This is a genomic window from Marivita sp. (assembly GCF_020055675.1).
GTDB lineage: Bacteria > Pseudomonadota > Alphaproteobacteria > Rhodobacterales > Rhodobacteraceae > Marivita.
The window spans coordinates 56,483-111,414 of record NZ_JAIPUS010000002.1 but is presented as its reverse complement, the minus strand read 5'-3'; the positions used below and the strand labels follow the sequence as shown (position 1 = coordinate 111,414).

Sequence of the window (54,932 nt, the reverse complement as noted above, 5' to 3'; positions counted from 1 at the left end):
GGAACCGTTGCGCTGGTCAGCTACGCGCCTGAAATCGATGCTGCCGTGCGGCAGGAACGCGAAAATGTCTTGCAGATGTTCGTCATCGCGACGCTGGTGTCCATCGGTCTCAGCCTTGTTCTGGCCTCGACCATTTCCAACCCGATCTCCAACCTGGCGGACGCAGCGGAGGTGGGCCGGGATCGAAATCGGCGCAATGTTTCGTCCGGACGCATCCGCATCCCCGACCTGACCGCCCGGCCCGACGAAATCGGCCGCTTGTCAGGGGCTCTGCGCGGAATGGTTGCCGCGCTCTACGACAGGATCGACGCAAACGAACAATTCGCCGCTGATGTTGCACATGAGATCAAGAATCCGCTGGCGTCTCTGCGTTCGGCCGTCGGCACGCTGCGCGTTGCGCGCAAGCAGGATCAGGTGGAACGCCTTCTGGACGTTATCGACCACGATGTGCGCCGCCTCGATCGCCTTGTCAGCGATATTTCCAACGCCTCCCGGCTGGATAGCGAGTTGGTCAAGGAGGAAGAGGCCGAGTTCAACCTTCTGGAGATGCTCAACAATATTGGCCAGTTCCTTGGTGAAGATGCCAAGCGCCGAGGGGTCGAATTCATCTCGGATCTGCCCGAACAACAGGTCCATGTACACGGGCTCGAAGCGCGGCTCGCTCAGGTTTTCGTCAACCTGATCACCAATGCAATCAGCTTTTGCGAAGACGGCGATGCCATCCGGCTCTGGGCGCGCCGCCGCGAAAACCGGGTTTTGATCGTGGTCGAGGATACGGGTCCCGGTATCCCGGATCAGGCGCTTACCAAAATCTTCAAACGCTTCTATTCGCAGCGTCCGGAAACCGAATTCGGCAACAATTCCGGCCTTGGCCTCGCGATCTCGAAACAGATCGTCGAGGCGCATGGCGGGGTGATCTGGGCCGAAAACATCCGCCCGACCGAAGCCGACGCCACCTCCGAGCCTTTGGGCGCGCGCTTCGTGGTGGGGCTGCCACTGTGACGGACAATGTCTGACGCAGACACCCAAAGCCTGCACGCCACCGCAGTGGCGCTGCATGGCGGCGCGGCGCTGATGATCGGCGCGTCCGGGTCCGGGAAATCTTCACTTGCGCTCGAAATGATGGCCCGAGGAGCCACGCTTGTGGCGGATGACCGGGTGCTTCTGACCCTGGATACGGATAGGGTTCTGCTGTCATGCCCGGACACCCTGCGCGGTCTGATCGAGGCGCGAGGTGTCGGGCTGCTGCATGCCGATCATCAGTCACCCGCGTCATTGCGTCTGGTCATCGATATGGACCAGACCGAAACCCGCCGCCTGCCGCCTGATCGGATCATCACTTACTTCACGAAAACATTTCCTTTGCTTCACAAAGTCGAAACGCAGCATTTCCCCGCCGCGGTTTTGCAATATTTACGCAGTGACGGGCGGTCTGTTGGCCCGTCGTGATGACTACAACGGATTTATGACGACTGATCAAAACCAGACCAGGGTTGTGCTTGTTACCGGCCCTTCCGGCGCCGGGAGGTCGACCGCGATCAACGCGCTTGAGGATTTGGGGTTCGAGGCGATCGACAACATTCCTTTGCGAATGATCCCGCGGTTGTTTGACGGGGAACCGATGGATCATCCGGTCGCGCTTGGCATTGACGTGCGCAACCGTGACTTTTCCCTGTCCCGTCTTCTGGAGTTGCACCGGGAATTACTCCACCGGACCGACGGGAAGGCGGCGCTGTTGTTTCTGGATTGCCGGTCGGACGTGCTCGTGCGTCGCTATTCCGAAACGAGGCGGCGCCACCCGATGGCGTCCGAGGACGCACCCGAGTCCGGGATAGAGCGGGAGGCGGCGCTTTTGCGCCCGATCGAGGACCGGGCCGACATCGTCATCGATACCTCGCACCTGTCACCACATGACCTTCGGTCACAACTGACTCAAATTTTCTTCAATAGCGCCTCACATAGTCTGGCGGTATGCGTGCAGTCCTTTTCGTACAAACGTGGTATCCCGCACGGCGTCGACATGGTGTTCGACTGCCGCTTTCTGGCCAACCCGCATTGGGATGCGACGCTGCGCCACAAAACCGGCTTGGATGACGCGGTGCAGTGCTACGTCCGCCAAGACACGCGGTTCGCGCCGTTCAAATCCCGGATCACGGATATGCTGACATATCTCTTGCCCGAGTTCGAGGCAGAGGGAAAAACCCACCTGACCATCGGTCTCGGATGCACCGGAGGGCAGCACCGGTCGGTTGTTGTTGCGGAAGACGTGGCTCGGACCCTTGCAGAAGCCGACAGACGGGTGTCAATTAACCACAAGGAATTAATTCGCCGAGGGTTTATAGACCCTGGGAGCAGCGTTGTGTCTAAATCCGGAAAGGCGGTAGTTTGATCGGAATAGTGATCGTGGCTCACGGCGGCTTGGCGCAGGAATACCTTTCTGCGGTTGAACATGTTGTCGGCCAACAGGTCGGCATGGCTGCGGTGTCGATCCACGCGAACCATAACCGGGACGCCAAACAAACAGAGATCTGTACCCTTGCCGACAAGGTCGACATTGGGGATGGCGTCGTGATCGTGACCGACATGTTCGGCGGCTCCCCGTCGAACCTGAGCCTGCGGGCATGCAAGCCGGAAAATCGGCGCATCATTTATGGCGCGAACCTGCCGATGCTGATCAAATTGGCGAAAAGTCGCAACAAAACGGTCCCGGATGCTGTGCGCGCGGCCCTGGAGGCGGGGCGGAAATACATTGACAGTCAAGATGTATCTCTGGATCAGAGCGCCTGTTCAAAGACTTAGGGAGGCCGGCCAACATGTCCGCCACGGCGCATCGCGCATTAAACATCATAAACGAAAAAGGCTTGCATGCCCGGGCATCGGCAAAGTTGGTCGAGGTGGTCGAAGGCTTCGATGCCACAGCCGAAGTCCGCAAAGACGGGATAACCGCCTCGGGGGACAGCATCATGGGGCTTTTGATGTTGGCAGCCTCCAAAGGAACCTCTATTGAGGTCAAGACCTCTGGGCCTGACGCTGAGGCGCTTGCTGCTGCGCTTGAAACCCTTGTGGCCGACCGCTTTGGAGAAGGGTGCTGATCCTTGGGGTCGGCATGGACAGCCAGAAACAGGACATCACACTGCCCCATGGTTGACAGCTATCAGCACACTTCCACAGACGCGCCGCCCGTGGAACCGGGCGATCCGCCATATGACAAGCGTCGGTTGAGCTATGCCAACACGTTCACAAACCCGTGGAAATCAAACACCATTCGGGCATTGGAATGGGTGACGGGCAAGGTTCCTTTACTGCGGCTCGTGCGGCGGTTCGAACGCATGGGACCAGCCGAAGGGCAGGCGTTCTGGGGTCAGGCGTTGGGTCTGATGAAAATCCCGTTGCAAACTCCCCCTGAACAGATCGCGCGCATTCCAAAGACCGGGCCTGTCATCATCGTGGCCAATCATCCGCATGGCCTTGTGGATGGGATGGTTCTTGCCGAACTGATCGGGCGTGTGCGCACGGATTACAAGATCCTGACGCGCTCATTGCTCACCGGGGTATCCGAAGTCGAGCAATTCATGATCCCTGTGCCCTTTCCGCATGAAGAGGATGCGCGCGAGCAGAGCCTTGAAATGCGCAGCCGGGCCATGTCGCATCTCAAGACAGGCGGCGTGGTCGCGCTGTTCCCGTCGGGTGTCGTGGCGTCCAGTGATACATATTTCGGCCCGGCGATTGAGCGTACGTGGAATCCGTTCACGGCCAACCTGATCCAGAGGTCCGGCGCCACGGTGGTGCCGATCTTCTTTCCCGGCCAGAATTCGCGTGTCTACCAGATCGCCAACAAAGTGTCTGCGACCCTGCGTCAAGGACTGCTGATCAACGAGGTGATCCATGCGTGCGGGAAACCGCAGGCTCCTGTTGTCGGAGAGCCGATCCCGGCGGATGCGATTGAAGCCTTTGCCGGCCGCAGCCGCGATTTCGTGGCGTCGCTGCGGGAAACCACCATCGCGCTGGGCCGAAAAGACTAGCGCGTCGGCACTGGCGTGTCGCCACGGTAATCGTAGAATCCGCGCTGCGACTTGCGGCCCAGCCATCCAGCCTCGACATATTTGGTCAGCAGCGGGCAGGGGCGGTATTTCGTGTCCGCCAGCCCGTCATGCAGCACGTTCATGATCGCCAGACAGGTGTCGAGCCCGATGAAATCCGCCAATTCCAACGGTCCCATCGGGTGGTTCGCGCCCAGTTTCATCGACTGGTCGATGGAGTTCACATTCCCGACGCCTTCGTAAAGCGTATAGACCGCCTCATTGATCATCGGCATCAAGATGCGGTTGACGATGAAGGCTGGAAAGTCCTCGGCCGAAGCGGCGGTTTTGCCAAGGCTTTCAACCACGCCATAGCAGATATCATAGGTTTCGCGATCCGTTGCGATCCCGCGGATCAGCTCGACCAGTTGCATAACTGGCACCGGGTTCATGAAGTGAAAACCCATGAATTTTTCCGGCCGGTCGGTGCGGCTTGCAAGCCGTGTGATCGAGATTGACGACGTGTTCGAGGTCAGGATCGTATGGTCGCTCAGATGCGGGAGCAGACCGTCAAAGATTTTTTGCTTGATCGTCTCGTCTTCGGTGGCCGCTTCGATCACGAGGTCCGTCTGCGCGACCTCGGGCAAGTCCTGCGTCGTCGTGATCCGGGCCATCGCACCATCACAGGCCTCTCGGGTTATTTTCTCGCGGCTGACCTGTCGATCCATATTGCGTTCGATCAGGGCGACCGCGCGTTTCAGCGCGTCCTCGCTGACATCGTTCAGCACAACATGATACCCGGCCAAGGCCATGACATGGGCAATCCCATTGCCCATCTGACCTGCGCCGACCACGCCGATTGAATTGACCGTCATGCGTTTGCTCCGTTCGTTTCGTCGCAACAATGACTTGTGGGGCAGAGGGCTGCAAGGCGGATCAGGGGAACGCTCAAAATTTAGCTTTAGCGATTTGAGAACCGAATCGACCCAAGGTCTTTGCTGGGTGAAAAGAAGGGGTGGGACGATGACGATTCCCTCAATGCGCGATCAAGCGATTGATTATGCGCCGTGTCGATACAATGGTTCACGCCTCTGGTTCCGTGGACCGCGAAAGGCGCTGCGACGAAATTACGTAGCCTGTCTTGGCGGATCCGAAGTATATGGCCGCTATGTTGCCAAACCCTGGACGGAGCAGCTTGAAGACCAGGTGGGGCACACGGTGGTCAACCTCGGCGCCGAAAACGCCGGGATCGACGCGTATCTGAACGATCCCGGAGCGCTGGTGACCGCGGCGAATGCGAAGGTGGCGATTTTGCAGATCACCTGCAGTCACAATACCTCGAACAGGTTTTATTCCGTGCATCCGCGGCGCAACGACCGGTTTCTCAAGGCGTCGGATGCGCTCAAATCGCTCTACCCGGAAATGGACTTTACCGATGTGCATTTCACCCGGCACCTGCTGGTGCGGCTGAGGGCGGTTTGTCCCGACCGGTTCGAAACCGTGGCGACCGAAGTCCGCAGCGCATGGCAGGCCCGGATGCGGCACCTTGTGGCCCAGATGCAGGGTGCGGTGGTGCTGTTGTGGTTGGATCCCTGTCCATTGTCCCAAGAGCGTCAGCCGGACACGGTGGGGGAGCCCTTCCTGACCAGTCGAACGCTTGCACCCCTGGCTCCACATGTCCGTGAAACGGTGGAAATCGTGCCCGAGGACTGGCGCGCCGGGTTTGAAGCGATGATTGTGCCGCAGCTTGAACGGGCGCGGGCAGAACACCTGCCCGGCGCTGGGGTTCACCAACAGGCGGCGACCGCGCTTGCCCGTGCGATCATTCCGGCTCTGCAATGATACCGGCTGTGCAAAAACAAAGGGCGCGCCCGGTTGAGCGCGCCCCTTTGTTCCGTCTGGACCTGAAACCTTACCCCAGCTTTTCGGTCAGCTCTGGCACCGCATCGAACAGATCGGCCACAAGCCCATAGTCGGCTACCTGGAAAATCGGGGCCTCTTCGTCTTTGTTGATCGCCACGATGACCTTGCTGTCTTTCATGCCGGCCAGGTGCTGGATCGCGCCGGAAATGCCGACCGCGATGTAAAGGTCCGGGGCGACAACCTTGCCGGTTTGGCCAACCTGCCAGTCGTTCGGCGCGAAGCCGGAATCGACCGCGGCGCGCGAGGCGCCAACGGCCGCGCCAAGCGAATCCGCCAGTTTTTCGATCATGGCGAAATCCTCTTCGGAGCCGACGCCTCGGCCACCCGATACAACCACGCCCGCAGATGTCAGCTCGGGGCGGTCGCTTTCGGCCACCTTGTCCTCGACCCATTCGGACAGGCCAGGATTGTCTGCCGTCGCGATGTTCTCGATCTCGGCAGAGCCGCCTGTGCCTGCGGCGTCAAATGTCGAGGTGCGGATGGAGATCACCTTGGTCGCGTCCGCTGACTTGACCGTCTGGACCGCGTTGCCCGCATAGATCGGGCGCTCGAAGGTGTCGGCGTCCACCACGCTGGTCACATCGGTCAGGATCATCACGTCCAGCAGCGCCGCAACGCGGGGCAGGATGTTCTTGGCATCCGTGGTCGCAGGGGCGACAATATGCGTATAATCCCCGGCAAGAGATGCAATCAAAGCGGCCACAGGTTCAGCCAGCCGATGGCCGTAAAGCGCGTCCTCGGCCAGCAGAACCCTGGACACCCCTTCGATGGTCGCAGCTTGGTCTGCGGCATCCTTGGCGGTCGCTCCGGCGGCCAGCACGGTCACGTCGCCCAAGGATGTGGCGGCTGTCACGGTCTTGGCCGTGGCATCCATCGCCAACGCACCATCGGTAATCTCGGCAATCAGAAGTACAGTCATTCAAACAGCCCCCGCCTCTTTGAGTTTCTCGACCAATTCATCGACCGATCCGACCTTGATCCCCGCGACCCGCTCTTCGGGTTCGGAGGTCTTGATGATCTCAAGGCGTGGCGTCACGTCGACTCCGTAATCCTCGGTTGTCTTTTCATCCAAAGGCTTTTTCTTGGCCTTCATGATGTTGGGCAGGGAGGCATAACGCGGCTCGTTCAGGCGCAGGTCGGTGGAAATGATTGTCGGCATCTTGACCTTGACAGTCTGCATGCCGCCATCCACTTCGCGGGTCACAACAGCGTGCTCTCCGTCGATGTCCACGTTGTTTGCATACATCGCCTGCGACCAGCCCAGCAGCGCCGACAGCATCTGGCCGGTGGCATTCATGTCGTTGTCGATTGCCTGCTTGCCGCAAAGAACCAAGCCCGGCCCTTCTTCTTTGACGATTGCGGCAAGGATCTTGGCAACCGAGAGAGGTTCGATATCGGTTTGCACGTCGTCTGCGGCCACCACGAGGATCGCGCGGTCCGCCCCCACGGCAAGGGCCGTGCGCAAGGTTTCCTGGCTTTGCTTGACACCGATTGAAACGGCCACGACCTCGTCTGCCTTGCCCGCTTCCTTGAGCCGGATCGCCTCTTCCACGGCGATCTCGTCAAACGGGTTCATAGACATCTTGACGTTGGCGAGATCGACACCGGAGCCGTCCGCTTTGACGCGGACCTTCACGTTGTAATCGATCACGCGTTTGACAGGTACGAGGACCTTCATAAGCGCGTTCCTTTCATTGGTATCACAGGCGACCCTGCGATTCTGATAGACGGTCCCGCAATGGATACCCAACCCGGGTCAGGGGAAACAGGGTAAAATCGTCACGTTAGCGCCAACCTACGTCGCGTTTTCAGGCCCAGATCATTCGCAGGGCGCGCCACTCCGAGGAAGCAAAGATCGGTTCGGTCCTCGATTGTGTCTCGGCGAAGGCGCGCGCTGCATCGCCGCGGCCTGCCGTTGACGGGTGTGCCGACAGGTATTCTGGCAATTCGGGGCCTACTGTTTCGCTTTCAAGCGTCTGAAAGTACGTGGCAAAGCCATCGACGCTGACATTGGCCTTTTTCAGCAACGCCAGGGAAAAGGCGTCGGCCGCGCGCTCGGCCTCGCGGGTGTAGGACGCGGACAGCATATTCTCAGCAAGGATCGCAATCGCTGCGCCGCCGGTGAAATCCCCCGACACCATCGTCAAAAGTCCTGCCGAACCAGATGCCGCGCCAGCGCGTGCGTGCCAGCTTGTACCGCCGTGCCGGGCAAACGGCAAAAAGCAGGAACGGCACCACCGCGAGGGCCGAGATACACAGCGCCCCCAGCTGCGCCACGACGTCCTGCTGCGTAGGTGTCTCGTTCAGGTCGAAGGCGTCCACGCCGGCAAAGAACAGCACCAATTGCGGGATGCCAAGATAGACGGCAAGAAAGACCAAGCCGAGCAGCTTTTCCAACCCGGTGCCGGTGTATTCGAAGTCGTCGCCATTGGCGTTGGTCGATGACCAGATATCGCGCCGGATGCGCGTCTTTTGTCAAAACCGGCAGATGCCCAAGGTGATGACCGTCAGCAGCGCGGTCCTGAAGGCAATCCTGAAAAAAGGCCCGGTCTTGCCGGAATAGAACAGGCCCGGCAGGTTCGGACCTCGTGGCGTCGCGCCGCCAGGGGGCGGGCCAGCCCCGCCAGGGGCGTCAGGTGAACCGGTTGTCCCGCGGGAATCCGCGCGGGGCCATGCGTCCCGTGCCGGCGCGTTTTCCGGTCCATTCCGAGAGGTCTGTTTCGGTTCTTGTCCGTCCAGCGGGGTCCCGCCAGCTGAGTCCTTCGGTCAGGGTGAAGGTGGTCGCATCGGACAGTCCTCCGTCCTTGTACTTTTGTACGCGAACGCCTTTCCCGCGCCCCATCTCGGGCAATTCATCCATCGCAAACACCAGAACTTTTCGGTTTTCCCCCACGACGGCGACACTGTCACCGGTTACGGGTTTGCACACTTTCGCGCGAACGTCGCCTCTCACGTTCAGCACTTGTTTCCCGGCCCGCGTCTGCGCCACGACATCGTTTTCCGGGACGACAAAACCATCGCCGGCGCTTGACGCCACAAGAAGCTTGCGGCCCGGCTGATGAATGAAAAGATCCACAATCGCCGCTTCGTTGGGCAAATCCACGATCAGGCGCAGCGGCTCGCCCATGCCGCGCCCACCGGGCAATTGTGCCGCGGCCATGGTATAGAACCGCCCGTTGCTGCCGAACACGAGCAGCTTGTCGGTGGTTTCGGCATGGAAAATGAACCGCGGCCCGTCACCATCCTTGAACTTCAGCTGGCGATCGAGGTCGATATGACCCGTCATCGCCCGGATCCAGCCCATCTGGCTGCACACCACCGTGATCGGTTCGCGTTCGATCATCGCCTCGAGCGGAACATCCTCGACCTCGCTCGCTTCCTCGATCAATGTCCGCCGCGCGCCGCCCGCATAGGCCTTTCCCGAGGTTTTCTTGAACTCTTTCAACTGCTCCGCGATCCGCGTCCATTGCAGGTCGCCGCTGTCCAAAAGGTCCTCCAGCCCGGCGCGTTCCTCGATCAGCCGGTCGCGCTCCGCGACAAGCTCCATCTCTTCCAGCTTGCGCAAACTGCGCAGCCGCATGTTCAGGACCGCCTCGGTCTGTACTTCGGAAAGCCCCAGAGCTTCGTCGCCCGAAACAATGCCTGGAGAGACATAATCCGCCTCGTCGCGGGCACGCGGATGATCCTTGGTCCAATCTTCGCGCATCAGCGCGGCCTTGGGCTCATCGTCGTAGCGAATGATGTCGATCACGCGATCCAGGTTCAAAAACGCGACGATCAACCCTTCCAGCACTTCAAGCCGGTGGTCGATCTTGTCCATCCTGTGCTGACTGCGCCGGATCAGCACCTCGCGCCGGAAATCGAGGAAGGCGCGCAGCACCTCCTTCATCGAACAAACCTTGGGCGTCAGCCCATCGATCAGGACGTTCATGTTGAGGCTGAACCGCGTCTCCAGGTCGGAGTTTCGGAACAGCGTGTTCATCAGAACGTCTGCATCCACATTCTTGGACCGCGGTTCCAGCACCATGCGGATATCGTCGGTGCTTTCGTCCCGGATATCGGCCAGGATCGGCACCTTCTTGGTCTGGATCAGCTCGGCCAGCCGCTCGACCAGCTTGGATTTCTGCACCTGGTATGGAATCTCGGTCACGACAATCTGCCACTGGCCCCGGCCCAGGTCCTCGACCTCCCACTTGGCGCGCACCCGCAAGGAGCCGCGACCGGTGCGATACGCCTGCGCAATGGTTTCGCGCGACTCGACCACCACGCCGCCGGTCGGAAAATCCGGGCCGGGCACGAAATTCAAGAGCGTGTCATCACGCGCGTCCGGCACCTTGATCAGGTGCACGCAGGCATCGATCAGCTCGCCGATATTGTGCGGCGGAATGTTCGTGGCCATGCCCACCGCGATGCCAGAGGCACCATTCGCCAGCAGGTTCGGAAACTGCGCAGGCAAGACCGCAGGTTCTTCGAGCGTGCCATCGTAATTCGGACGGTAGTCAACGGCGTTCTCGTTCAGCCCGTCCAGCAGCGCTTCCGCCACCGGGGTCAGCCGCGCTTCGGTGTAGCGGGCCGCCGCCGGGTTATCGCCGTCGATATTGCCGAAATTGCCCTGGCCGTCGACCAGCGGGTAGCGCACGGCGAAATCCTGCGCCAGCCGCGCCATGGCGTCATATATTGCGGCATCGCCATGCGGGTGGTAATTCCCCATGACATCGCCGCTGATCTTGGCCGATTTGCGGAACCCGCCCGTGGAACTCAACCGCAATTCGCGCATTGCATAGAGGATACGTCGATGAACCGGCTTCAGGCCGTCACGCGCATCGGGCAGCGCCCGGTGCATGATCGTCGACAGAGCATACGTCAGATACCGCTCACCGATCGCGCGGCGCAGCGGTTCCGCGTAATCACGAGGGGTCATCTTGGGGTCGTCGAGGTCATCCACCATAGATGGTGTGATAGCCACCGCCTCTGAGGCCGTAAAGCAATTGCGGGAATATTTTTTGCCTTTCCCCTTCGGCCCATCAGGAGAATCGCTGTATCAGCCGTCGGGTGAGTGATGGTGAGATCCCGTGGGGAAGTATGATGAACAAGTATATTTGGGTGGCGTTTGCCTTCATGGGGGTTGGTTTCTACGAAATGTCCGGCGGGTCCGATTTCCAACCTGGCGAAACGACCGTCGAGGTTTTCGCGGATCCCAGGCAGGCGCCCGAACAGGCGCGCCCCGAACCATCGCGTGTCGCCCGCGCCGACACGACCGCGACGCGGCTGACGGAGATCGCGCCGATACGCGTTGTGGCAACGCCATCCGGCACGGGTGCAAAGCCGACATCGGCACCAGACAGTCCGGAGCCGGACCGCGAAACCCTGGTCGACACCGCGCCCGAGCCGGAAGTTCCGGCGGACACGCAAGCCGTGCTCGAAGAGGCCGCACCGGATCTGCGTTTTGTCGATGGAGATCGCGTGAACATGCGGGGCGGTCCCGGCACCGATTATGCTGTTATCGGCAAGCTGCAGCGCAACGACATGGTCGAAGTGATTGAGGACGAAGGCGATGGCTGGCTGCGCCTGCGCGAAACCTTGACGGGCAACGAAGGCTGGATTGCCGACTGGCTCGTGACTGCGTCCAATTAGCATGACATCCCGAACCATCCTTGTCACCGGGTGTTCCTCGGGTATCGGTCTTGACGCTGCGCGACGGTTGAAGTCCCGGGGATGGACCGTCTTTGCCGCCTGCCGGGCGTCCGAGGATTGCGCGGCCCGCGCGGCAGAGGGTTTTGTGGCACCGCGGCTTGACTACCAGGATACCGCCAGTATCGCCGCCGCCGCCCAAGAGGTGCTGGGCCACACCGGCGGCACTCTTGATGCGGTGTTTCACAATGGCGCCTACGCGCTGCCGGGTCCCCTCGAGGATATTCCCACGGACGGCCTGCGCGCCCAGTTCGAGGCGAATTTCCTCGGCTGGCATGACCTCACCCGCGCGCTGCTCCCGGCAATGCGGGCACAGGGTGGGGGGCGCATCCTGCTCAACTCCTCGGTGCTGGGCCTTGTCGGCATGAAATGGCGCGGGCCTTACGTCGCCACGAAATTCGCGCTCGAAGGCTATGCCGACGTGCTGCGCATGGAAATGGCCGAGACCGGCATCCATGTCGTTCTGATTGAACCCGGCCCGATCGAAACCGCCTTTCGCCGGAACGCGATCCGGCAATTCGACACATGGGTGGATTGGAAATCCTCGCCGCGCCGCGCGCAATACGAGGCGTCTTTGCTGGACCAATTGCACAAGGGGGGCGGCACCAAGACCCAATGGCCCGCCTCCGCCGTGACCGATGCGGTGGTCACCGCCCTGGAGGCCAGACGCCCCAAACCGCGCTACCGCATCACCACGCCGACCCACGTGATGTCCATCGCGCGTCGCCTGCTGCCGACCCGCGCGCTCGACTGGGTTTTGTCGAAGGGCTGACTTTTCATTGGCCTTGCGGGACGCTACGGCTACATCCCCGGAGACTCGCAATCAAAGGAAGGCATTTGCCATGATGCAAGACCCGCTGTTCATTATCGCCGCCATAGCCTGCCTGGCGGTGGTGGCTGTCCTGTTCTTCGGCATCAGCAGCTTTGCCAAGGGCGGCGAGTTCAACAAGAAATATGCCAACAAGGCGATGCGCTGGCGCATCATGGCCCAATTCGCGGCTGTGGTGCTGATTCTGCTCTTTGTCTGGCTGCGAGGGGAATAAACGATGGTCGTTCTGAACAAGATCTACACCAAGACCGGTGATGATGGCGAAACCGCGCTGGGCAATGGCGCGCGGATCGCGAAGCACGCAATGCGCGTTACGGCCTATGGCACCACGGATGAACTCAACGCCATTGTCGGGCTCGCACGACAGCATGCCGAGGGGGCTCTCGATCACAATCTTTCCCTTATACAGAACGATCTTTTCGATCTCGGCGCCGATTTGTGCCGCCCCGACATGGAAAGTGACGCTGATGCCGAGTATCCACCGCTGCGCGTGGTGTCCTCGCAAGTGGATCGTCTGGAAGCGGATATCGACGCGATGAATGCCGATCTCGAACCGCTGCGCAGCTTCATCCTGCCTGGCGGTTCGGCGCTGTCGGCCTATCTTCACCAATGCCGCACGGTCGCGCGTCGCGCCGAACGTCACACGGTGGAACTGGCCACGATGGAAGGTGTCAATCCTGCGGCTGTCAAATACCTGAACCGGTTGAGCGACTGGTTCTTTGTCGCGGCGCGGACCGCCAATGACAATGGCAAAGCCGATATCCTTTGGGTCCCGGGCGCAAGCCGCTGACGCCGCTCGTCTTTTTCGGGATCCAAATACCCACCGGAGCGTGAGGGCAGCGCCCTCACGCCTGGTTTTCGCAGGCTACCGGGACAGAGGATGCGTTATCGTCTCGTCATCCTGATTTGTCACTCACGTTTTCCTTGAAAGCAACCTCGAACGCGGCCTTCTGTTCCTCGCTCGCCTCAGTCTGGTGGCGCGCCTTCCAGTCCGACATGGGCATGCCGTAAAACACCTCGCGCGCGCCGTCCTTGTCCAGTTCGATCCCGCGCTCGTTTGCCGCTTCCTGGTACCATCGACTCAGGCAGTTGCGGCAAAACCCGGTCAGGGTCATCATGTCGATGTTCTGCACATCCGGGCGGTCTTCGATCAGATGCTGGCGCATCCGACGGAACGCAGCGGCTTCGATCTCGATTCGGGTCTGGTCGTCCATCTCGGGTCTCCTCTGGATCATTCTGTCGTCTTGGCCAGCGCAGCCTCCAGCAACGGGGCCAGTCGCGCGCCCCATGCCGCCTGCTGCGCCTCGGTTTCGATCAGATCGTTGCGCAGTTCAACAAGTGTGTTCTGACGTCCGTGATGCAAGGCATGGCGGTCCATCGCGTCGCCGGGCAGGTGGCCGGGATAGGGTTGGTTCCGACCCACGACGAGATCCGGTTCAGCCCGCAAAAGATCAATCAGCGGGTCCGACAGGCGACGATCATGGGCATGCAGGATACCTATATGCCACGGTCGGCTCGGCCGTGACCGCAATTGCGGCGTGAAGGAATGCACCGACACGATCACAGTGTCGTCGCGCCGCGCGGCAAGGCTTTCGAGCGCGGCGTGATAGGGGCGGTAATAGGCGTCCAACCGGCGTTCCGTCTCCTCCAGGCCCGCAGCGCGGTTGCCCGGGATGACAGACCCATCATAAAGACGCATCAACAGTGTCGGGTCATCCTCGCCCCGGTTCGGATCGATCACCAGACGTGAAAAATTCGACAGGATCGCGGAGGCGCCCAAAGCGTCGGCCAGGGCCATGGCCACACCTGCCGCGCCGGGGTCGAAGGCGATGTGCCGTGCCATGTCAGCATCGGGCAGCCCCAGCGTACCACCCAGATCGGGCGGCACCGTATTGGCGGCGTGATCGCACGTCACGAGCCAGCGCGCGGCACGGTCCTTCGCATGGACGTAAAATGGGGCATATGTCATAGTTATCTGGTCTCCCGGGCGCATCAGATACTGAAGTTGCACCGGAAAGGGAAATGGGCAATAAGCACGCACGGAGTTAGCGGTAACAGCAGGGGGAGCGGGTGACTCGGGTCATCCATGCCCTCCCCGACGGATCGCTCGAAAACATGGTTAGGGATTGAATCGGAATGAGACGTTTGCGGAGTGTGAAAATCGTGGCCACCCTCGGACCGGCGTCCAGCAGCTACGAGATGATCCGGGCCCTGCACGAAGCAGGAGCCGACGTGTTCCGGCTCAACATGAGTCATGGCAGCCATGACGAGATCGCGGAACGCCACGCGATTATCCGCAAGGTGGAAGAGGACTGCCAAAGCACGATTGGTATCCTGGCCGACCTCCAGGGTCCAAAGCTGCGGGTCGGGACTTTCGCCAACGGTGAAGAAGAACTTGAGGAGGGCGCCAGTTTCCGCCTCGACCTGTCCGACGCGGAAGGCACCGCGTCCCGCGTGACGCTGCCCCATCCCGAGATTTTTGCCGCGCTCGAACCGGGCGCGCATCTTTTGGTCAATGACGGCAAGATTCGCTTGAAGGTCGAAACCTGTGGCGAGGATTTTGCCGATTGCTCCGTGATCACGGGGGGGACGATCTCCAACCGCAAGGGTGTGAACGTGCCCGACGTGCTGTTGCCTTTGGCCGCTCTGTCGGACAAGGATCGCGCGGACCTGGAATTTGTTTCCAACCTGGGCGTTGACTGGCTCGCGCTCAGCTTCGTGCAGCGGGCCGAGGACGTGATCGAAGCCCGCGAATTGTGCAAGGGCCGTGCCGCGATCCTGTCCAAGATCGAAAAACCCGCCGGTGTAAAAGCCTTCGAGGACATCCTTGAGGTGTCTGACGGTATTATGGTGGCACGCGGCGATCTCGGGGTGGAATTGCCGGTGCAGAACGTCCCGCCAATCCAGAAACGCCTGATCCGCCGCTGCCGGTCGGCGGCCAAGCCGGTGATCGTGGCAACCCAGATGCTTGAATCCATGATCGAATCGCCAATGCCCACGCGGGCCGAGGTGTCGGACGTTGCCACCGCGATCTACGAAGGCTCCGACGCGATCATGCTCAGCGCCGAATCCGCCGCCGGCGATTACCCGGTCGAGGCGGTGACAACTATGAACAATGTCGCCGTGGAGGTCGAAAACGATCCGACCTACACCGAGATCATCGAAGCCTCCCGCGTTGCCAAGCGCGCCACGGTGGCCGATGGCATCGTCGCCGCAGCGCGCGAGATTGCCGAGACGACGGATATCAAGGCGATCTGTTGTTTCACGTCCTCGGGCACCACCGCGCTTCTGACCGCGCGCGAACGCCCGCGGGTGCCGATCATCGCCATGACCAACGATGTGGGCACCGCCCGGCGCCTTGCCCTGACATGGGGCACGGAATGTGTGATCACCGGCGAGCTGGAACGTTTCAAACAGGCCGTGGTGAACGCCGCCCGTGCCGCGCGCGCCGGAGACTATGCGGACGAGCATGACCAGATCCTTGTCACGGCGGGGGTGCCGTTCAACACGCCCGGCACGACAAATATCCTGCGCGTCGCCCCATGCGATGAACGTTTGATCTATAACACCGATCCGGAGTAGGCTTTCCGCCCAAGTAGCAACGTGTACTGAGTCAGAGCAGGTTTCATGAATGCTGATACCTTTTTCGTTATCGGGCTTGCGTTGGGCGTGTTGTCGATCCCGGCAGTCGTGTCCGCCATCTCCAACGGCGATCGCCCTCGGATCGCGACGATCACGCTGATGATTGCCGGTGGCATGATCGTCTATGCCATCACCAACAAGCCCGGTGGATATCCGATCGAGTCCATACCAAGGGTGGTGTCGTCCGTGATCCAGGGGGTTACCTGACACGGCCCTTTCGCGCCGCGAATGGGCTTGCATCACACCGGCGTGCCGCCTATACGGCGCGCTCTACCCGCGCGACCGGTTTACATGGCATACCGAGTCGCGCGTTCACCGATCACGAACAGGAGACGGAAATGCCGAAGATGAAAACGAAATCGAGCTGCAAAAAGCGGTTCAAGGTGACGGCCTCCGGCCGCGTCAAGGCAGGTCAGGCCGGCAAAAGCCACGGCATGATCAAGCGCACCAACAAGTTCATCCGCGATGCGCGCGGAACCACCACGCTGTCGAAGGCTGACGAACAGATCGTCAAGCCGATGATGCCCTACGCGCGCTAAGGAGGATTTGATATGTCCCGAGTCAAAGGCGGAACCACAACCCACGCCCGTCACAAGAAGGTCATCAAGGCCGCCAAAGGATATTACGGTCGCCGTAAAAACACCTTCAAGGTGGCGCGTCAGGCCGTCGACAAGGCCAACCAATACGCCACGCGCGACCGCAAGAACCGCAAGCGTAATTTCCGCGCCCTGTGGATCCAGCGGATCAACGCCGCAGTGCGCAGCCATGACGAAGCGTTGACCTATTCGCGCTTCATCAATGGTCTGACGCTCGCCGGCATCGAGGTGGATCGCAAGGTTCTGGCGGACCTTGCCGTACACGAGCCCGAAGCCTTCGGTGCCATCGTGGACCAGGCCAAGGGCGCGCTTGCCGCCTGATCGCCGCCACAGCGACCCAATATCAAGGCCCCGCCCGCAAGGCGGGGCTTTTTGCGTTCGATTTATCACCTCCAGAAGAAAGGCGGCCCGATCGGCCCGCTCTCTGTCACGTCATGTTCGTCGCGATGCCGCCTGTCAAAGATCCCCACGGGGCTGGGTCATCCGGTGCGACCCACAAAAGCAGGTTCGGCGGTTTGAAATATGGGCGTGCCTTGCGTCCCTGACCTCCGCAGTCTAGGGAAAGCGCAACCGGTGCCGGAGGGTGAAATGGACGATTTGCGCGACAAATATATCAGTCTGATCGCGGCAGCTGCTGACGAATCGATGCTTGAAGATCTGCGCGTGCAGGCGGTTGGCAAGAAGGGCGAGATCAGCCTGAAAATGCGCGAACTGGGCAAGATGAGTCCGGAGGAGCGGCAGGTCGCCGGACCCGCGCTCAACGCGCTCAAGGACGAGATCAACTCGGCGCTATCCGCGAAGAAAGCGGCGCTCGAAGACGCCGCACTTGATGAACGTTTGCGCGGCGAATGGCTTGACGTGACGTTGCCCGGCCGTGCGCGGCGCGTGGGCTCGATCCACCCGATCAGCCAGGTGACGGAAGAGGTCACCGCGATCTTTGCCGATATGGGCTTTGCGGTCGCCGAAGGGCCGCAGATCGACACCGACTGGTACAATTTTGACGCGCTGAACATCCCCGGCCATCATCCCGCGCGGGCCGAGATGGACACGTTCTACATGCACCGCGCGGAAGGCGACGACCGCCCACCGCATGTGCTGCGCACCCATACCTCGCCGGTGCAGATCCGGTCGATGGAAAAGACCGGCGCGCCCATCCGCGTCATCGCACCGGGCCGTGTGTATCGTGCCGACTACGACCAGACCCACACGCCGATGTTCCACCAAGTCGAAGGCCTTGCCATTGACCGCGATATCTCCATGGCGAACCTGAAATGGGTGCTTGAGGAATTCGTGAAGGCCTATTTCGAGGTGGACGATGTCGAACTGCGGTTCCGCGCCTCGCACTTCCCCTTCACCGAACCCTCGGCCGAGGTCGATATCCGCTGTTCCTGGGCAGGCGGTACGCTGAAAGTGGGCGAGGGCGACGACTGGCTCGAAATCCTCGGCTCCGGCATGGTGCATCCCAAGGTGTTGGCCAATGCGGGCGTGAACCCGGACGAGTGGCAGGGCTTTGCCTTCGGCATGGGCATCGACCGCATCGCGATGCTGAAATACGGCATCCCCGACCTGCGCGCCTTCTTCGATTCAGACCTTCGCTGGCTGCGCCATTATGGCTTCGCATCACTGGACGTGCCGACGCTGCATGGGGGGCTGAGTGGGTGAGTGTTTTTCTTGGCGCTCTTGGCGCTCTTGGCGCTGCGCTTATCGGAGCTGTTGTTTATGGTTATCAGCGCGCGCAAGATCGGAAGTTCGCCGTCATTGAAGAGCGTCGAAATTTATATGTTGAATTTGTTCGTGTCGTAACTCCGTCGCTATACAAACACGTTCAAACTCGTAGTCCAGAGCATCACACTAGGCTTGAGTCTTTGAATTCTATCGGAGGCGTTATCCAAGTGATTGCCCCAATAAGTGTTTGTGACGCTTTCCGAGAATTTGTTGAGTATCTGAAGTATCAAACTCAAAACGCAGATCCGAATTCAGGTGAGCATCCGGCATTCTTTGATGAAACTGCCGGAGAACTGTACGACAAAGTTCTGCTAGAGATGCGACGCGATGCACTCCCACGCGGTTTAGATTTGGAGAAATAGGAATGAAATTCACCCTCTCCTGGCTGAAAGACCACCTCGACACCACGGCCACCGTGGACGAGATCACCTATGCCCTGACCGATCTGGGCCTTGAGGTCGAAGGCGTCGAGAACCCGGCGGACAAGCTCAAGGCCTTTACGCTGGCGAAGGTAAAACACGCCGAACAGCACCCTGACGCCGACCGGCTGCGCGTCTGCACGGTCGCGACCGACAAGGGCGACAAGCAGATCGTCTGCGGCGCGCCGAATGCGCGGGCGGGGATCACAGTGGTTCTGGCCAAACCCGGCGACTATGTGCCGGGCATCGACGTCACGCTCAGCGTCGGCAATATCCGCGGTGTCGAAAGCCACGGCATGATGGCCTCGGAGCGCGAGCTTGAACTCAGCGACGAACATGACGGCATCATCGAACTGCCCTCGGGCGAGGTGGGCCAGAAATTCATCGACTGGCTGGCCGAGAACGATCCGTCCAAGGTGGACCCGGTGATCGAGATCGCCATTACCCCCAACCGCCCCGATGCGCTGGGGGTTCAGGGCATCGCCCGCGATCTGGCGGCGCGCGGTCTGGGTACGCTCAAGCCCCGCGATGTCGATCCGGTGCCCGCCGCGTTCCGGGCCGACACCAAGGTGACCATCGACGAAGACACGCTCGACGGCTGCCCGCTCTTCTGTGGCCGGATCATTCGGGGGGTCAAGAACGGCCCCAGCCCGCAATGGCTGCAAGACGCGCTGCGCGCCATCGGCCTGCGCCCGATCAACTTCCTTGTCGATGTGACCAACTTCTTCACCTATGACCGCAACCGGCCCTTGCACGTCTTCGACATGGCCAAGGTGACGGGCGATCTGCGCATCCACCGCGCGCAAGGCGGCGAGGACCTCTTGGCGCTCGATGGCAAGAGCTACACGCTCCAGCCCGGCCAGATGGTGATTTCCGACGCCAAGGGCCCCGAAAGCATTGCCGGCATCATGGGGGGCGAGGAAACCGGCTGCACCGACGAGACCACGGATGTGTTCGTCGAAAGCGCCTATTGGGACCCGATCCAGATCGCCTATACGGGCCGCGCGCTCAAGATCAACTCGGATGCGCGGTACCGTTTCGAACGGGGCGTCGATCCGGCTTTCACGCCCGAAGGGCTGGAACACGCGGTGCGGATGATCGTCGATCACGCAGGCGGTGAAGCCTCTGAGTTGATCCAAGCGGGAGCCGTCCCCGACGCCTCCCGCGCCTATAAACTCGACCCCGCGCGGGTGATCTCGCTTGTCGGCATGGACATCCCCGAGGCAGAACAGCGTCAGACCCTGACCGTGTTGGGATTCCGGCTCGACGGCAACATGGCGCATGTGCCTAGCTGGCGCCCAGACGTGACGGGCGAGGCCGATCTGGTGGAAGAAGTGGCGCGCATCGCGTCCCTGACCAAGCTGCAAGGCAAGCCGATGCGCCGCATGGACCCGGGTGTGCCGAAACCGATCCTGTCCCCGATGCAGCGCCGCGAACGCGCCGCGCGTCGGACGGCGGCAGCCTTGGGCTACAACGAATGCGTGACCTACAGCTTCATCGACAAGGCGGCAGCGACCCTGTTCGGGGGTGGCGATGATGCCACGATGCTGGCCAACCCGATCAGCACGGACATGAGCCATATGCGACCCGCCTTGCTGGCCGGTCTCTTGCAGGCCGCCGCCCGCAACCAGGCGCGCGGGTTCATGGACCTTGCCCTGTTCGAACTGGGTCACGCGTTCCATGGTGGCGAGCCCGAGGAACAGCATCTGCAACTGTCCGGTGTCCTGATTGGCAAGACCGGCCCCAAGGACGTCCATGGCTCGGCGCGCGCCGTTGACGTTTTCGACGTCAAGGCCGATGCCGAGGCGATCCTGTCCGCCATGGGTGCGCCCGCCAAGGCACAGATCCTGCGCGGCGCAAGCGACTGGTGGCATCCGGGACGTCACGGCATGATCTGCCTTGGCCCGAAAAAGGTGCTGGGCGTGTTCGGCGAATTGCACCCCAAGGTGCTCAAGGCGATGGATGTCAAAGGTCCCGCGGTTGGCTTTACCCTTTGGCCGGAAAACATCCCGTTGCCGCGCAAATCCGGCGCGACGCGGGCGGCCTTGGTGTCGAATGACCTACAGGCGGTCGAGCGGGATTTCGCCTTTGTCGTGGATGCGGATGTGGCCGCCCTTGATCTGGTCAACGCCGCGGCCGGTGCTGACAAAGCCCTGATTTCGGACGTGCGGGTCTTTGACGAATTCATCGGTGGATCGCTGGGGGATGGCAAGAAATCCCTGGCCATCACCGTTCGGCTGCAACCTGGGGTCTCCACGCTGAAGGATGCAGATATCGAGGCGGTGGGCAAGAAGATCGTCGAGAAGGTGTCCAAAGCCACCGGCGGCGTCTTGCGCGGGTAACATCGAAAGGCGGGATGTATCGTGTATTCGTCTGCAAAATTCTGGAACAAGGTTGCAGACAAATACGCCGCTGCCCCGATCCGCAATCAGGCGGCTTACGAGGCAACCCTGGAGCAGGTGCGCGCGCTGGCGTCGTCCGATGACGACGTGCTTGAGCTGGGATGTGGCACAGGCACAACTGCGCTTGCATTGGCCGCCAGCGTGTCACGGATCGTGGCGACCGATGTGTCCCCCGCGATGCTCGACAAGGGGCGCGAAAAAGCGGCTCAGCAGGGCATCACGGATGTCGAGTTTGCCACGGCAGACCCGTGGGACGCGCCCCGAGGCCCGTTCGACATGGTGCTGGCCTTCAACCTTCTTCACTTGCTGAAAGACATGCCGGGCGCCTTGTCCGAAATTGCAGGTCGCACGAAACCGGGGGGCGTCTTCGTCTCAAAAACCTTCTGCATGCCGGAGCGGCGCAACCTGATCTGGTGGTTCATCCAGCTTGGCCTGCCGGTCATGCAGGCCATCGGCAAAGCGCCGTTTTTTGCCAAGCTGTATGTGGACGATCTGCGTGCTGCAATCAACGAGGCTGGATTCGTGATCGAAACAATGGACCTTGCCCCCGGCAAAGACCCGCGTTGGACCGTGATCGCGCGCCGTGTGACCTGATTTTCTTCGCCTGAGTTGTGCGCTACGCCTTAGGTCCATCCAGAAAGAGGAGAATCCCATGGGATTGCGTGTTTACCTGTCCGGCGAAATTCACACTGATTGGCGCGAGCAGATCATCGAAGCCTGTCAGGGTCTTGATGTCAGCTTCGACAGCCCGGTCACCGATCACGCGGCAAGCGACGATTGCGGTGTCGCCATCCTTGGCACGGAAGGCGACAAGTATTGGCACGACCACAAGGGTGCTATGGTCAACGCGATTCGCACCCGCAAGGGCATCGCGGACGCGGATGTCGTGGTGGTGCGTTTTGGCGAAAAATACAAACAGTGGAATGCCGCCTTTGACGCAGGCTATGCGAGCGCGCTGGGAAAATCGCTGATCATCCTGCAACAGCCCGAGCATGATCATGCCCTCAAGGAGGTCGATGCCGCCGCGCTGGCGATGACCCGAACGCCGCAGGAAGTGGCGCAAGTCCTGCGCTACGTGCTGACCGGAACTCTGCCGTCCTGATCTGCGACCGCGATGCCGCATCCTGCGACGGGATTGCGCAAATTCCCCGTGGATCGTTTCCCGACGGGTGACAAAGAGCATCACGATGCTATCCAACAGGCACCCCCGGCTGACACGCCGGGGCACGCCAATACGAGGGAAAACAAAGTAATGATTCAAGAATTCAAGGATTTCATCGCCAAGGGAAATGTCATGGACATGGCCGTCGGCATCATCGTCGGGGCCGCTTTCACGGCCATCGTGACGTCGCTGGTCGGTGACCTGATCAACCCGGTCATCGCGCTGTTCACCGGCGGGATCGACTTTTCGGGCTGGTTCTACACGCTCGATGGCAGCGAGCACGCGTCGCTTGCGGCGGCGCAAGAGGCGGGTGCCGCTGTCTTTGCGATCGGGAACTTCATCATGGCCGTGATCAATTTCCTGATCATCGCTTTTGTCGTGTTCCTGCTGGTCAAGATGGTCAATCGGATCAAGTCTACCGCGGAAAAGCCCGAAGATGTTGCACCCGAGGTCGACACCGGTCCAAGCGAGCTTGACGTATTGCTCGAAATTCGGGACGCCCTTAAGAAAGACTGAGGCCGTTGGTCCGGGGGGGGCCGTTTCACAAGCACCCCCGGATCATGCGCGGCTCACGCGGCTTGCAGAACCGACTGCGCGTCCGTCACATCGATGCCAAGAGCATTGCCGACGGCGGCATATGTCAGCTGTCCTGCATGCACGTTCAGCCCCGCGAGCAGATGCGGATCGTCGATGCAGGCCTGTTTCCAGCCCTTGTCGGCCAATGCCAGCATGAAGGGCATCGTGGCATTGCCAAGCGCGATGGTCGAGGTGCGCGCCACGGCTCCGGGCATGTTGGCGACGCAGTAATGCAGGATCCCGTCGACGTCGTAGATCGGATCTTCATGCGTTGTTGCTCTGGAGGTTTCAAAGCAGCCGCCTTGGTCGATCGCCACATCGACAAGCGCCGCGCCGGTTTTCATGTGTTTCAGGTCCGCGCGGCGGACCAGCTTGGGGGCAGCCGCGCCCGGGACTAGGACGGCGCCCACGACCATATCGGCCAGCGCGATCATCTCTTGGATGTTGGATTTGCTGGCATAGCGGGTGCGAAAGCTCGGGCCGAATGCGTCGTCCAGATACCGCATCCGGGCCAGCGAGCGGTCGAGCACCGTCACCTCGGCCCCCATGCCCGCCGCAACGCGTGCTGCGTGTGTGCCAACGACGCCTCCGCCGATTACCGCCACTTGTGTCGGACCGACCCCCGGAACGCCGCCCATCAGAACGCCGCGCCCGCCATTGGCCTTTTGCAGGGTCCACGCGCCCACTTGCGGAGCCAGCTTGCCTGCGACCTCGGACATCGGGGCCAGCAGCGGCAAGCCGCCATTGCTGTCCGTTACGGTCTCGTAGGCGATGCACGTCGCACCCGAGGCGATCAGGTCATGGGTCTGAGCGGGATCGGGAGCAAGGTGGAGATACGTGAAAAGTATCTGACCCTCTTGCAGCATCTTGCGTTCGCCTTTTTGCGGTTCCTTGACCTTCACGATCATGTCTGCGGTTGCGAAAATCTCGTCTGCGGTGTCGACAATCCTTGCGCCGGCCGCGATGTAATCGGCGTCTTCGAAACCCGCGCCAGAGCCTGCGCCGGTCTGGATCAGAACGGTATGGCCATGCGCCGCGGCTTCCTGCGCGGCACTTGGGGTGACGCCGACGCGAAATTCTTGCGGTTTGATTTCGGTTGGGCAGCCGATCTTCATGGGTGTCTCCTCCGATTTCTTGTCCTGCAATGGTAGCGGAAGCTGCGGGCAATTCCGTGTGGATTTCTAGCGTGAAAGCGGACATCTTGCGAAGATGCTTCGAATTTATGGCAATTTACCGGGAGGAGTGGGGCGATATGGCGCTGGATGACACGGATCGGCGGATTCTACGCGTGCTGCAACGCCAGGGGCGCCTGTCGAACGCCGATCTGGCGGAGGCTGTGCACTTGTCGGCCTCGGCCTGTCACCGGCGGGTTCAGCGGCTCGAAGCGGATGGTGTGATCCGCAATTACGTGGCGCTCCTGGATGCGCGCAAGCTGGGGATGCCGACAACCGTATTTGTGGAAATCACGTTGAATGGCCAGGCCGACGAGATCCTCGAAGCGTTCGAAAAGGCCGTGGCACGGGTGCCGGATGTTCTGGAATGTCACCTGATGGCCGGGACGGCGGATTACATCCTCAAGGTCGTCGCCGAGGACACGGAGGATTTCGCACGCATCCACCGGCAGTACCTCACGCGGCTTCCGGGGGTGGCGCAGATGCAAAGCTCCTTCGCGCTGCGCACCGTGTTCAAAACGACCGCCCTGCCACTTTAGGTCCGGACCCCTCTGTATCCTGTGTTCGGACACCAGGTTGTTTTCGGGGTGCAGGACAAACGGCTATGCCCCGCGGAACGCCTTGGTGACCCGCGACGTGAACGCGGGACTGGTCAAAGAGTTTGTGCGGCCGAACAGATTCCCGTTGACGGGTGAATTGCGTCTCCGGGCAGGTCCAGTTAAACTAGGGTATTGCACCGGAGAACCCGCCAGTGATGCGGCCTCCCACACTCATCCCCCACCTACGGAGCATTCATGACCCAGGTAAAAACGGGCGATACCGTTTCGATTCATTATACAGGCACGCTGGCCGACGGTTCGACCTTTGACAGTTCGAATGGGCGGGATCCGCTTGAATTCACAGTCGGCGCTGGCGAGATCATTCCCGGCCTCGATCAAGCGATGCCCGGCATGACTGTTGGCGACACCAAGCAAGTGGCGGTGCCTGCCGATCAGGCGTATGGGCAACATGATCCCAACGCTAAGCAAGCCGTGCCGCGCGCCGACATTCCGGCGGAAATCCCGCTGGAGCCGGGCACACAGTTGCAGATGCAGACCCCGACCGGGCAGACCGTTCCGGTGACCGTTGCCGACGTGAACGAGACCGAGGTGACTCTGGACGCCAACCATCCGTTGGCCGGCCAGGATCTCACCTTCGACGTCGAACTGGTCGATATCAAGGCGGCCTGACCTGATTCGAAATTTTGACCAAGCCGTCGATTGTCGGCTTGGTCGCATCGCGCCGTTGTTGTGAAACGCGCACGCAGTGCCTTGTTCTGTGCGGGCGTCAGTCGCGGGTGCCCGAGAACTGTGCGGCCCAGCTGTCGCGTTCATCATCGGTGATCTTGCGGAAAGTCACTTCGGGCACAACAAAACTGTGACCGGCGGGCAGGGCCGACAGGGCGCTTGCCGCATCCTTGGGCCATTCAGCGCCATCTGCGTTCATTGCTGTCAGCAGTTGGGCCGATGCGTCCGGGATGAAGGGCTCAGAGATCACACCGTAAACGCGGATCAGATTGAGCGCCGTGCGGATTTGCATGGCCGCCGTCTCGGGGTCTTCCTTGAAGGTCGCCCAGGGCGCGGCGTCTTGGAGGTATTCGTTGCCCAGCACCCAAAGACCGCGTAGGGCAGCTGCGGATTTGCGCACGTCGATTGCATCCATGTGGCGTTGATAATCGCCCAGGGCGCTTTCGAGATCGCGGTTCAACTGTGCCTCACGCTCTCCTTCCGTGCCGCCGGACGGAACCTCGTCGCCGAACTTGGACCGGCAGAATTTCGTCACACGGCTGGCGAAGTTGCCCAGAACATCGGCAAGGTCCTTGTTGACCGACCCCTGGAAATTCTCCCACGTAAATTCGGCGTCCGAGCTTTCGGGAGCGTGGGACAGCAGCCACCAGCGCCAGTAATCCGCAGGCAGGATATCGAGCGCCTGGTCCATGAAGACGCCGCGCCCCTGGCTGGTCGAGAACTGGCCACCATCATAATTCAGGTAATTGAAGGATTTGATGTAATCGACGAGTTTCCATGGCTCTCCCGACCCCAGGATGGTCGCGGGAAAGCTGAGTGTGTGGAACGGCACGTTGTCCTTGCCCATGAACTGGGTATAGCGCACATCGTCCGCGCCCTTGTCGGTGCGCCACCAGCGTTGCCAGTCAGCGTCTGATTTGCCGTTGGCCTCGGCCCATTCGCCGGCGCAGGCGATGTATTCGATGGGTGCGTCGAACCAGACATAAAAGACCTTGCCCTCCATGCCGGGCCAGTCTTCGTCGCCTTTCTTGACAGGTATGCCCCAGTCGAGATCACGCGTGATGCCCCGGTCCTGCAGCCCGTCGCCATCGTTGAGCCATTTCTTGGCAATCGACGTGGTCAGGATCGGCCAGTCGGTCTTGCTGTCGATCCAGTCCTGCAATTTGGCGCGCATGTCGGATTGGCGCAGGTAGAGGTGCTTGGTTTCGCGCACCTCGAGCTCGGTGGACCCGGAAATGGCTGATCGCGGGTCGATCAGGTCGGTCGGGTCAAGCTGCTTGGTGCAGTTTTCGCATTGATCGCCGCGCGCCTTGTCGTATCCGCAATTGGGGCAGGTGCCTTCGATGTATCGGTCCGGCAGAAAGCGTTTGTCCGTGTGGGAATAGACCTGTTTCTCGCTGACCTCGCGGATCAGGCCAGCATCAGCAAGGCGGCCTGCGAAATGCTGGGTCAGCGCGTGGTTCTGCGGGCTGGAAGAGCGTCCGAAATGATCGAACGACAGGCGGAACCCTTGCGCGATGTCCGTTTGCACGGCGTGCATCTCTCGGCAGTAATCCTCGACCGGCTTGCCCGCCTTGGCGGCGGCCAGCTCGGCCGGGGTGCCATGTTCGTCGGTGGCGCAGAGGAACATCACTTCGTGGCCGCGCGCGCGCAGGTAACGGGCATAGAGATCGGCGGGCAATTGGCTGCCCACGAGGTTGCCGAGATGCTTGATCCCGTTGATATAGGGGATCGCCGACGTGATCAGGTGACGTGCCATGCTGGGTGCGCCTGCGTGTTGTTCCTAGGTTCGGCACGCCTTAGCGGATCAGCGGCGCAAGTGCCAGAGGATCGGAGCGTTTCCCGAAAGACTCGCCGCCGTCCTGCGTATGTCCGGGCGCGTTGGTTTTTTCGTTTGGCGCAATGGTCTCCCGGGAAGCGTCGCGTGGCGCGATCCCTTGGTCGGTCCATGTCATCAGCCAGTCGCGGGGCGGGGCCATGCGGGCGCGCAGGCGGCTGAGGATCCAATGCCCGGTCCCTTCGTGATGCGCGGGATCAAGCGACCAGCGCGTTTCGATGCCCGGCGCACCGCCGCCCCCCGGTGTCAGCAGAAGCGCAAGCGGACGGCACAGGCCGGCTCCGCAACCCTCCTCGGCGGCAAGGTGCAGGCGGCGTACCGGCACCATGCCGGGTGGGTCTGGCAGATCGCAGATCACCACCGGCGCCTGCCCGTCGCGCAGCGATTCCTCTGCGGCCCAGAGCAGCATGTCGCGCTTGCGGGGGGCTGCAAACAGTATCTCGCCGGGGTTCACGAAACCCGACACCGTATCGGCACAAAGGCTTTGCGGCGTCGCATGAGGGTGAATCCAGATCACCGGCCCGCCCGTCCGGGCGGCAATGGACAGCGCCAATGTGCGCCGCGCGGAGCCGCAGAGTTCGTGCACCCGGCCAAGGCGCAGGGCAATTTCGGCATCCCCCATCGAGACCTCGGGGGCTGGGTGGTGCGGGCGGCGAGACAGGAGGGCGGCGGCATCGTGCATGAGGGGACTATATTTGTTCCATATTTGTTCTCAAGAGATTCGTCGCAGGGCATGCGCTGGCTCTTGCCTCTGACCGGTGCTCTTGGTCTGGTACGCGCGACTGCTCCAGAAAGGATCCGCCATGCTTCCGGCGCTGCGCACCACCTTGTTGACGATCTGCCTTGCGCTGCCCGCCAAGGCAGAGGAGCTCACGGTGTTCGCCGCCGCGTCCATGGGCGATGCGATGGAGGCTCTGGCCGACGCATGGGAGACCACGACCGGGCAGGACGTGACGCTGGTTTTTGCGGGCAGCGCGACATTGGCGCGGCAGATCGATTCCGGCGCACCGGCAGATGTTTTCGTGTCGGCCAATGCCGATTGGATGGACTGGCTGGAAGAGCGCGGGCGGATAGTCTCGCAGAGCCGAACGGACAGCGCGTCGAACAGTCTGGTGCTGGTGGCACATGATCCGGCGGCCGCTTCGGACGTGGAGGTTACACCGCAAACCGATATTGCCGCAGTTCTTGGACCTGATGGGCGTCTTGCCGTCGCCTTGCCAGACGCGGTGCCGGCCGGAATTTATGCCAAGGCGGCGCTGCGCGATCTGGGGCTTTGGGCCAGTCTCCGCACGCGGCTTGCGCCGACCGATAACGTGCGCGCGGCGCTGGCGCTGGTGGCGCTGGGTGAAGCGCCGTTCGGAGTGGTTTATGCGACCGATGCGCAGGCCGAGCCGCGCGTGGTCATTGCCGGAACCGTGCCTGAACGGACCCATCCGCCGATCCGGTATCCGGCGGCCGTCGTGGCGGATAGCAGCAAGAGCGACACGGCCGAGGCCTTTGTCGATTGGCTGGCCAAGGCGGATGCGCAAGCGATACTGGCGGAGTTCGGGTTCTTGCCCCCGGATCCCGGCTCATGATCGGAGGGCTGGGGCCCGAGGAGTGGCAGGCTGTTGCGCTGTCTTTGAAAGTCTCGTTCTGGGCCACGGTCCTGAGCCTGCCTTTCGGTCTGGCTTGCGCGATGGCCTTGGCGCGCGGGCGGTTCATGGGCCGCGACGTGTTGAACTGGCTGGTGCACCTGCCGCTGATCCTGCCGCCTGTGGTCACCGGCTACCTCCTTTTGCTGAGTTTTGGCCGGCGCGGACCCGTCGGTGAATTTCTGGAGAATATCTTCGGCATCACCTTGGCGTTCCAATGGACGGGTGCGGCTCTGGCGGCATCGATCATGGCGTTTCCGCTGATGGTGCGCGCGATGCGGCTGGCGATCGAGGCGGTCGATCCCAAACTCGAGGAAGCGGCTGCCACACTCGGGGCGAACCGCATCGCGGTGTTTCGCACCGTGACGCTGCCTTTGATCCTGCCCGGAATCATCGCCGGGGCGGTGCTGGCCTTTGCCAAGGCGATGGGTGAATTCGGTGCGACGATCACCTTCGTTTCCAACATTCCCGGCGAGACGCGCACGGTGCCGTCGGCGATCTATGCCTTCTTGCAGGTGCCGGGTGGCGAAACGGCGGCGCTGCGGCTCGTGGGCGTGGCGGTTGGCATCGCCATCGGAGCGCTGATCCTGTCGGAATGGCTGTCCCGCCGTGTGGCGCGACGGATTTCCGGGACATGAGTCTTTCGGTGGATATCTCCTGTGCGCTGGGTGGTTTTACCCTGCACGCGGCATTCGAAGCGCCCGACGGCGTGACAGTGCTTTTCGGGCGATCCGGCAGCGGCAAGACATCCGTCGTTAAAGCTATCGCCGGCCTTTTGGCCCCTGATGAGGGGCGCATCGTGTTGAACGAGCGCGTGCTGTTCGACGGGGCAAACAAGGTGAAACTGCCGGTGCACCGGCGGCGGTTGGGCTACGTATTCCAGGACAGCCGCTTGTTTCCGCATCTCACGGTGCGCGACAACCTGTGTTACGCGGCGCGGGTCAGCGGACGCGGGTCGCCAAGTCCTGGGCATGTCGGTGAGCTTTTGGGAATTTCACATCTGCTCGACCGGCGCACCCATGCGCTTTCCGGCGGCGAGGCGCAGAGGGTGGCGATCGGCCGGGCGCTGTTGTCGGAGCCGGACATGCTTTTGATGGACGAACCTTTGGCGTCGCTCGACGGCCCGCGCAAGGCGGAAATCCTGCCATATCTCGAAACCTTGCGGCGCGAGACAGGGATCTCGATCCTCTATGTTACGCATAACATGGCAGAGGTGGCACGGCTTGCAACGCATATTGTCCTGATCGACGATGGCCTGGTGATCCGTTCCGGCGCGCCGGATGAAGTGCTGACGGATCCGGAAGTGGTGCGCCTTTTGGGTATCCGCGACGCGGGGGCGGTCCTGTCCGCGAGGGTCGCCGCGCCGCCCGAGGACGGGTTGAGCACATTGTCAATTTCGGGGGGGCGGCTCTTTCTTCCGGCTGTGGACGCGCCGGTGGGCGCGGCCCTGCGGGTGCGTATCCTGGCACAGGACGTCATCCTGTCGCGCGCCCGGCCCGAGGGGCTGTCTGCGCTCAATATCCTGCCGGTGCGTGTTCTGGCCGTGCGGCGCGGTGAGGGACCTGGTGTGATCGTGCAGCTCCTGGCAGGAGACGACCGTCTGCTCGCGCGGATAACGCGGCGCAGCGCAGATGCCCTGGGCATTGCTGCGGGAACGGAATGTTACGCGGTGATGAAATCCGTGGCAGTGTCGCAGACCGATATCGCGGTCGGCTTGCAGAGCGGGATCTAGCCGCTAGTGTGCGCGCAAATTCAGACGAAGGAACGCGTGATGAAGATGAACCAACTGGGCAAAACCGATCTCGAGGTGTCGGAGCTCTGCCTTGGCACGATGACATTCGGCAACCAGACGCCCGAGGCAGAGGCGCATGCCCAGATGGACATGGCGTTGGCGGCAGGGATCAACTTCCTTGATGCCGCCGAGATGTATCCCGTGAACCCGATTGCCGAAGAGACCATTGGCCTGACCGAAGAAATCCTTGGCACCTGGTTCGCCAAAACCGGTCGCCGCAATGACTGGATCGTGGCGACCAAGATTTCCGGCGCAGGCATGCGCTATGTGCGCGGCGGAGCGCCGATCACTTCCGAAACGGTGCCTGCGGCGGTGGAAAATTCGCTCAAGCGGTTGAAGGTGGACCATATCGACCTTTACCAGCTGCATTGGCCCAATCGCGGTTCCTACATGTTCCGGCAAAATTGGACCTATGATCCCAGCTCGCAGGATCGGGCGTCGACCTTGCAACACATGGCGGATGTTCTGGGCGCGCTGGGGCGCGAGATCGACAAGGGGCGCATCCGGCATATCGGGCTGTCAAACGAAAGCACCTGGGGCACGTCGATGTGGCTGAGGGTGGCCGAGGCGGTGGCCGGGCCCCGGATGGAGACCGTTCAGAACGAGTATTCCCTGATGTGCCGAATGGCGGACACCGATCTTGCTGAAATGATGCTGAACGAGGGCGTGTCTCTCTTGCCGTTTTCGCCGCTCGCCGCGGGATTGCTGACGGGCAAGTATCAGAACGGCGCGATGCCCGAAGGCTCGCGCATGTCACTCAACGGCACGCTTGGCGGGCGCAAGACCGACCGCGCCTTCGAGGCGGTTGATGCGTATGCCAAGGTTGCAGAAGGGGCCGGGCTGGACCTTGCCCAGATGGCGCTGGCATGGTCGGCGCGGCGGCCCTTCGTGGCGTCTTCGATCTTTGGCGCGACGACCACGGCGCAGTTGGCGCATTTGTTGAAGGCCGCTGACCTGACGTTGTCCGACGATGTGATAACGGCGCTGGACGACACACATCGACAGCATCCGATGCCCTATTGATCCAGCCTGCGCCGCAAATCTGCAAGGTGATCGGGAAAACTCCGCGCCGTGATCTGAGCCTCCCGCACGAGGTGATCGAAATGGTCGGAAAAGGCACGTACACGCCGCGTGTCGCGAAAAGCAAGATAGTTTCGCCCGACATAGATCACCGAAAGAAGCGGGCCGAACACCGTGATCGGCGCGGAGAAGAGACGTCGGGCATCGAACAGATAGACCCGGACGCGGGGATAGAGTGTACGCGTCAGATCAATCAGGTGGTCGATCTGCTGCAACCGCATGTCACGCGACGGGCCATCGTAATAGCCGGTGCCTTCAACAAAACTCTGAATCTCGTAAAGCGGCATGGCGATTTCATAGTCTGATGCGGATTGGCGCATCCATTCGAGGCGCTTGGTCGACGCGCTGATTGCCTGCTCCGCCGTGCGCCCCAGGTGCGGCCCGTATTCCCAGGACAAAACCTCTGTGGTCTTGAGCACGTCCGGCAGGGCCGCGGGGACATGGCGTATCTTGTATCCCTCGGCCTCTCGGTGCCAGTCATAGATCTGCTGATCGACCAGGGCGCGGGGCGCCTCGGTCAGAGTGAGCGCACTGGCCAGTAGGTCCGACGCGGTTTCGGGATGTTCGGCAAGGCCCAGAAGCCAGTCTGCGGACACACCCAGCACATCGGCACAAGCCCCCACGACATGCGCATTGGGCAGCCGTGCGGCATCATCGCGCAAAAGTTGCGAGATCGTGGATCGGTCGAATCCGCTGTCGCGCGCCAGCGCGCTTTGGCTGGTGCCGGCGCGCGCGATCGCTGTGCTCAGTCGGCTGCGGAAAAGATCTGCGCGTTTGCGCTTGTCCATTTGGTTTTCACACATCTCTTGATAAAAATCATCAATCCGGACAATTGTGCACTAAACTCCGAATTCTGCAAAGGTCTCGTCTGACGTAATGTCTGCCTTGGTATCAATCAGGGTGATTTATGAAAAACGCGCTTGTCCCGCGACCAGCTGGGCGAGGGTCTGGAGCCGTTGGGTCCAGCACCGCAGTTCGGAAGATTTTGCGTCTGCCAGTAAGCAAGGCCGCAGAAACAGTCATTACGTTTCAAGCCCTTGAGGCGATGTCAGGCGGAACTCCACCAGACCCGAACGTCTCCGGATCAAGCATGATCTCAACAGCGGGTCTGTGGTGTCATGACTGAACGTCGTGACTGCACGAAGCGACCCGTCGATCGCGTGTGTTTTTCGGCACAAAAGTGGTGGAGCCAATGGGTCCGGATCCACAGCCGCCTGGCGGAATGGCCCACGGTCGCGCTACTGATCGTGACCTATGGGCTATGGGCCGTGGCCACCGTCTGGATCGCGCAGGTGTCCCTGGGTCTGGCCGTCGCGATTTGCGCCGTGACGGCCGCGCAACATGCGTCGCTCAGTCACGAGGCGTTGCACGGGCACCCGTCACGCAGCGTGGTTCTGAATGCGGCTCTGGTTTTTCCGGCGCTGACGGTGGTGGTCCCCTACGTGCGGTTCCGCGACACCCATCTTGCGCATCATCGCGACGAGTCGCTGACCGATCCCTACGATGATCCCGAGACCAATTACCTTGATCCCGCAGTTTGGCATGCACTGCCCAAATGGCGAAAAACACTGTTTCGAATCAATAATACGCTGGCCGGGCGGCTTTTGCTTGGGCCGATCCTCGGGCAGATCGCCTTTACCCGGACAGACTGGCGTCTTGTTCGTGCCGGCGATCGGCGCGTGCTGACCGGGTGGTTGTTGCATTTTCCCGCGGTTGCGGTTGTCGTCCTGTGGATGGGGACCTTGGCGAACATGCCGATCTGGGCATGGTTGCTGTCGGTTTACCTCTCGCTGTCGCTGCTCAAGCTCCGGACCTTTCTCGAGCACCGGGCGCATGATAGCCCCCTTGCGCGTACCGCGATTGTCGAAGACCGGGGGCTGTTCGCGCTCTTGTTCCTGAACAACAACCTTCACGTCGTGCATCACATGCATCCAGGTGTGCCGTGGTACGCGCTACCCCGGCATTTCCGGGAAAGTCGGGCGGAATTCCTGTCGGCCAATGCAGGCTATCGCTACAGCACCTATGGCGAAGTTGCGCGCACCTACCTGTTCAGAGCAAAGGATCCCGTGCCACATCCGCTGTACCGGGATGGACAAGATCAGTGATCTGGCGCCATAGAGGCGCATGGAAATCTGGATTATCGCGAGTGTTGCGGCCGCCCTGTTTCAAACCGTGCGGTTCATGCTGCAAAAGGTTCTGAGTATCGAGGTTCTGAGCACCGCCGGGTCGACCTTTGCCCGCTTTGCCTATGCCGCCCCCTTCGCGGCGCTCCTGACACTGTTGTATATCTGGGCAAAAGGCATCGAAGTTCTTGCGCTGAACGGAGCTTTCTGGGCCTATGCCTGGCTGGGTGCGCTGGGGCAAATCCTTGCCACGGCCTGCGTGGTTGCCTTGTTCCGGCAGCGCAATTTCGCGGTCGGGATCACGTTCAAGAAAACCGAGGTCATCCAGACCGCGATTGTCGGCGTTCTGTTCTTCTCTGATCCTGTGTCATTGGCTGGATGGGGCGCGATCCTGATCGGCCTTGTGGGCCTGTTGTTTCTGTCCCGCACACCTGGCGTCGGCCAAAAGTTCTGGAACGGGCTGACAAGCCGCGCCACTGGCCTGGGGGTGCTGTCAGGGCTCTTGTTTGCAGTCTCGGCCACCAGCTATCGCTCCGCCTCGCTTGAGATCGCAAGCGAGGACGCGCTGCTGCGTGCGGGCATGACGCTGGCTTGCGTGACGGCATCCCAGCTGCTGGTGATGGCACTTTGGTTGCGCTGGCGCGAACCCGGACAGATCACCGCCGTCTGGCAGGCGCGCGGTCTGGCTGTCTGGGTCGGGTTGACGTCCATGGCCGGGTCGTTCGGCTGGTTCCTTGCCTTCACGCTGCAAACCGCCGCCTATGTCAAAGCCGTCGGTCAGATCGAGATGATCTTTTCGCTCATGGCGTCTGTCTTGTTCTTCCGTGAAACCGTCACCGCGCGGGAACTGGTGGGCATCGGATTCCTGGGCGCGTCGATTCTGACATTCGTATGGGTGCTTTAGGGACAGACCCAAGGGGCGGGCCCCAAGATCTGTTGCAGACTTTCAATGCCGCGGCCCAATTCAGACCTCTGGCAGGCTTTCGCAAGCGTGGATGCCGTCAGCCGTCGGTCAAAGCGCCATTGACCCATTCGCCGCTGGCTTCTTCACCCGAGGCGTAGCGCATGGTGCCGGGGCCCTGGCGTTTTCCGTCGACAAAGCTGCCTTCGTAGACATCGCCATTGGCATAGGTTGCAACGCCGGTGCCGCTGATTTCGCCGTTTTGCCATTCGCCGGAATACGTGAACCCGTCAGCCATCGTGATCTCGCCCTCGCCATGGCGCTGGCCATCTTCGAAGTGCCCGACATATGAGGTGCCATCCGTGTAAGTCGCGGTGCCTTGACCGTGGCGCTGGCCGTCCTGCCATTCCCCTTCATAGGTGTATCCGTCAGGATAGGTCATGGTGCCCGTACCGTGGTTGCGGGCGTTTTTGAATTCGCCCTCGTACACCAGCCCGTTGGCATAAACCGCCTTGCCCTTGCCTTCGATCACGCCCTCGACCCAGTCGCCTTCGTAGGTGGATCCGTCGGGGTAAGTGATCTTGCCCGTCCCATTGGCGAGATCGCCGCGAAACTCGCCTTCATAGACCGACCCGTCAGGATAGCTGACCTTGCCTTGGCCGTCGATCTGGCCAGCGACCCATTCGCCCTCGTAGCGGTAGCCATCAGTGCCGACAAAGGTGCCGGTCCCATGGCGCAAGTCATCCTTGAATTGGCCTTCATAGGTGTCGCCATTGGCGTAGGTGACTTTGCCTTGCCCGTCGCGGCGACCGGCGACCAGCTCGCCTTCGTAGATATCGCCGTTGGTCTGGGTCAGCGTGCCGCTTCCGTCGATCTGGCCGTCCTTCCACATGCCTTCATAGATCAGTCCGTCGGGCATGGTCAGCTTGCCTTGGCCGTCTCGGTCGCCGTCGGCGACGCGCCCTTCGTAGAGCGAGCCGTCGGAATAGGTGATCGTGCCGTTGCCTTCCTTGACGCCGTTGACCCAATCACCTTCATAGGTATAGCCGCCGGGGTTCTGCATGGTGCCGCGGCCGTGGTGCAGCGCGTTGCGAAAGCTGCCCTCGTAGCGCACGCCGTTGGCATAGAGTGCCACGCCCTGTCCGGTGATCTTGCCGTCCAGCCACGAACCTTCGTAGGTGGAGCCATCGGCGAAGACGATCTTGCCTATGCCTTCGGGTTTGCCTTTGGCGAACTGGCCCTCATAGACCGATCCGTTCGGGAAACGGGCTGTGCCTTCGCCGCGGATCTCGCCGTCGACCCATTCGCCGGTGTATTCATAGCCATTGGGCAGGCGGTAGGTGCCGGTGCCATGCTGAAGACCATCCTGGAAGGTCCCCTCGTAGACGCCGCCATCATCGTATTGCTTGGTCTGCACATCGTCGTCCTGCGCCGCCGCATAGGTGGCGAGTGCGATGCCAAGAGCGATTGCTGCGCCCCGAATGCCTGTGATGCCCGGTTTCATCTGTCTGGTACCCCGTTCAAGTCCCTGGCCATGGCCTCTTTTGCAAAACCTAAGCGAGGCAGCGGGGTCAGACAATGTCTTATCTGACAAGCGGCTTTCCCTCGCGCTCGGTTCTGCTATGTCACCGGCGGTATCGAAAAAGGAAGATCGCCCCATGTCGGACCGGTTTCGCATCACTCTGGCGCAGTTGAACCCCACGGTCGGGGACCTTGCAGGGAACGCCGCCAAGGCACGTGCGGCCTGGGACGCGGGCAAGACGGCGGGCGCGGATCTTGTCGCGCTTCCGGAAATGTTCATCACCGGTTACCAGGCGCAGGACCTGATCGTGAAACCCGCTTTTGTCGCGGCAGTGCAGGCCGAAATCGACGCCCTTGCCGTTGCCTGCGCCGATGGACCCGCGCTGTGCATCGGCGGTCCATCCGTTGGCGAGGATCTCAAGCTTCACAACAGCTATTTCACGCTTCAGGGTGGCAAGGTCGCATCTGTGGTGCACAAGTATTTCTTGCCGAATTTCAACGTCTTTGACGAGGTGCGCCTGTTTTCGCGGAACATGATGCAAGGGCCGGTGGCGATCAACGGCGTGCGCATCGGGATGCCCGTCTGCGAGGATGCCTGGTATACGGATGTTGTCGAAGCACTGGAGGAAAGCGGCGCGGAATTTCTACTGGTGCCCAACGGGTCACCCTATTTCCGCAACAAGTTCGAAACGCGGCTCAATCATATGGTTGGGCGGGTCGTCGAAAGCGGTTTGCCGCTGATCTATCTGAATATGGTGGGGGGCCAGGATGATCAGGTTTTCGACGGCGGCACATTTGCCCTCAACCCCGGTGGCCAGATCGCGGTTCAATTGCCGGTCTTCGACGAGATCATCAGTCAGATCGACCTGACGCGCACCGATACCGGCTGGCAGGTAGAAAAGGGTGATTTCACCCCGCATCCGGACCCGCTCGAGCAGGATTACCGTGTCATGGTCGAAGCTCTGCGCGATTACATGCGCAAGACCGGGTTCGAAAAGGGGCTTCTTGGTTTGTCGGGCGGGATCGATTCCGCCATCGTCGCAACCATCGCGGTGGACGCCCTGGGGGCGGAGAACGTCCGCTGCGTGATGTTGCCATCCGAATTCACGTCGCAAGCCTCGCTGGATGATGCCAAGGCGGTGGTCGACGCGCTGGGTTGTCGCTACGAGACGGTGCCGATTTCGGACACCCGCGATGCGGTGACGCAAACGCTGGCGCCGCTGTTCGAAGGCCTTGAAGCCGGGCTGACCGAGGAAAACATCCAGTCTCGCATCCGCGGTGTGCTGCTGATGGCGCTTTCGAACAAGTTCGGCGAGATGCTTTTGACCACCGGGAACAAATCCGAGGTGGCCGTCGGCTATGCCACGATCTACGGCGACATGGCGGGCGGCTATAATCCCATCAAGGACATGTACAAGACACGCGTGTTCGAGGCGTGCCGCTGGCGCAACGAATTCCATCGCGAATGGATGCTGGGACCGAAGGGCTGCGTGATTCCCGAGAGCATCATCAGCAAGCCGCCGTCGGCCGAGTTGCGGGACGACCAGAAAGACAGTGATTCCCTGCCCGATTACCCGGTGCTGGACGGTATCCTGAATATCCTCGTGGATGAGGATGGATCGATCGCCGATTGCGTGGCCGCAGGGTTTGACCGCGCCGATGCCAAGATGGTGGAGCATCTTCTTTACATCAGCGAATACAAGCGTTTCCAATCGGCGCCGGGGGCACGTTTGTCGAAACGGGCGTTCTGGCTGGACCGTCGCTATCCCATCGTCAATCGCTGGCGCGATCCGGGCTAGGGTCTGGACCCCGTGATCCCGCCGTCCGCAACGCGCCAATCCGGCCCCTCCTTTCGTGCGGTGTGCCTTTGGCCGAAGTGACGCGTCTCGGGCGCCGTTTTGCCGGGCATTTCCAAATGTGGTGCGCGCTATTCCCACCAGCGATCGATTTGCGCGATCTCTGCATCGGACCAGCCGAAGTGATGCGCGACTTCGTGCACGACGATATGCGCGACCAGGTCTTGCAAGGTGACACTCTTGCGATCACGCCATTCGGCAAGGATCGGTTCGGCATAAAGCCAGATCCGGTCCGGAAACGGAGTTGGATGGGCGCTTGATTTTTCGGTCAGCGGGATGCCTTCGTACAATCCGGTCAAGTCGCAGGGATCATCGATATCGAGGTCTGCCAGCACCTCGTCGGGCGGCCAGTCCGTGACTTCCAGGAGGATATCCTCGCACAGCTCGTTGAACGGCTCCGGCAAGCCTGCCAGGGCATGATCGGCGTAGCGGGCAATGTCGTCGAGATCCGAGGTGGTTTCCATCCGCGTATGAGCACGGGCAGACCCGGCGACGTCAAGCCACGATCGACCCGGCCACTCGACAAATCCCGCGCCATGTGGGAAAGCGCAGGCCTACAGGAGACACCCTATGACAACCACCCGTTTCGCGCCGTCGCCCACCGGCTTTATCCATGTTGGAAACCTGCGCACCGCGCTCTTCAACCATCTGATTGCCCGCAAGGCGGGCGGCACCTTCATCCTGCGCATCGACGACACCGATCCGGAACGGTCGAAGGAGGAATATGTCGACGCAATCAAATGGGATCTCGAGTGGCTGGGCCTGACGTGGGACCGGGTGGAACGGCAGTCGGACCGGCTCGACCTGTATCATGACGCGGCCGACAAGCTGCGCGAGATGGGCCGTTTCTACGAGGCGTTCGAGACACCGACAGAGCTTGACCTGAAGCGCAAGAAGCAGCTCAACATGGGCAGACCGCCGGTCTATGATCGGGCGGCGCTGGCCCTGTCGCCGTCCGAACGTGATGCGCTGAGGGCCGAGCGCGGTGACGGCGTCTGGCGGTTCAAGCTGGACCAGGAGCGGATCGAGTGGACCGACGGCATCCTTGGCGACATCTCGATTGATGCGGCCAGCGTCAGTGACCCGGTCCTGATCCGGATGGATGGGCAGATCCTCTATACTCTGGCGTCCGTGGTCGACGACACGGATATGGGGGTTACCCACGTGGTGCGCGGGTCGGATCATGTGACCAATACCGCCACGCAGATCCAGATCATCCGCGCGCTGGGCGGGGTGGTGCCCGACTTCGCGCATCATTCGCTGCTAACGGGGCCGCAGGGCGAATCGCTGTCCAAGCGGCTTGGCACGCTGGCGCTGCGCGACCTGCGTGAGCAGGGGGTCGAGCCGGAGGCGCTGTTGAGCCTGATGGCGCGTCTGGGGTCGAGCCAGCCTGTCGAGTTGCGCCGGTCGATCAAGGAGATCGCCGAGGGTTTCGAGCTGGACCAGTTCGGGTCTGCGCCGACCAAGTTCGATCACGAAGACCTGTATCCATTGACCGCGCGCAAGTTGCATGGCCTGGACCTGGCCGAGGTGCAAGCCGACCTGGACGACCTGGGCGTGCCCGTGGAAATGGCCGAGGCCTTCTGGACCGTGGCGCGTGAGAATATCACCACGCGGCGCGACCTTGCGGATTGGTGGGGGCTTTGCCTCAACGGGGCCGAACCGCTGGTCGCCGAGGAGGACGTCGATTTCGTGGCCGAAGCCATGGCGCTCTTGCCCGAAGGGCCGCTTGACCCAGAGGATTGGAGCAAGTGGACATCATCCGTGAAGGAGGCGACGGGGCGCAAGGGCAAGGGGCTTTTCATGCCGCTTCGAAAGGCGCTGACGGGCCAGGAACGGGGGCCGGAAATGGCCGAGCTGTTGCCGCTGTTGCAGACAATCCCGGCACGAAAGCTGGCCAAAGGCTAACGCGCAGCGCGCGGATTCAAAAACACGCGACCTTGTCAACGCGCCAGAGCGGAGCCCATCCCCGCCTTGGTCAAGTCGGGTTGGCAAGGTCGCGCAGCTTTTGCACCGCTTCCGGATCTTCGACCCGGCGCTCTATGATCGACAACGCCTTGGCGCGCGTGTCTTTCGCGCCGCTGGCCAGGTCTGGCCACTCGCTCTGGCTCAGGTTGGTCAAGGCCCGGAGAATGGCTGCCATCACGTCGAACCTGTCGCCGCCATCAGCCATGATCGCTGCATAGGCATCGCCGATCAGGTCATCGGCGGACACGGTCCCCATGATGATATGGTCATAGTGGATTTCAGTGTCCTGGGCGTCATCCATCATCTGGTCGCCAAGCGTCCATAGAATGCGTTCGGTTCGGTGGATGACATCGACAACCGTACCGGGGTCGTTCACACCGGACGACAGCGCGCGCGACGCGATCTCGGACATGATGACGAGGCCGAAGCGGGCATCCTGTTCAACGGTGCGGTCGTCACCGAGGGTGAAATTTTCCAGAAGGGTCTCCGGATCGCTGTCACCCTCTACATAAGCCAGAGGCGTGTTCTTGAGCACCCAGCTGGCGGGTGGGGTTGCAATCCAGAGCGTTGCGCCGGATTGCGCCAGATGATCGTTGAGGCCGGCCAGCGAGATATGTTGCACAAATCCGGTCCGGGGCGAGCGAAGGGCTGTGCTGTCTTGCGGGGCCATGCGACTGTTGGAGGCGGCATGCGCCCCGTGGTTGGGCATTTTGGCTAGCCGCTCCAGCGGCGGCTTGGCCGCGTTTTCGACCATGGACAGCGTGTAATGCAGGCTGCCCAGTTGGCTCAGATGGGCGATCCAGCGAAGGATGGCGACCACGATAAGCACGATGCAGATCATCGTCAGTCCAAAAATGATGACCGCGGCAGACTCGCTGTAAAAGCCGGCGCGGAACATCACGATAGACATGAGCGAAAACAGGAAGGCCCCGACGAAGACGGACAAGACGTTGAGCGTAGTCATATCCTGCATCAGGAGCTGGTAGACCCGCGGCGTGGCCTCGCCTGCGGCAGAGCGGAAGGCCTGGACCATGTTGCCGAGGGAAAACGTGGTAACCGCGAGCATCGAGGACGCCAGGATGTTCAAGATCGGCAGCACCGCGTCGCGCGAGAAGCGGTCGACCAATGCTTGCGGGATCAGGCCGTCTACCAGCGGGGCCATGAGCGCCACCAGCAGCGCTGCTGCGCCAAAAGACGAAATGCGGATGCCGGGCCGCCGCCAGAGCCGCGCGATCCAAAGCCAGATTTTATCGCGCATGATCCCGAGGTCCTTGTGACAAGATGACGGCAGCGGCGTCGGGGTTACCGGGGCGGTTCACGGACGCTTGCCAGTAGGTCGTCGACAATCCGGCGTTCCTTTTCGGTCAGGATCTGGGCGCGGGGATAGACCGGATCGGCGCGGTCATTGTAAAGTGGAGTGCCCCATCCATCGGTCGTTGCCAAAAACCGGGCCGCGCCATCCTTGCCGAATTCCTGCAGGAAACCCTGCAGAACAGTGTCGACATAGCTGAGCAGGATCGGATGGTCCGAGTCGGCAGGCTCGGACTGATCGGGAGAGATTGCATAGATCGAGATGTCCCGCACATCCGGGGCGTCATGCGTCACCTGATCGGTCACGGCGATTCGATCGTAGGAAAACTCGCGGGCGTCCAGCGCCGCCCAATCTTCGTTCGGCACCGGCGCGATCACACCGTCGATCGTCGCACAAGGGTCGGGGATCACAGACAGGAATGCGGCGGGGCGATTGGGCGCGCGATGCCATACGCGCCTCCAGCCCGAAATCACGCAGCGATGGACCGGCGTGAAGCCATGCGTCGCACGGTTGACCAGCGATCCGTAGCCAAAAAAGTGGGGATTTGTCACAGGCCACCTATTCTGAACCAGTTGATGTATATCAAAGACAGCTTTGCACGAACCGGTAGGTTTGGCCAACCGATCTGGGGGAAAGCTGCCTTGCGTGTCACCAAACGAACCAACATCGCGATGCGTGTCCTCATGTTCTGCGCCGCGAATTCCGGGCGTCTCGTGACGAAGTCGGAAATCGCCGAGCGCTGCAATGCTTCGGAAAACCATCTGGCCCAGGTCATCAACCATCTGGCCCAGCTCGGGTATCTGCGAACTCAACGTGGCCGGAATGGCGGGCTGTCGCTGGGCAGACCACCCGAGCAGATCAATATCGGGGATGTGTTTCGCGTGCTTGAAGCCCCTGTGCCGCTGGCCGAATGTTTTGCCGATGTGGACAACACGTGCCCCCTGACAGAGGCGTGCCGCCTGCGCACCGCGCTGACCGACGCGGTCGAGGCGTTCTATTCTTCGCTTGATCCGATCACTCTGGATGCGCTGATTTGCCAGAACCATGATCTGCTGCGGCTCCTGAACCCCGAGGGCGGCTGTGCCACGAAGAACGAGGCATTGGCGCTTTGACCTCTTGAGACGGGGTCGAAAACCCGTTACGACAGAGTCATCCATGATGGGAGAACCGGTTCAACCGGTGCCGAAGGAGCAACCGCCCCGGAAACTCTCAGGCAGACGGACCGTCATGGGGATGAACTCTGGAGAGTTCCCGGTCGAAAACCGGGACGCCGAAGGGATAACGATCTCAGGCGAAAGGACAGAGGGGGCATAGGACAACCGCGCCTGACGCGCGGTGTGGAATATGCCGGCTGCCGCTGACCAAAGCATCCGGTTCCGATAGGAAGGGATGCCCGTGTGAGCGATCTGGAACGCACACCGCTATACAACCTGCATGTCTCGCTCGGTGCCAAGATGGTGCCGTTCGCGGGGTACGAAATGCCTGTGCAATACCCGATTGGCGTGATGAAAGAACACCTGCAGTGCCGCGCCGCGGCCGGGCTGTTCGACGTGAGCCATATGGGGCAGGTGATCCTGCGCGCCGACGATCCCGAGGTCGCGAAGCGCGGATTGGAACGGTTGATCCCGCAGGATGTGGCGGGGCTGGCCGAGGGGCGCCAACGCTACGGTTTCTTTACAAACGATGAGGGCGGCATCGAAGATGATCTCATGTTTGCCAATCGGGGCGATCATCTTTTCCTCGTGGTGAATGCGGCATGCAAGCAGAACGATGTAGCTCGAATGCGGGCCGCCCTCGAGCCGGAAGTGACGGTCAAGCTGTTGGAAAACCGCGCGCTTCTGGCGCTGCAGGGGCCTGAGGCCGAAAAGGTTCTGGCCGCGCATCACCCAGACGTGGCCGCGCTGCGATTCATGGACGTGGCAACCGTTGCGCTGGCGGGCGCGGAATGCTGGGTGTCACGCTCAGGCTATACCGGAGAGGACGGATATGAAATATCCGTGCCCGTGGCGGCGGCCACGGAGGTGGCACAAGCGCTGCTGTCGCACCCTGCGGTGGAGCCGATTGGCCTTGGCGCGCGCGATTCGCTGCGCCTTGAGGCGGGGCTTTGTCTTTACGGGCATGACATCGACACCGGCACATCGCCGGTCGAAGCTGCGTTCACCTGGGCGATCCAAAAGGTGCGCCGTACAGGCGGTGACCGGGCGGGCGGATTTCCCGGTGCCGACCGCATCCTGTCCGAGATCACCGACGGCGCGCCGCGCCGCAGGGTTGGCTTGCGCCCTGAAGGCCGGGCGCCGATGCGCGAAGGAACGCCGCTGTTTTCCAGCGAGTCGAGCGCCGCACCGGTGGGCCTTGTCACATCGGGTGGCTTTGGCCCCAGCGTGGGGGCACCGGTTGCAATGGGCTACGTCGCGGCGGAATTTGCCGGGGTAGACACCGTGCTTTACGGCGAGCTGCGTGGCAAGCGACTGCCGGTTCGTGTTGCGTCTCTGCCGTTCGTCGCGGCAGGCTTCAAACGATAATCTGACCAAGAGGGATCACATGAAATTCACCGAAGAACATGAATGGCTGCGGGTCGAGGGCGACGAGGTGGTCGTGGGCATCACCACACACGCGGCGGAGCAACTGGGCGACGTGGTATTCGTCGAACTGCCTGACGAAGGCGCGACAGTCAGCAAGGATGACGAGATCGTGGTAATCGAATCGGTCAAGGCGGCGTCGGATATCCTGGCCCCCCTGGACGGCGAAATCACCGAGTTGAACGAAGTACTCGTGGAAGAACCGAGCAAGGTGAACGAGGATCCCGAAGGCGAGGCTTGGTTCTTCAAGATGAAGATCGAGGACATGTCGGCGCTGGACGACATGATGGATGAGGCCGCCTACAAGAAATACATTGGATGAGGCCCGATCCGCACTGCGGCAACCCTTCCTTGAGAAGGGTTTAGGGCCGAACGGGCAATCGGCCAAAGACCCGCGATGTGATCAGCGTCGCCGGGCATATTTGAAAAGACAAGAAGCAGCGGGCGGTACGCCGGTCCCGACAGCAAGGAGAGCGACATGGGTTACGATGCCATAGACTATCTTCCGTATGATTTTGCCAATCGGCGGCATATCGGACCGTCTCCGGTGGAGATGGCCGAAATGCTGTCCACCGTGGGGGTCTCCAAGCTTGATGACCTGATCTCCCAGACAGTACCGGAGAACATCCGGCAAGAGACGTCGCTCGACTTCGGTAAGGCCCTGTCCGAACGCGAGCTGTTGCATCACATGCGCGAGGTGGCGCAGAGCAACGAGGTTCTGACCTCCCTGATCGGGATGGGCTATCACGGAACGGTCACTCCGCCCGCGATTCAGCGCAACATTTTTGAAAACCCGGCTTGGTACACGGCCTATACGCCGTATCAGCCCGAGATTTCGCAGGGGCGGCTCGAAGCGCTCTTGAATTACCAGACCATGGTGAGTGACCTGACCGGCCTGGAGATCGCCAACGCGTCGCTTCTGGACGAGGCGACGGCCTGCGCAGAGGCGATGACGATGGCGCAGCGGGTGGCGAAGTCTAAGGCCACTGCTTTTTTCGTCGATGAAAATTGTCATCCGCAGAACATCTCGGTGATGAAGACCCGCGCGGCACCGTTGGGGATCGAGGTGATTGTCGGCGATGTGGCCGACATGGACCCGGACTCGGTGTTCGGAGCGATCTTCCAGTATCCCGGCACCTATGGGCACTTGCGGGATTTCACCGACGATATCGCACGGCTGCATGGCGCGAAGGCCATCGCGGTGATGTCCGCCGATCCGATGGCGCTGTGTTTGCTCAAGGAGCCGGGCGCGATGGGGGCCGACATTGCCGTTGGCTCGACCCAGCGCTTTGGCGTGCCTCTTGGGTATGGCGGCCCGCATGCCGCCTACATGGCCAGCAAGGACGCGTACAAGCGTGCGATGCCGGGACGGATCGTCGGGATTTCCATCGACAGCCATGGGAACAAGGCTTACCGGCTTGCTCTTCAAACCCGCGAGCAACACATCCGCCGCGAAAAGGCGACATCGAATGTTTGTACCGCGCAGGCACTCTTGGCGGTGATGGCGGGATTCTACGCGGTGTTCCATGGACCCAAGGGTCTGCGAGCCATCGCGCAGCGCATTCATCGCAAGACCGTGCGGATGGCCAAAGGACTCGAGGCGGCCGGGTTCAAAGTGGAGCCGGAGGCGTATTTCGACACGATCACCGTGGATGTCGGTTTGTTGCAACGCGGGGTGTTGCAGGCGGCGGTGCGCGAGGGGCTGAACCTGCGTCCGGTGGGCAAGACCAAGGTTGGCATCACGCTTGACGAGACATCGCGCCCGGCGACAATCGAGGCGGTGTGGCGGGCCTTCGGGCTGTTGCGCAAGGACGATGACCTGGCGCCGGAGTATCACCTCCCGGAGGCCTTGATCCGCCGCACGGCGTATCTTGAGCATGACGTGTTCCACATGAACCGGGCCGAGACCGAAATGATGCGCTACATGCGGCGGCTTGCGGACCGTGATCTGGCGCTGGACCGGGCGATGATCCCATTGGGGTCCTGCACGATGAAGCTCAATTCGGCGGCCGAGATGATGCCGGTAAGCTGGCGCGAGTTCGCGGATATTCACCCCTATGTGCCCGACGATCAGGTGCGCGGGTATCACGACATGATCGCCGATCTGAATGCCAAGCTTTGCAAGATCACCGGATATGACGCGATCTCCATGCAACCGAACTCGGGCGCGCAGGGCGAATACGCGGGGCTGCTGTCCATTGCCGGGTATCACAGCGCGAACGGGCAGGGCCATCGGAACATCTGCCTGATCCCGGTGAACGCGCATGGGACGAACCCGGCCTCGGCGCAGATGGTGGGCTGGACGGTGGTCGCAGTGAAATGTGATGACAACGGATCCATCGACCTCGACGATTTCCGCGCCAAGGCCGAGCAGTATTCGGACAGTCTGGCCGGCACGATGATCACCTACCCGTCGACCCATGGGGTGTTCGAGGGGACCGTGAAAGAGGTGTGCCAGATCACGCATGATCATGGCGGGCAAGTCTACATCGACGGGGCCAACTTGAATGCCATGGTCGGCCTCTCGCGGCCGGGCGATCTGGGCGGGGATGTCACCCACCTGAACCTCCACAAGACGTTCTGCATCCCGCATGGCGGCGGGGGGCCCGGCATGGGGCCGATCGGTGTGAAGGCGCATCTGGTTCCGCATCTGCCGTCCGATCCTCTGGACGGAGAGGGGGCGGTCAGCGCGACACGGTTCGGCTCGCCGTCGCTTTTGCCGATTTCCTGGGCCTATTGCCTGATGATGGGCGGCGAGGGTCTGACCCAGGCAACGCGGGTGGCCATCCTGAATGCAAATTATATCGCAACGCGGCTCGAAGGGGCCTTTGACGTGCTCTATCGCGGCGAAAACAGCCGGGTCGCGCATGAGTGTATCCTTGATGTGCGGCCGTTCGAGAAATCCGCCGGGGTCACTGTCGAGGATATCGCAAAGCGTTTGATGGATGCCGGGTTTCACGCGCCGACGATGAGCTGGCCGGTGGCGGGCACCTTGATGGTCGAGCCGACGGAAAGCGAGACGAAGGCGGAACTGGATCGGTTCTGCGATGCGATGCTGGCGATCCGGGCCGAGATCCGCGCCGTGGAGGAAGGGGAATTCGATCGAGATGTGAACCCGCTCAAGCTGGCGCCGCATACGATGGAGGACCTCGTGAAGGAGTGGGACCGGCCCTACAGCCGTGAGCAGGGATGCTTCCCACCGGGGGCGTTCCGGGTGGACAAATACTGGCCGCCGGTCAATCGGGTGGACAATGTCTATGGCGACAGGAACCTTGTCTGTACCTGTCCGCCAATGGAGGATTATGCGGAAGCGGCGGAATAGCGTCTCACGCGTGGGACGCTGAACCGGTCTTTTGATTTCAATGGCTTGCCGGGGCAGTTTTACCTTTTGTTAGGGTTTGATCCCTAACAAACGCGCCCCGGCGGCGCCGATCGACGGTCGGGATCAACAGGTCCGGACCCTTTGGATGCCGATCTCTCCGCCGTGCCCGACAGAAAGGAAACTTTCGAATTTTGCACGGCTATTGAAACCAATTGCCCGGCGCTACGTTCCTATCGTATGGAACAGATCATTCGCACAATCAAAATTCTGACGAACACCCTCGGCGGCGGGCGGGCCGGCGCCGAGCAAGCGGCCATTCCGGTTGAGACCGTGTCGAAGTATCGCGGCAATCTTGCGCTTGGGCGGGACCGGTCGCAGCATCGGCGGTACACCGCGCATTTCGAAGACCTGCAAAATTGAACCCTCCAATTCTTGTCATGGGGGCAACCTCTGGTATCGGGCGCTGCGCAATGGACGAAGCGGTCCAGCGCGGGCACCCCGTGCGGGCCTTCGGACGCAGCGCGGATCGTCTTGACCCTTCGGACCTGGTCGAGCCCTTCGTGGGCGACGCGACGTCCGCCGACGATGTTGCGCGCGCATTGATCGGCGTCCGCGCCGTGATATACGCGCTTGGCATCCGGGAACGGCTGGCCATGCTGTGGCAAGAGGAAACCTTGTTTTCCGAAACCACCTCCGTCCTGATACAGGAAATGCGCAAGGCAGACGTGTCGCGTCTGGTTGCCGTGACCGGATTCGGGGCTGGACGCAGCAAGTCCGCCATGAGCTGGGTCGAAAAGACGGGACATCGAGCCGTTCTGGGCAAGCCGTATGCTGACAAGGATCGGCAGGAAGCGCTGATCGAAGCGTCGGATTTGGCTTGGACCATCGTGCGCCCCGTGATCCTGACGAAAGGGGCGAAGTCCACGACATACCGTGTTCTGCGAGAGCCGGATGAGTGGCGCAACGGCCTGATTTCGCGGTCCAGCGTCGCGCATTACCTGGTTGATGCGATTGAGCGGGACCTGGATGTGCGCAGCGATGTTGTCCTGGCGCGCTAGGGGCTGGACCGGTTCAATCCGCCAGTTTGCTTCGGCAGATCGCGTGGCTGACAAGACGCGGTGACCAGGGGGCGGCTGTCATGCGGCGGCCCCTGTTGCCGGCGCGCCTTGCGGATGCCGCGCCTGCCACGGGCGCGCGTTGCAAAACCTGCTTGGTGATGCGCGGGTATGGGCCGAAGGCCGAGAATGATCTGCGCTTGCGGGTTTACGCTTTCGGATCGTTGTCCAGAAGAAAGGACATCGCGTCGCGGACGCGGCCCCAGGTGGAGGCGTCTGCTGCGCATAACAGATAGCCGGTGCGCATCTGCGCGCGGTAGTCCGATCCGTCGAGGCACGCGACATGGCCCCCTGCGCGTTGCACGATGAGCGCGCCGGCGGCGTGATCCCACGGGCTGAGGCTTGAGCAAAGCATGAAGTCGACATTGCCTTGCGCCACCATCCGAAATTCCTGCGCCGCGCAGCGCAGCATGTAGAGCCGCTGGAACCGTGTCATCAGGTTGGCCATGTCCGGGCGATGCTCTTCCGGCAGGTTGTAGAATGACACGAAGCCGCTGAGATCCTCGATGGGGCCGCCGTCGGAGACGGAAACGGCACGCGCCGGGCGACGCGGAGCCAGGGCACGTGCGGTGCTTGCCTCGTCGGCGATCATGACTTCATCCGTGATGGGGTCGTAGATCAGCCCGAAGACCGGAACGCCGAAGCGTGTCATGGCTAGGATGACACCGAAGGTTGCCAGCCCGTTGGCGAAATTCCATGTGCCATCCACCGGGTCGATGGCAAACCCCATTTCCGCCTCTGCCAGCTCGGCGATCTTTTCTTCGGTCATGCTTTCTTCGCCAACGATCAACGCGTTGGGAAACATGCTCAGAAGGCCGCGCGTGATCATCTTTTCGGCCTGTTTGTCGGCTGCGGTGACCACGTCCATCGGCCCGCTTTTGCGGTCGATCTCGCCCTGACCGAGGGTGCGGAAGCGCGGCAGTATTTCCGCCCGCGAGGTGCGGCGCACGAGGTTGATGATCTGGGTGCGCTGGGCCTTGGTCAGGGGCGCGGGGATCGACATGGGCAGGTGGCTCTCGGACATGAAACGACTCGTTATTGCGGCGGCTGCCATGGGAATGCCAAGGGAACGGCTTGGGGGCAAGCCTTTACTCGGTGTTCCTGGTTGCGCGCGTCTCGCTGTCAGTCTGTTACTCGCGCGCGCGCAGGACTTGCGCGGGGCGTGCGGCCAAGGGGCGCCATGCGAAGGCGAGCCCGGCCAGCAGCGTGGCCAGCACGCCGCCCACCACGATTGCAAGGGCCGAGGGCCAGACCACGGCAAAGCTGCTGTCCATGATGAAGGTCATCACGGCCCAGCTTCCCGTTATGCCGGCTGCCAGCGCCACGATCCCGGCCGCACCGCCCAGGATGGCCGACCGCAGCGCGAAGCTTCGCAGGATGCGGGTGCGGCTGGCCCCGAGGGTCTTGAGCACGGCGGCCTCGTAGGTTCGGGCACTTTCCCCGGCGGCGGCCGCGCCGATCAGGACCAGGAAACCGGTCAGCAGGGTTGCGGCGGCACCCCAGCGGACCGCGGCGCCTATGCCTTCGAGAAGGATGCCGACACGGTCGATGGCATCGCGCACGCTGATCGCGGTGATGTTGGGAAAGGTATTGGCCAGGTCACGCAGGATGCGTGCCTCGTCTTCTTGGGGGGCATAGACCGTGGAAATGAAGGTATGCGGCGCGCCTTGCAGTGCATTGGGTGTGAGCGTCATCACGAAGCCCATGCCCGCAGTGGAGAAATCCACGTCGCGGAAGCTGGTTATGGTTGCAGTGATATCGCGGCCAAGGATGTTGACGGTGAGCGTATCGCCAAGCGAGAGACCCATTTCCTCGGCCTCCTCGATTGCGAAGCTGACCTCGGGCGGGCCGTCATGGTCGGGGTCCCACCACTCTCCCGCGACCACGCGGGTGGTGTCGCCCGGTTGGTCCGCATAGGTCAGGCCGCGGTCGCCGGTGACAACCCAGTGATCGCCGGCGACCTCGCTGGCCGGGCGGCCATTGATCTGGCTCAGGACACCGCGCAGCATCGGGGCGGTGTCGATCCGGTCGACGGCGGGATCGTCCCGCAGGATCTGGCGGAAGCGGTCGATCTGGTCGGGCTGGATGTCGACAAAGAAATAGGCCGGGGCGACCTCGGGAAGGTCGCGGTCGATCGCGGTGCGCAGATTGCCGTCGATCTGTCCGATGGCGGCAAGGACAGACAGGCCAAGGCCCAGCGACAGGACGACCGGGGCGGCAGCGTCGCTTGGACCGCCGATGGAGGCGAGCGCCCATCGCCAGGCCGGGTGGCCGCGCGTGGCCTTTGCGCTGCGCTTGGCGATCCAGCGGATCGCGATGGCGGCCAGGATCAGGATGGCAAGCGCGCCGATCAGGCCACCGGCGGTCCACAGGGTAAGGAACGGGCTGCCGGAAAAGACGGCCGCGACGCCAACGAGACCTGCCAGCAGGATCAGCGTGGCGATGACGTACCGTGCGGCGGGCAGGACGCTGGCGCTGTCGAGCGCATCGCGGAAAAGCATCGCGGGGCGGATGTCCTCGGTCCGGGCGAGCGGCCAGAGGGTGAAGACCAGCGCGGTGAGAATGCCGTAGAGCGCGGCTTCGATCAGCGGCGCGGGGTGGATTGTGAAGATCGCCGGCACCGGGAGCGCGGCGCCGATCAGCGGACCGAAGAGGATCGGCACAAGCGCGCCAAGGCAGAGGCCGATGACGATACCCAGCAGGCTGAGCGCGCCGATCTGAAGAAAGTAGGTCTGGAAGATCGTGGCCCGCGTGGCCCCGAGCGTGCGCAATGTCGCGATGACGCTTGTCTTGCCGGCAAGATACGCGCGCACCGCCGCCGACACGCCGATGCCGCCCACGGCAAGGCCCGAGAGCCCCACGAGGATCAGGAAGGCGCCGAGGCGGTCGACGAACTGCGCCACGCCGGGTGCGCCATTGCGGGCATCGCGCCAGCGCAGGCCGCTGCTGGGAAAGGCGTTTTCGGTCTGCTCCTCAAGCGTTTGCAGGTCGCTGCCGGGGGGCAGGAGGAGGCGGTACTCGGTCTCGAACAGGGTGCCGGCTGCGAGAAGGCCCGCGTCCTGCAGCGCCTCGGTGGCGACCAGCGTGCGCGGGCCGAGAGAGAAGCCGGAGGCGGAGCTGTCGGGTTCGGTTTCGAGAATGGCTGAGAGGGTGAAATCCTGCGTACCCAGGCGGAATGTGTCGCCCGGCTCCAGGCCGAGCCTGTCGGCGAGGAGCGGTGCCATGACAGCGCCGGGCACGCCGTCTGGTCCGGCGAGAGCGTCGGCAAGGGGCATTGGCGGGTCGAGCACCACCTCGCCGGTGAGCGGGTAGGCGCTATCGACGGATTTCACCTGTGTCAGCGCGCGCTCGGCGTCGCCATCGGGGTCTCGGACGACCATGGAGCGGAAATCGGTGATCTCGGACAGGTCGGTGGAAATGGTTTCGAGGTAGGCGCGTTCATCGTCATTGGCAAAGCGATAGGTGAATTCGACCGAGGCATCGCCGCCCAGAAGGATCGACCCCTGCGCCTCCAGCCCGGACTGGATAGCAGAGCGGACGGACCCGACACCGGCAATCGCGGCGACGCCGAGCGCGAGGCAGGCCAGGAAGATGCGGAACCCCTTGAGACCCCCGCGCAATTCCCGGCGGGCAAAACGGACGGCAGTGGACAGCGCCATTATTCGGCCGCCTTCAGTGCATCATCCGAGATCCGGCCATCGGTCAACCGGACCACGCGGCTGCATTTCGCGGCCAGTTCGCGGCTGTGGGTGACAAGGATCAATGTTGCGCCATGGCGGTCACGCAGTCCAAAGAGCAGGTCGATGATCGCCTGACCGTTCACACCGTCGAGATTGCCGGTCGGCTCATCGGCGAGCAGAATTTCGGGCCGTGTGACGGAGGCACGGGCGAGCGCCACGCGCTGCTGTTCGCCGCCCGACATCTGGGCCGGGTAGTGATCGGCGCGCGGGGCGAGGCCGACCGCCTCAAGCTCTGCCGCGGCGCGGTCATATGCGTCTTTTTCACCCGCCAGTTCGAGCGGCGTGGCCACGTTTTCCAGCGCTGTCATGGTCGGGATCAGGTGAAAGGACTGAAAGACAACGCCCATGTGATCGCGGCGAAAGCGGGCCATGGCGTCTTCATCCATCGCGGTCAGATCCTGCCCCAGCGCCATGACGCTGCCGGAGGTTGCGTTTTCCAATCCGCCCATCACCATCAGCAAAGAGGATTTGCCCGACCCCGATGGGCCGATCAGGCCCAAGGTCTCGCCCTTGTGAACCGAAAGGGTGATCCCGTGCAGGATCTCGACCATTCCGGCATTGCCCCTGAGGCTGAGCATGACATCTTTCAGATCAAGGACAGGTTTGGTCATGGAGTCGGGAACTTTATCATGTTGCATTGGATCACATATGGGGCTTGGCGGGTGTTGAGCAAGGTGCGTGTCGCCGCGGCGTGCCTGTGCACAATGACCGCAGCGCAGGCAGACACCGTTGAAGTGATTGCCTTGGGAGACAGCCTGACGGCCGGATATGGCCTGATAGATGCGCAGGGTTTCGTGCCGAAGATGCGCGCGTACCTCGAATCGGCTGGGCTGGATGTGCGGCTCGTCAATGCCGGTGTGTCCGGCGACACGACAGCCGGTGGCCTGTCGCGCGTGGCGTGGTCGCTCAATCCGTCAACGGACGCGTTGATCGTGGCGCTTGGGGGAAATGACCTGCTGCGTGGGCTTGATCCGGAGAGGGCACGCGACAACCTGGAAGGTATCCTGGAGGTGGCGCAGGAGAACGCGTTGGAGGTCCTGATCGTCGGCATGGAAGCGCCGGGCAATTACGGACCCGACTACAAGGCCGAGTTCGACGCGATCTATCCGGAATTGGCCGAGGCCCATGACGCGCTGTATTTCCCCCGCTTCTTCGAGGGGCTTTATACGGATGGCGAAACGCCCGCTGACATTCGCCCCTTGATGCAGCCTGACGGGATCCATCCCAATGCCGAAGGGGTGGAGCGGATCGTTGAAGCGATGGGGCCGGCTGTGGTGGAGTTGGTGCAACGCGCGGCTGACTGACGCGTACAATTATTGACGGGCGACAGAGCCGCCCGCAAATCTGTCATGCATCCCGGAGGACCGGGATATCCGGCCATGTGCGACCCTTGATCTGGTCAGGCGAGGGCAATATTGACCGCAGCTTCGCGCCCGTCGCGCCCTGCTTCGAGGTCATATGTTACCTTCTGGTTGTCGGCGAGCCCGGTCAAACCTGACCGTTCTACCGCTGAAATATGGACGAATACGTCTTTTCCGCCGCTTTCCGGTGCAATAAATCCGTAGCCTTTGGTGGTGTTGAACCATTTGACGGTGCCAGTGGCCATCCGTTCTACTCCTGTCTGTCTTGTCTTCCGCCGGCAAGAAGGCGCGACGGGCGTGGTCGGTCAAAAGTGCTTGACTGAGCCGGAACGGAGCAGTGGTCGCATTTTGATAACTTCGCGGATTGAATCTTCGGGCGATTCCGGCAATGAAGCAAGAAAAAAGCCGCAGTGAAATTAACAAATGGCGGGCGCTTGCCTTCATTTCGATCAGCCCCACGTCTTGCGTTCACGGGGCGAAGCAAGACCCCGCGTGCCGAGAGGGAAAGTGACTATGTCCGGAATGGATGCGCGGGTTTCCGCAAAAGAAAAGAAGCAGATGCTGGAAGACCGCTATCAAGCCGCGCGCGCGGAGCTTGACCGCAGCCGTGAGATCGAGAACGGCCAGTCCGGGGCGTTGCTGTTTGCCGCGATGGCGTATGGGGATGCGCTTGAGCAGAACAATTTGTTCAAGCTGGCATCGCATTGGGCAAAACTGGTCTGCATTGCGGCGGTTTTCGTGATTCCGAACCTTTTGGTCTTGCGCGTCTTGCTGTAACGGCCGCGCGGCTCTTGGCCGTGCAGGCGGTTCAGGTGGTGCGTGTGTCGATCGCATGGGCCGCGCCAAGCGTGAGCGTGGCGAATCCCAGGCTTGTCGCTATGAACACGACCAGCGCGGTCGAGGCCAGCGCGCCGAGAAACAGCGCGATCGCGGCTGCGATCCAGCCCAGGATGCTCCCGGCGATGAGTGACACTGCGGCCATCGTGTTCCCCTTCATATCGATTGGGCATTCACCCGCTTGAGGTGGGCTTATTCGCAGGGGATCGTGCAAGGATTATGGCTGCATACGGGAAATACCGGGGCAGTCTGCCTGCCCCGGTGACGGGTCAGAGGACAGTCACGACAGTGCCGATTGGCACGCGGTCGTAGAGATCCCTCACATGGTCGTTGAGCATGCGGATGCATCCGTTTGACACGGATTGCCCGATCGAGCGCGGGGCCGTCGTGCCGTGGATGCGGAAGAAGGTGTCGCGCCCGTTCTGGAACAGGTAAAGCGCGCGCGCGCCCAGTGGATTGCCCGGTCCGCCGGGTTGGACATACTCGTTGTCCTTGAAGTCGGCATAGGTGTC

61 protein-coding genes and 1 riboswitch (2 of these 62 running past the window's edge) are annotated in these 54,932 nt (G+C 61.8%); of the genes, 39 read left to right on the top strand and 22 right to left on the bottom strand.

Annotated elements, in window-relative coordinates; genetic code table 11:
• The 6 genes in view from LCF59_RS02420 to LCF59_RS02395 are tightly spaced (at most 48 nt apart) and all read left to right on the top strand, a layout consistent with a single transcriptional unit that may run on beyond the window.
• On the top strand, window positions 1-1,002 hold the 3' portion of the coding sequence (locus LCF59_RS02420; protein ID WP_292285226.1) for a sensor histidine kinase. The gene continues 711 nt to the left of window position 1, outside the view; 1,002 of the gene's 1,713 nt are visible here — the last part of the coding sequence; the start codon falls outside the window, past its left edge; its stop codon occupies window positions 1,000-1,002.
• Window positions 1,003-1,008: 6 nt separating this feature from the next.
• Window positions 1,009-1,449 (top strand): HPr kinase/phosphorylase, encoded by a 441-nt coding sequence (locus tag LCF59_RS02415; protein WP_292285225.1) that lies wholly within the window; start codon window positions 1,009-1,011, stop codon window positions 1,447-1,449.
• A 16-nt stretch (window positions 1,450-1,465) separates the two neighbouring features.
• Window positions 1,466-2,389 (top strand): RNase adapter RapZ, encoded by a 924-nt coding sequence (rapZ, locus tag LCF59_RS02410; protein WP_292285223.1) that lies wholly within the window; start codon window positions 1,466-1,468, stop codon window positions 2,387-2,389.
• The gene (locus tag LCF59_RS02405; RefSeq protein WP_292285221.1) at window positions 2,386-2,799 is read left to right on the top strand and encodes a PTS fructose transporter subunit IIA; all 414 of its coding nucleotides are present in this window, start codon (window positions 2,386-2,388) and stop codon (window positions 2,797-2,799) included. Before rapZ ends, LCF59_RS02405 begins: the two co-directional genes overlap by 4 nt.
• A gap of 14 nt (window positions 2,800-2,813) precedes the next feature.
• Complete coding sequence (locus LCF59_RS02400) at window positions 2,814-3,092, top strand: HPr family phosphocarrier protein (protein ID WP_292285219.1); 279 nt, start codon at window positions 2,814-2,816, stop codon at window positions 3,090-3,092.
• A gap of 48 nt (window positions 3,093-3,140) precedes the next feature.
• A complete protein-coding gene (locus LCF59_RS02395; RefSeq protein WP_292285218.1) occupies window positions 3,141-4,022 on the top strand; it encodes a lysophospholipid acyltransferase family protein in 882 nt (293 codons plus the stop codon).
• Here LCF59_RS02395 and LCF59_RS02390 read toward each other — a convergent pair.
• Window positions 4,019-4,894, bottom strand: a complete 876-nt coding sequence (locus LCF59_RS02390; protein ID WP_292285216.1) for a 3-hydroxybutyryl-CoA dehydrogenase — start codon at window positions 4,892-4,894, stop codon at window positions 4,019-4,021. The two genes, LCF59_RS02395 and LCF59_RS02390, sit on opposite strands and share 4 nt — an antisense overlap.
• A 148-nt stretch (window positions 4,895-5,042) precedes the next feature.
• On the opposite strand from LCF59_RS02390, the gene LCF59_RS02385 reads away from it, so the two are divergent.
• Complete coding sequence (locus LCF59_RS02385; RefSeq protein WP_292285214.1) at window positions 5,043-5,861, top strand: DUF6473 family protein; 819 nt, start codon at window positions 5,043-5,045, stop codon at window positions 5,859-5,861.
• 70 nt (window positions 5,862-5,931) lie between these two features.
• Here LCF59_RS02385 and LCF59_RS02380 read toward each other — a convergent pair whose 3' ends face one another.
• The 5 genes from LCF59_RS02380 to LCF59_RS02360 form a co-directional block, all read right to left on the bottom strand.
• Entirely contained in the window at window positions 5,932-6,861 is a 930-nt protein-coding gene (locus tag LCF59_RS02380) for an FAD-binding protein (protein ID WP_292285212.1), read from the bottom strand.
• Complete coding sequence (locus LCF59_RS02375; RefSeq protein ID WP_292285210.1) at window positions 6,862-7,620, bottom strand: electron transfer flavoprotein subunit beta/FixA family protein; 759 nt, start codon at window positions 7,618-7,620, stop codon at window positions 6,862-6,864.
• A gap of 130 nt (window positions 7,621-7,750) precedes the next feature.
• Complete coding sequence (locus tag LCF59_RS02370; protein ID WP_292285209.1) at window positions 7,751-8,083, bottom strand: M48 family metalloprotease; 333 nt, start codon at window positions 8,081-8,083, stop codon at window positions 7,751-7,753.
• Window positions 8,034-8,393: a DUF898 family protein gene (locus LCF59_RS02365; RefSeq protein ID WP_292285453.1), complete on the bottom strand. Its 360-nt coding sequence runs from the start codon at window positions 8,391-8,393 to the stop codon at window positions 8,034-8,036. Before LCF59_RS02365 ends, LCF59_RS02370 begins: the two co-directional genes overlap by 50 nt.
• A gap of 181 nt (window positions 8,394-8,574) precedes the next feature.
• A complete protein-coding gene (locus LCF59_RS02360; protein WP_292285207.1) occupies window positions 8,575-10,890 on the bottom strand; it encodes a DNA topoisomerase IV subunit A in 2,316 nt (771 codons plus the stop codon).
• Between the two features lie 137 nt (window positions 10,891-11,027).
• Between LCF59_RS02360 and LCF59_RS02355 the strand changes: the two genes are divergently transcribed.
• From LCF59_RS02355 to LCF59_RS02340, 4 genes are all read left to right on the top strand, one after another.
• The gene (locus LCF59_RS02355) at window positions 11,028-11,576 is read left to right on the top strand and encodes an SH3 domain-containing protein (RefSeq protein ID WP_292285205.1); all 549 of its coding nucleotides are present in this window, start codon (window positions 11,028-11,030) and stop codon (window positions 11,574-11,576) included.
• 1 nt (window position 11,577) lies between these two features.
• On the top strand, window positions 11,578-12,405 hold the full coding sequence (locus tag LCF59_RS02350) for an SDR family NAD(P)-dependent oxidoreductase (RefSeq protein WP_292285203.1): 828 nt from the start codon (window positions 11,578-11,580) through the stop codon (window positions 12,403-12,405).
• Between the two features lie 70 nt (window positions 12,406-12,475).
• Window positions 12,476-12,676 carry a twin transmembrane helix small protein gene (locus tag LCF59_RS02345; protein WP_292285201.1) on the top strand — a complete coding sequence of 67 codons (201 nt, stop codon included), beginning with the start codon at window positions 12,476-12,478 and terminating at the stop codon, window positions 12,674-12,676.
• A 3-nt stretch (window positions 12,677-12,679) separates the two neighbouring features.
• Complete coding sequence (locus LCF59_RS02340; protein ID WP_292285199.1) at window positions 12,680-13,252, top strand: cob(I)yrinic acid a,c-diamide adenosyltransferase; 573 nt, start codon at window positions 12,680-12,682, stop codon at window positions 13,250-13,252.
• Between the two features lie 106 nt (window positions 13,253-13,358).
• Here the strand turns inward: LCF59_RS02340 and LCF59_RS02335 are convergent, their stop codons facing one another.
• Window positions 13,359-13,676, bottom strand: coding sequence for a DUF1244 domain-containing protein (locus LCF59_RS02335; RefSeq protein ID WP_292285451.1), 318 nt, complete (start codon window positions 13,674-13,676; stop codon window positions 13,359-13,361).
• Window positions 13,677-13,693: 17 nt separating this feature from the next.
• Complete coding sequence (locus LCF59_RS02330) at window positions 13,694-14,431, bottom strand: N-formylglutamate amidohydrolase (protein ID WP_292285197.1); 738 nt, start codon at window positions 14,429-14,431, stop codon at window positions 13,694-13,696.
• Window positions 14,432-14,598: 167 nt separating this feature from the next.
• On the opposite strand from LCF59_RS02330, the gene pyk reads away from it, so the two are divergent.
• The 10 genes from pyk to mscL all read left to right on the top strand — a co-directional run bounded on the left by pyk (window position 14,599) and on the right by mscL (window position 22,924).
• The gene (gene pyk, locus LCF59_RS02325) at window positions 14,599-16,044 is read left to right on the top strand and encodes a pyruvate kinase (protein WP_292285195.1); all 1,446 of its coding nucleotides are present in this window, start codon (window positions 14,599-14,601) and stop codon (window positions 16,042-16,044) included.
• 45 nt (window positions 16,045-16,089) lie between these two features.
• Window positions 16,090-16,311, top strand: a complete 222-nt coding sequence (locus LCF59_RS02320; protein WP_292285194.1) for a hypothetical protein — start codon at window positions 16,090-16,092, stop codon at window positions 16,309-16,311.
• 131 nt (window positions 16,312-16,442) lie between these two features.
• Window positions 16,443-16,643 (top strand): 50S ribosomal protein L35, encoded by a 201-nt coding sequence (gene rpmI, locus LCF59_RS02315; RefSeq protein WP_292285192.1) that lies wholly within the window; start codon window positions 16,443-16,445, stop codon window positions 16,641-16,643.
• A gap of 12 nt (window positions 16,644-16,655) precedes the next feature.
• Window positions 16,656-17,021, top strand: a complete 366-nt coding sequence (rplT, locus tag LCF59_RS02310; RefSeq protein WP_292285190.1) for a 50S ribosomal protein L20 — start codon at window positions 16,656-16,658, stop codon at window positions 17,019-17,021.
• A 267-nt stretch (window positions 17,022-17,288) separates the two neighbouring features.
• Window positions 17,289-18,362, top strand: coding sequence for a phenylalanine--tRNA ligase subunit alpha (pheS, locus tag LCF59_RS02305; protein WP_292285188.1), 1,074 nt, complete (start codon window positions 17,289-17,291; stop codon window positions 18,360-18,362).
• Window positions 18,359-18,787 carry a hypothetical protein gene (locus tag LCF59_RS02300; RefSeq protein ID WP_292285186.1) on the top strand — a complete coding sequence of 143 codons (429 nt, stop codon included), beginning with the start codon at window positions 18,359-18,361 and terminating at the stop codon, window positions 18,785-18,787. The genes pheS and LCF59_RS02300 overlap by 4 nt, the downstream gene beginning before the upstream one ends.
• 2 nt (window positions 18,788-18,789) lie before the next feature.
• Complete coding sequence (gene pheT / locus LCF59_RS02295; protein ID WP_292285184.1) at window positions 18,790-21,186, top strand: phenylalanine--tRNA ligase subunit beta; 2,397 nt, start codon at window positions 18,790-18,792, stop codon at window positions 21,184-21,186.
• A 21-nt stretch (window positions 21,187-21,207) separates the two neighbouring features.
• Complete coding sequence (locus tag LCF59_RS02290; protein ID WP_292285182.1) at window positions 21,208-21,840, top strand: class I SAM-dependent methyltransferase; 633 nt, start codon at window positions 21,208-21,210, stop codon at window positions 21,838-21,840.
• A gap of 58 nt (window positions 21,841-21,898) precedes the next feature.
• Window positions 21,899-22,348, top strand: a complete 450-nt coding sequence (locus tag LCF59_RS02285; RefSeq protein WP_292285180.1) for a YtoQ family protein — start codon at window positions 21,899-21,901, stop codon at window positions 22,346-22,348.
• A 150-nt stretch (window positions 22,349-22,498) separates the two neighbouring features.
• Window positions 22,499-22,924, top strand: coding sequence for a large conductance mechanosensitive channel protein MscL (mscL, locus tag LCF59_RS02280; RefSeq protein ID WP_292285179.1), 426 nt, complete (start codon window positions 22,499-22,501; stop codon window positions 22,922-22,924).
• 53 nt (window positions 22,925-22,977) lie between these two features.
• Here the strand turns inward: mscL and ald are convergent, their stop codons facing one another.
• Window positions 22,978-24,099, bottom strand: coding sequence for an alanine dehydrogenase (gene ald, locus LCF59_RS02275; RefSeq protein WP_292285177.1), 1,122 nt, complete (start codon window positions 24,097-24,099; stop codon window positions 22,978-22,980).
• Between the two features lie 137 nt (window positions 24,100-24,236).
• On the opposite strand from ald, the gene LCF59_RS02270 reads away from it, so the two are divergent.
• Together LCF59_RS02270 and LCF59_RS02265 are read left to right on the top strand one after the other, a co-directional pair.
• Window positions 24,237-24,695 carry an Lrp/AsnC family transcriptional regulator gene (locus LCF59_RS02270; RefSeq protein WP_292285450.1) on the top strand — a complete coding sequence of 153 codons (459 nt, stop codon included), beginning with the start codon at window positions 24,237-24,239 and terminating at the stop codon, window positions 24,693-24,695.
• Window positions 24,696-24,950: 255 nt separating this feature from the next.
• The gene (locus LCF59_RS02265; RefSeq protein WP_292285176.1) at window positions 24,951-25,385 is read left to right on the top strand and encodes a peptidylprolyl isomerase; all 435 of its coding nucleotides are present in this window, start codon (window positions 24,951-24,953) and stop codon (window positions 25,383-25,385) included.
• A 97-nt stretch (window positions 25,386-25,482) separates the two neighbouring features.
• Here the strand turns inward: LCF59_RS02265 and metG are convergent, their stop codons facing one another.
• The gene (metG, locus tag LCF59_RS02260; RefSeq protein WP_292285174.1) at window positions 25,483-27,201 is read right to left on the bottom strand and encodes a methionine--tRNA ligase; all 1,719 of its coding nucleotides are present in this window, start codon (window positions 27,199-27,201) and stop codon (window positions 25,483-25,485) included.
• 40 nt (window positions 27,202-27,241) lie between these two features.
• Window positions 27,242-27,901 (bottom strand): hypothetical protein, encoded by a 660-nt coding sequence (locus LCF59_RS02255; RefSeq protein ID WP_292285173.1) that lies wholly within the window; start codon window positions 27,899-27,901, stop codon window positions 27,242-27,244.
• A gap of 181 nt (window positions 27,902-28,082) precedes the next feature.
• Here LCF59_RS02255 and modA point away from each other — a divergent pair, with 181 nt between their 5' ends.
• The 4 genes from modA to LCF59_RS02235 are packed head-to-tail and all read left to right on the top strand — an operon-like array spanning window position 28,083 to window position 31,728.
• Window positions 28,083-28,856: a molybdate ABC transporter substrate-binding protein gene (gene modA / locus LCF59_RS02250; protein WP_292285171.1), complete on the top strand. Its 774-nt coding sequence runs from the start codon at window positions 28,083-28,085 to the stop codon at window positions 28,854-28,856.
• The gene (gene modB / locus LCF59_RS02245) at window positions 28,853-29,551 is read left to right on the top strand and encodes a molybdate ABC transporter permease subunit (protein ID WP_292285169.1); all 699 of its coding nucleotides are present in this window, start codon (window positions 28,853-28,855) and stop codon (window positions 29,549-29,551) included. The genes modA and modB overlap by 4 nt, the downstream gene beginning before the upstream one ends.
• Window positions 29,548-30,645, top strand: coding sequence for a molybdenum ABC transporter ATP-binding protein (gene modC / locus LCF59_RS02240; RefSeq protein ID WP_292285167.1), 1,098 nt, complete (start codon window positions 29,548-29,550; stop codon window positions 30,643-30,645). The genes modB and modC overlap by 4 nt, the downstream gene beginning before the upstream one ends.
• Before the next feature lie 39 nt (window positions 30,646-30,684).
• Complete coding sequence (locus LCF59_RS02235; protein ID WP_292285165.1) at window positions 30,685-31,728, top strand: aldo/keto reductase; 1,044 nt, start codon at window positions 30,685-30,687, stop codon at window positions 31,726-31,728.
• Here LCF59_RS02235 and LCF59_RS02230 read toward each other — a convergent pair.
• The gene (locus LCF59_RS02230) at window positions 31,722-32,588 is read right to left on the bottom strand and encodes a helix-turn-helix transcriptional regulator (RefSeq protein ID WP_292285163.1); all 867 of its coding nucleotides are present in this window, start codon (window positions 32,586-32,588) and stop codon (window positions 31,722-31,724) included. The two genes, LCF59_RS02235 and LCF59_RS02230, sit on opposite strands and share 7 nt — an antisense overlap.
• Before the next feature lie 315 nt (window positions 32,589-32,903).
• On the opposite strand from LCF59_RS02230, the gene LCF59_RS02225 reads away from it, so the two are divergent.
• Together LCF59_RS02225 and LCF59_RS02220 are read left to right on the top strand one after the other, a co-directional pair.
• Window positions 32,904-33,890 carry a fatty acid desaturase gene (locus LCF59_RS02225; RefSeq protein ID WP_292285161.1) on the top strand — a complete coding sequence of 329 codons (987 nt, stop codon included), beginning with the start codon at window positions 32,904-32,906 and terminating at the stop codon, window positions 33,888-33,890.
• A gap of 19 nt (window positions 33,891-33,909) precedes the next feature.
• Window positions 33,910-34,812, top strand: coding sequence for a DMT family transporter (locus LCF59_RS02220; RefSeq protein ID WP_292285158.1), 903 nt, complete (start codon window positions 33,910-33,912; stop codon window positions 34,810-34,812).
• Window positions 34,813-34,909: 97 nt separating this feature from the next.
• Here the strand turns inward: LCF59_RS02220 and LCF59_RS02215 are convergent, their stop codons facing one another.
• On the bottom strand, window positions 34,910-36,313 hold the full coding sequence (locus LCF59_RS02215; protein ID WP_292285156.1) for a 2-isopropylmalate synthase: 1,404 nt from the start codon (window positions 36,311-36,313) through the stop codon (window positions 34,910-34,912).
• A 154-nt stretch (window positions 36,314-36,467) separates the two neighbouring features.
• Here LCF59_RS02215 and LCF59_RS02210 point away from each other — a divergent pair, with 154 nt between their 5' ends.
• On the top strand, window positions 36,468-38,129 hold the full coding sequence (locus LCF59_RS02210; RefSeq protein ID WP_292285154.1) for an NAD+ synthase: 1,662 nt from the start codon (window positions 36,468-36,470) through the stop codon (window positions 38,127-38,129).
• Between the two features lie 128 nt (window positions 38,130-38,257).
• Here the strand turns inward: LCF59_RS02210 and LCF59_RS02205 are convergent, their stop codons facing one another.
• Entirely contained in the window at window positions 38,258-38,650 is a 393-nt protein-coding gene (locus LCF59_RS02205; RefSeq protein WP_292285152.1) for a metallopeptidase family protein, read from the bottom strand.
• Window positions 38,651-38,756: 106 nt separating this feature from the next.
• Between LCF59_RS02205 and gltX the strand changes: the two genes are divergently transcribed.
• On the top strand, window positions 38,757-40,094 hold the full coding sequence (gene gltX / locus LCF59_RS02200; RefSeq protein ID WP_292285151.1) for a glutamate--tRNA ligase: 1,338 nt from the start codon (window positions 38,757-38,759) through the stop codon (window positions 40,092-40,094).
• Between the two features lie 70 nt (window positions 40,095-40,164).
• Here the strand turns inward: gltX and LCF59_RS02195 are convergent, their stop codons facing one another.
• Window positions 40,165-41,412 carry a DUF2254 domain-containing protein gene (locus LCF59_RS02195; protein ID WP_292285149.1) on the bottom strand — a complete coding sequence of 416 codons (1,248 nt, stop codon included), beginning with the start codon at window positions 41,410-41,412 and terminating at the stop codon, window positions 40,165-40,167.
• 44 nt (window positions 41,413-41,456) lie between these two features.
• Window positions 41,457-42,017, bottom strand: a complete 561-nt coding sequence (locus LCF59_RS02190) for a gamma-glutamylcyclotransferase family protein (protein ID WP_292285147.1) — start codon at window positions 42,015-42,017, stop codon at window positions 41,457-41,459.
• Window positions 42,018-42,107: 90 nt separating this feature from the next.
• On the opposite strand from LCF59_RS02190, the gene LCF59_RS02185 reads away from it, so the two are divergent.
• From LCF59_RS02185 to LCF59_RS02160, 6 genes are all read left to right on the top strand, one after another.
• Window positions 42,108-42,578: an Rrf2 family transcriptional regulator gene (locus LCF59_RS02185; RefSeq protein ID WP_292285145.1), complete on the top strand. Its 471-nt coding sequence runs from the start codon at window positions 42,108-42,110 to the stop codon at window positions 42,576-42,578.
• Between the two features lie 37 nt (window positions 42,579-42,615).
• A riboswitch (glycine riboswitch) is annotated at window positions 42,616-42,701 on the top strand.
• A gap of 162 nt (window positions 42,702-42,863) precedes the next feature.
• Window positions 42,864-43,988: a glycine cleavage system aminomethyltransferase GcvT gene (gene gcvT / locus LCF59_RS02180; protein ID WP_292285143.1), complete on the top strand. Its 1,125-nt coding sequence runs from the start codon at window positions 42,864-42,866 to the stop codon at window positions 43,986-43,988.
• 19 nt (window positions 43,989-44,007) lie between these two features.
• Window positions 44,008-44,367 (top strand): glycine cleavage system protein GcvH, encoded by a 360-nt coding sequence (gene gcvH, locus LCF59_RS02175; protein ID WP_292285142.1) that lies wholly within the window; start codon window positions 44,008-44,010, stop codon window positions 44,365-44,367.
• Between the two features lie 156 nt (window positions 44,368-44,523).
• Window positions 44,524-47,367 (top strand): aminomethyl-transferring glycine dehydrogenase, encoded by a 2,844-nt coding sequence (gene gcvP, locus LCF59_RS02170; protein WP_292285140.1) that lies wholly within the window; start codon window positions 44,524-44,526, stop codon window positions 47,365-47,367.
• A gap of 141 nt (window positions 47,368-47,508) precedes the next feature.
• Window positions 47,509-47,787 (top strand): hypothetical protein, encoded by a 279-nt coding sequence (locus tag LCF59_RS02165; RefSeq protein ID WP_292285138.1) that lies wholly within the window; start codon window positions 47,509-47,511, stop codon window positions 47,785-47,787.
• On the top strand, window positions 47,784-48,425 hold the full coding sequence (locus LCF59_RS02160) for an NAD(P)-dependent oxidoreductase (protein WP_292285136.1): 642 nt from the start codon (window positions 47,784-47,786) through the stop codon (window positions 48,423-48,425). Before LCF59_RS02165 ends, LCF59_RS02160 begins: the two co-directional genes overlap by 4 nt.
• Window positions 48,426-48,630: 205 nt before the next feature.
• Here the strand turns inward: LCF59_RS02160 and LCF59_RS02155 are convergent, their stop codons facing one another.
• From LCF59_RS02155 to LCF59_RS02145, 3 genes are all read right to left on the bottom strand, one after another.
• Complete coding sequence (locus LCF59_RS02155) at window positions 48,631-49,506, bottom strand: inositol monophosphatase (protein ID WP_292285134.1); 876 nt, start codon at window positions 49,504-49,506, stop codon at window positions 48,631-48,633.
• Window positions 49,507-49,612: 106 nt separating this feature from the next.
• A complete protein-coding gene (locus LCF59_RS02150; protein WP_292285132.1) occupies window positions 49,613-52,141 on the bottom strand; it encodes an FtsX-like permease family protein in 2,529 nt (842 codons plus the stop codon).
• Complete coding sequence (locus LCF59_RS02145) at window positions 52,141-52,833, bottom strand: ABC transporter ATP-binding protein (RefSeq protein WP_292285130.1); 693 nt, start codon at window positions 52,831-52,833, stop codon at window positions 52,141-52,143. The genes LCF59_RS02150 and LCF59_RS02145 overlap by 1 nt, the downstream gene beginning before the upstream one ends.
• An 18-nt stretch (window positions 52,834-52,851) precedes the next feature.
• Here LCF59_RS02145 and LCF59_RS02140 point away from each other — a divergent pair, with 18 nt between their 5' ends.
• Window positions 52,852-53,526 (top strand): arylesterase, encoded by a 675-nt coding sequence (locus LCF59_RS02140; protein WP_292285129.1) that lies wholly within the window; start codon window positions 52,852-52,854, stop codon window positions 53,524-53,526.
• Window positions 53,527-53,621: 95 nt separating this feature from the next.
• Here the strand turns inward: LCF59_RS02140 and LCF59_RS02135 are convergent, their stop codons facing one another.
• Window positions 53,622-53,828 (bottom strand): cold-shock protein, encoded by a 207-nt coding sequence (locus LCF59_RS02135; protein ID WP_292285127.1) that lies wholly within the window; start codon window positions 53,826-53,828, stop codon window positions 53,622-53,624.
• 268 nt (window positions 53,829-54,096) lie between these two features.
• Between LCF59_RS02135 and LCF59_RS02130 the strand changes: the two genes are divergently transcribed.
• Window positions 54,097-54,360, top strand: a complete 264-nt coding sequence (locus LCF59_RS02130; protein WP_292285125.1) for a hypothetical protein — start codon at window positions 54,097-54,099, stop codon at window positions 54,358-54,360.
• 31 nt (window positions 54,361-54,391) lie between these two features.
• On the opposite strand, the gene LCF59_RS02125 is transcribed toward LCF59_RS02130, so the two are convergent.
• The gene (locus LCF59_RS02125) at window positions 54,392-54,565 is read right to left on the bottom strand and encodes a hypothetical protein (RefSeq protein WP_292285123.1); all 174 of its coding nucleotides are present in this window, start codon (window positions 54,563-54,565) and stop codon (window positions 54,392-54,394) included.
• A gap of 124 nt (window positions 54,566-54,689) precedes the next feature.
• On the bottom strand, window positions 54,690-54,932 hold the 3' portion of the coding sequence (locus tag LCF59_RS02120) for a L,D-transpeptidase (RefSeq protein ID WP_292285122.1). The gene runs 318 nt beyond the window's last position; only the last 243 of its 561 coding nucleotides appear in the window; its start codon lies beyond the right edge, outside the window — the gene reads right to left on this strand; it ends in the stop codon at window positions 54,690-54,692.

Bases quoted from the DNA above. Each gene is read 5' to 3' on its own strand.
- LCF59_RS02415 (WP_292285225.1), top strand. From the start codon at position 1,009: ATGTCTGACGCAGACACCCAAAGCCTGCACGCCACCGCAGTGGCGCTG.
- rapZ (WP_292285223.1), top strand. From the start codon at position 1,466: ATGACGACTGATCAAAACCAGACCAGGGTTGTGCTTGTTACCGGCCCT.
- LCF59_RS02400 (WP_292285219.1), top strand. From the start codon at position 2,814: ATGTCCGCCACGGCGCATCGCGCATTAAACATCATAAACGAAAAAGGC.
- LCF59_RS02395 (WP_292285218.1), top strand. From the start codon at position 3,141: ATGGTTGACAGCTATCAGCACACTTCCACAGACGCGCCGCCCGTGGAA.
- LCF59_RS02390 (WP_292285216.1), bottom strand. From the start codon at position 4,894: ATGACGGTCAATTCAATCGGCGTGGTCGGCGCAGGTCAGATGGGCAAT.
- LCF59_RS02385 (WP_292285214.1), top strand. From the start codon at position 5,043: ATGACGATTCCCTCAATGCGCGATCAAGCGATTGATTATGCGCCGTGT.
- LCF59_RS02380 (WP_292285212.1), bottom strand. From the start codon at position 6,861: ATGACTGTACTTCTGATTGCCGAGATTACCGATGGTGCGTTGGCGATG.
- LCF59_RS02375 (WP_292285210.1), bottom strand. From the start codon at position 7,620: ATGAAGGTCCTCGTACCTGTCAAACGCGTGATCGATTACAACGTGAAG.
- LCF59_RS02370 (WP_292285209.1), bottom strand. From the start codon at position 8,083: ATGGTGTCGGGGGATTTCACCGGCGGCGCAGCGATTGCGATCCTTGCT.
- LCF59_RS02360 (WP_292285207.1), bottom strand. From the start codon at position 10,890: ATGGTGGATGACCTCGACGACCCCAAGATGACCCCTCGTGATTACGCG.
- LCF59_RS02355 (WP_292285205.1), top strand. From the start codon at position 11,028: ATGAACAAGTATATTTGGGTGGCGTTTGCCTTCATGGGGGTTGGTTTC.
- LCF59_RS02350 (WP_292285203.1), top strand. From the start codon at position 11,578: ATGACATCCCGAACCATCCTTGTCACCGGGTGTTCCTCGGGTATCGGT.
- LCF59_RS02345 (WP_292285201.1), top strand. From the start codon at position 12,476: ATGATGCAAGACCCGCTGTTCATTATCGCCGCCATAGCCTGCCTGGCG.
- LCF59_RS02340 (WP_292285199.1), top strand. From the start codon at position 12,680: ATGGTCGTTCTGAACAAGATCTACACCAAGACCGGTGATGATGGCGAA.
- LCF59_RS02335 (WP_292285451.1), bottom strand. From the start codon at position 13,676: ATGGACGACCAGACCCGAATCGAGATCGAAGCCGCTGCGTTCCGTCGG.
- LCF59_RS02330 (WP_292285197.1), bottom strand. From the start codon at position 14,431: ATGACATATGCCCCATTTTACGTCCATGCGAAGGACCGTGCCGCGCGC.
- pyk (WP_292285195.1), top strand. From the start codon at position 14,599: ATGAGACGTTTGCGGAGTGTGAAAATCGTGGCCACCCTCGGACCGGCG.
- LCF59_RS02320 (WP_292285194.1), top strand. From the start codon at position 16,090: ATGAATGCTGATACCTTTTTCGTTATCGGGCTTGCGTTGGGCGTGTTG.
- rpmI (WP_292285192.1), top strand. From the start codon at position 16,443: ATGCCGAAGATGAAAACGAAATCGAGCTGCAAAAAGCGGTTCAAGGTG.
- rplT (WP_292285190.1), top strand. From the start codon at position 16,656: ATGTCCCGAGTCAAAGGCGGAACCACAACCCACGCCCGTCACAAGAAG.
- pheS (WP_292285188.1), top strand. From the start codon at position 17,289: ATGGACGATTTGCGCGACAAATATATCAGTCTGATCGCGGCAGCTGCT.
- pheT (WP_292285184.1), top strand. From the start codon at position 18,790: ATGAAATTCACCCTCTCCTGGCTGAAAGACCACCTCGACACCACGGCC.
- LCF59_RS02285 (WP_292285180.1), top strand. From the start codon at position 21,899: ATGGGATTGCGTGTTTACCTGTCCGGCGAAATTCACACTGATTGGCGC.
- mscL (WP_292285179.1), top strand. From the start codon at position 22,499: ATGATTCAAGAATTCAAGGATTTCATCGCCAAGGGAAATGTCATGGAC.
- ald (WP_292285177.1), bottom strand. From the start codon at position 24,099: ATGAAGATCGGCTGCCCAACCGAAATCAAACCGCAAGAATTTCGCGTC.
- LCF59_RS02270 (WP_292285450.1), top strand. From the start codon at position 24,237: ATGGCGCTGGATGACACGGATCGGCGGATTCTACGCGTGCTGCAACGC.
- LCF59_RS02265 (WP_292285176.1), top strand. From the start codon at position 24,951: ATGACCCAGGTAAAAACGGGCGATACCGTTTCGATTCATTATACAGGC.
- metG (WP_292285174.1), bottom strand. From the start codon at position 27,201: ATGGCACGTCACCTGATCACGTCGGCGATCCCCTATATCAACGGGATC.
- LCF59_RS02255 (WP_292285173.1), bottom strand. From the start codon at position 27,901: ATGGGGGATGCCGAAATTGCCCTGCGCCTTGGCCGGGTGCACGAACTC.
- modA (WP_292285171.1), top strand. From the start codon at position 28,083: ATGCTTCCGGCGCTGCGCACCACCTTGTTGACGATCTGCCTTGCGCTG.
- modB (WP_292285169.1), top strand. From the start codon at position 28,853: ATGATCGGAGGGCTGGGGCCCGAGGAGTGGCAGGCTGTTGCGCTGTCT.
- modC (WP_292285167.1), top strand. From the start codon at position 29,548: ATGAGTCTTTCGGTGGATATCTCCTGTGCGCTGGGTGGTTTTACCCTG.
- LCF59_RS02235 (WP_292285165.1), top strand. From the start codon at position 30,685: ATGAAGATGAACCAACTGGGCAAAACCGATCTCGAGGTGTCGGAGCTC.
- LCF59_RS02230 (WP_292285163.1), bottom strand. From the start codon at position 32,588: ATGTGTGAAAACCAAATGGACAAGCGCAAACGCGCAGATCTTTTCCGC.
- LCF59_RS02225 (WP_292285161.1), top strand. From the start codon at position 32,904: ATGACTGAACGTCGTGACTGCACGAAGCGACCCGTCGATCGCGTGTGT.
- LCF59_RS02220 (WP_292285158.1), top strand. From the start codon at position 33,910: ATGGAAATCTGGATTATCGCGAGTGTTGCGGCCGCCCTGTTTCAAACC.
- LCF59_RS02215 (WP_292285156.1), bottom strand. From the start codon at position 36,313: ATGAAACCGGGCATCACAGGCATTCGGGGCGCAGCAATCGCTCTTGGC.
- LCF59_RS02210 (WP_292285154.1), top strand. From the start codon at position 36,468: ATGTCGGACCGGTTTCGCATCACTCTGGCGCAGTTGAACCCCACGGTC.
- LCF59_RS02205 (WP_292285152.1), bottom strand. From the start codon at position 38,650: ATGGAAACCACCTCGGATCTCGACGACATTGCCCGCTACGCCGATCAT.
- gltX (WP_292285151.1), top strand. From the start codon at position 38,757: ATGACAACCACCCGTTTCGCGCCGTCGCCCACCGGCTTTATCCATGTT.
- LCF59_RS02195 (WP_292285149.1), bottom strand. From the start codon at position 41,412: ATGCGCGATAAAATCTGGCTTTGGATCGCGCGGCTCTGGCGGCGGCCC.
- gcvH (WP_292285142.1), top strand. From the start codon at position 44,008: ATGAAATTCACCGAAGAACATGAATGGCTGCGGGTCGAGGGCGACGAG.
- gcvP (WP_292285140.1), top strand. From the start codon at position 44,524: ATGGGTTACGATGCCATAGACTATCTTCCGTATGATTTTGCCAATCGG.
- LCF59_RS02155 (WP_292285134.1), bottom strand. From the start codon at position 49,506: ATGTCCGAGAGCCACCTGCCCATGTCGATCCCCGCGCCCCTGACCAAG.
- LCF59_RS02150 (WP_292285132.1), bottom strand. From the start codon at position 52,141: ATGGCGCTGTCCACTGCCGTCCGTTTTGCCCGCCGGGAATTGCGCGGG.
- LCF59_RS02145 (WP_292285130.1), bottom strand. From the start codon at position 52,833: ATGACCAAACCTGTCCTTGATCTGAAAGATGTCATGCTCAGCCTCAGG.
- LCF59_RS02140 (WP_292285129.1), top strand. From the start codon at position 52,852: ATGTTGCATTGGATCACATATGGGGCTTGGCGGGTGTTGAGCAAGGTG.
- LCF59_RS02135 (WP_292285127.1), bottom strand. From the start codon at position 53,828: ATGGCCACTGGCACCGTCAAATGGTTCAACACCACCAAAGGCTACGGA.
- LCF59_RS02130 (WP_292285125.1), top strand. From the start codon at position 54,097: ATGTCCGGAATGGATGCGCGGGTTTCCGCAAAAGAAAAGAAGCAGATG.
- LCF59_RS02125 (WP_292285123.1), bottom strand. From the start codon at position 54,565: ATGGCCGCAGTGTCACTCATCGCCGGGAGCATCCTGGGCTGGATCGCA.